The sequence below is a fragment of the Pseudomonas sp. GW531-T4 genome (genome assembly GCF_017349615.1).
Classification (GTDB): domain Bacteria; phylum Pseudomonadota; class Gammaproteobacteria; order Pseudomonadales; family Pseudomonadaceae; genus Aquipseudomonas; species Aquipseudomonas chlororaphis_I.
Window position 1 is genome coordinate 1 of record NZ_JACMZT010000039.1, and the last position, 54,844, is coordinate 54,844.

The following is a 54,844-nucleotide window of genomic DNA, read 5'->3' on the forward strand; positions in this document are numbered from 1 at the left end:
AGAAGAAAGAACAGAAGAAAAAAGATGCAGCACAACCCGACAACGGAGATCGTCCATGGCCCGTGTTTCCCTTCTCAGCTTGCCGTTGGCCGCGCCCTCCGCTAAGCCGCTGTCCTGGCCGCGCATCCACCGGCGGCTGTTGCCCTGGTTGCTGCCCCTGAGCCTGTTCGTCCTGTGGTGGCTGGCCAGCCGTAATGCCTGGATGAGCGAGCAGATCCTGCCGGCACCCGCGCTGGTCTGGAGCAGCGCGCTCGATCTGGCCGGCGGCGAGTTGTGGAGCCATCTGGCGATCAGCCTGCAACGGCTGGCCTGGGGCCTGCTGGCAGGTATCGGCGCCGGCGCCGTGCTGGGCGCGGCACTGGGCTCCAGCCGGCGCCTGGAGCGCCTGGTGTTCCCGACCTTCGCCGCCCTGGCCCAGGTCCCGACCCTGGCCTGGATCCCGCTGTTCATGGTGTTTTTCGGCATTGGCGAACTGCTCAAGCTGGTGGTCCTGGTCAAGGCCATCGTGGTGCCCGTGACCCTGCATACCCTGGTCGGCGTGCGCGACGCCCAGCCCAGATTGCGCGAAGCCGCCGCCGTGCTGCGCCTGCCGCCGCACCTGCTGATCCGCCGGCTGATACTGCCCGCCGCCCTGCCCGCCTTCATGGCCGGCGTGCGCCTGGCCCTGGCCGCCGGCTGGACCTCGTTGCTGGCGGTGGAACTACTGGCTTCCAGCGAAGGCATCGGCTACCTGATGGTCTGGGCGCGCCAGCTGTTCATGCTGGATATCGTCTTCGTCTGCATCGTGGTGATCGGGGTGATTGGCGTGGCCATGGACCGCGGCATCGGCCTGCTGGACAAGGCCCTGGTGCACTGGCCGCACCCGGCCATCGCGCAGATCCGCCGCGGCCCGCGCTACCAGGGCTGGCAACGCCTGCAACCCTGGCTGCTACCGCTGTTCCTGCTGGCGCTGTGGCAAGTGGCGAACCAGTTGGAATGGGTCGACGCCAACATTCTGGTGAGCCCGCTGGCAGTGCTGCAAACCACCTGGAACGGCCTGCTCGACGGCAGCCTGTCCGGCGGCCTGGGCCTGAGCCTGCGGCGCACCCTCGGCGGCCTGTTGCTGGGCGGCGGCCTGGGTTTTGCCCTGGGCCTGCTGCTGGGCTTGTCGCATCTGAGCGAACGGATTCTGGGCCCTATCCTGGCGGCGTTCCGGCAGATCGCCATTTTCGCCTGGGTGCCGCTGCTCACCGCCTGGTTCGGCCTGGGGGAACTGGCGAAATGGGTATTTGTCGCGCTGGCCGCGTTCTTCCCGCTGTTTATCGCCACCCAGCGCAGCGTCGCCAACCTGTCGCCGCAACTGACCGAGGCGGCGCAAGTGCTGCGCCTGAACCTCTGGCAACGCCTGCGCCGCCTGGTGCTGCCGGGCGCCGCGCCGGGGATCTTCGCCGGGCTGCGCCTGAGCCTGATCTACGCCTGGCTGGGGACCATCGGCGCGGAATATTTCATGCCGTCCAACGGCGGCATCGGCAGCCAGATGATCGGCGCCCAACAACTGCTGCGCATGGACCTGATCCTCGCCGGCATGCTCCTGGTGGGCCTCACCGGCGCCCTGCTCAACCTCATTGGCCAACAGCTCGAAACCCGCGCCACGCGCTGGAGACACGCATGAACGCACTCGTACCTTCCCCCATCGTCAGCTTCAACCAGGTGGGCAAGACCTTCGAGGTCGCCGGCGGCGAACTGGAGGCGATCCGCGAATTCAACCTGGAAATCGCCGAGGGCGAATTCGTCGCCATCGTCGGCTCCAGCGGCTGCGGCAAATCCACCCTGCTGCGTCTGCTGATCGGCCTGGATACGCAGTTTCGCGGCGAGATCCGCGTCGACGGCAAGGCCGTCAACGGCATCGGCGGCGAACGCGGCATCGTGTTTCAGGAACACCGCCTGTTCCCCTGGCTGACGGTCGAGGAAAACATCGGCCTGGGCCTGGTCAACGAAGCCCTGAGCGCCAGCGAACGGCAAACCCGCGTCGCCGATTTCATCGAACTGGTGGGCCTCACCGATTTCACCCGCGCCTACCCGCACCAGCTCTCCGGCGGCATGGCGCAACGGGTGGCCATCGCCCGCGGCCTGGTGGCCAGCCCGCGCATCCTGCTGCTGGACGAACCCTTCGGCGCCCTCGATGCGCTGACCCGCCAGCAGATGCAGGACGAGCTGCTGGCGATCCGCGAGCGGGCCAGGATCACCACGGTGCTGGTCACCCATGACGTCGAGGAAGCGATCTTCCTCGCCGACCGCGTGGTGGTGATGGAACCGCGCCCCGGCCGGATCAAGCGGGTGGTGGACATCGCCCTGCCCCATCCGCGCCAGCGCAGCAGTTTCGACTTCCACCAGCTGCGCGAAGAACTGCTCCACGAACTGACCAGCGACGATCACTACCAGGTGCCTTTGCCCGCCCAGATCCGTGACCTGCCACTGGCCTTTATTGCTTGCTGATAAGGAGTGAATAGATGCCGCAACGTCCCAACTTCCTGGTGATCCTCGCCGACGACCTGGGCTTTTCCGATCTCGGCGCGTTCGGCGGCGAAATCGCCACGCCGAACCTCGATGCCCTGGCTTTCAACGGCCTGCGCCTGACCGACTTCCACACCGCGCCGACCTGCTCGCCGACCCGCTCCATGCTGCTCACCGGCACCGACCACCATATCGCCGGCATCGGCACCATGGCCGAGGCCCTGACCCCGGAACTGATCGGCAAGCCGGGCTACGAGGGCCACCTCAACGACCGCGTGGTGGCCCTGCCCGAGCTGCTGCGCGACGCCGGCTACCAGACCCTGATGAGCGGCAAATGGCACCTGGGCCTGACCGCCGAACTGGCGCCCCACGCCCGTGGTTTCGAGCGTTCGTTCTCGCTGCTGCCCGGCGCCGCCAACCACTACGGTTTCGAGCCGACCTACGACGAAAACACCCCGGGCCTGCTCAAATCCACCCCGGCGCTGTACATCGAGGACGACCGCTTCATCGACGAGTTGCCCAAGGACTTCTATTCCTCCGACGCCTTCGGCGACAAGCTGCTGCAGTACCTCAAGGAGCGCGACCAGACCCGGCCGTTCTTCGCCTACCTGCCGTTTTCCGCGCCGCACTGGCCGCTGCAGGCCCCCGAGGAAGTGGTGGCCAAGTACCGTGGTCGTTATGACGTCGGCCCCGAGGTGTTGCGCCTGGAGCGCCTGGAAAAGCTCAAGCAACTGGGGCTGATCGAGGCCGATGTGGAACCGCACCCGCTGCTGGGCCTGAGCGCCGAATGGGCAGCCTTGAGCGAGCAGCAACGCCAGGTTTCCGCGCGGGCCATGGAGGTCTACGCGGCGATGGTCGAGCGCATGGACTGGAACATCGGCCGGGTGGTGGACTACCTGCGCAAGCAGGGCCAGCTGGACAACACCTTTATCCTGTTCATGTCCGACAACGGCGCCGAAGGCGCGCTGCTGGAGGCCTTCCCCAAGTTCGGCCCGCAGCTTTTGACCTACCTCAACCAGCACTACGACAACAGCCTGGACAACATCGGCCGCGCCAACTCCTACGTCTGGTACGGCCCGGCCTGGGCGCAGGTCGCCACCGCCCCGTCGCGCCTGTTCAAGGCCTTCACCACCGAAGGCGGGATCCGCGTGCCGGCGCTGGTGCATTACCCACAGCTGTCGCTCAAGGGCCGGATCAGCCATGGCTTCGGCACGGTGATGGACATCACCCCGACCATTCTCGACCTGGCCGGCGTGCGCCATCCGGGCAAGCGCTGGCGCGGCAAGGAGGTGACGCCGTTGCGGGGCAAGTCGTGGCTGGGCTTCCTGTCCGGCGAGACCGCGCAGGTGCACGACGAACACACGGTCACCGGCTGGGAGCTGTTCGGCCGCCGGGCGATTCGCCAGGGCCAGTGGAAAGCGGTGTACATCCCCGGCCCCGTGGGCCCGGCGACCTGGCAGCTGTACGACCTGAGCCAGGACCCGGGGGAGATCCACGACCTGGCACAGAGCAATCCGGACAAGCTCAGTGCGCTGATCGGCCATTGGCAGCAATACGTGGACGAAACCGGGGTGATCCTCAGCGCCTCGCCGTTCCAGCCGGATTGATCCCGTAGCCGCTGCCGAAGGCTGCGATAGGTCCGCAGGACCTCCTAGGGCCTTGAGATCGCTGCGGCCGTACCGGCCGATCGCAGCCTGCGGCAGCGGCTACAGGGTTGTGCAAGGCGCCGGGGATTGCGGCGTCCGGGTAATCGTTATCGCGGGCAAGCCTCGCTCCTACGGATGGGCGTCGTTCATAAATGTCGCGAACGACACAGCTCTGTAGGAGCGAGGCTTGCCCGCGATTGGCCCTCAACGCCGATCCATCACGCCCTGACGCCCCGCACCACCTGCGCCGCCGCCTGTTCCTTGCGGGTAAAGCGATTGGCCCGGCCGAAGGTGCCGAAATCGTTGAAGCGCACGCCCATCTCGGCCATCACCTTGTGCGCCACCGGCGCGGTCAGCTGGCGGATATAGAAGGGTTCCTTGACCACGAAATGGTGGATGCCGTGGGTGCTGCCGAAATTGAAGCAGAACGCCTGCAACGGCCACAACCACCAGGGGTTGAGCACCTGGGTCTGCTGGATCACGTTGCCCGCCTCGATGTCGCCGTAGTAGTGCATGTTCGAGCTGACGAAGTGCAGGCAAAAGGTGCGCAGCACATTGGGGCCGATGATCACCACCACGGCGATATCGATCACCTGCATCACCGCCAGGGTGTCGGCCGACCAATCGATGGACGAACCCAGCAGCGCGGCGACGCCATTGGCGGCGTGGAAGCCGAGAAACACATACCAGGCCCCCCAATGCAGTAACGCCAGCGGTGCGTACACCTTCAGGGTGCGCTTGAGGATATTGAGTTTGTGCGCCCAGGTCCTGGCCCGCAGGGTGCGGATCAACGACGACATGACGTTGTCGCCAACCATCAGCAGGCGGGCGAAACCCCAGGGCTCGCCGTTGGTGATGGCGCGCTCCTCCATGTCGGCCTCGGTGCCGGACACCTTGTGGTGATTGAGGTGCAAATGACGGCGGATCCAGGGATTGATGGTGCTCGGCCGCGCCAGCCAGACCAGCGCCAGCATCAGGTTGTGGGGGATGCGCTGCTTGCGGAAATACATGCTGTGGATCAGGTCGTGTTCCAGCTCGTGGGTCAAGGAGGCGAAAAATGCGTTGAGCAGCAGGCAGGCCCACCAGGCCATGTACCCGCCGATATAGAGCGCCGCCGTGCCGATCATCCCGGCCAGGGCCAAGGCCAGGATGCCCGCGCCCAACGCGTCCTGATGCTTGAGCAGCGGGTAGCGCTCGCGCAACTCGACGCCCCTGGCCAGCACCACCTCACGAATATGCGCCGATCGTTGCTGAGCATTCAGCCGGTCGGGACTTGCAGAAGTACCGTGCATGCTTCCATCCTCTGGTTATTGATGTTCGCATCCTGCCCTGCGCCCGCGCGCCGGGCGCTAGCCGCGGACGCCAACCTGTTGACCGGACGCGCCAACCGCCATGACCGAACCCACTTCCCTCGCCAGCTGGACCCGCGCCCTGCGCAAGCAGCTCGACGCCCTGGGCCTCGACAGCACCGCCCTGTGCCAGCAGGCCGGCCTCGACCCGCAACTGATGGACGACCCCAACGCCCGCTACCCGCTGTCGGGCACTACCCGCCTGTGGCAACTGGCGGTGCAGGCCAGCGGCGACCCGGCCATCGGCCTGCGGGTCTCGCGCTTCGTCAGCCCGACCACCTTCCATGCCCTGGGTTATGCGCTGGTGGCCAGCGGCAGCCTGCGGGAAGTGTTCGAGCGCATCGTGCGTTATCACCAGGTGGTCAGCGATGCCCTGGAGCTGGAGCTGACCCGCACCGAGGACCGTTATCGCTTTCGCCTGAAGGTCCCCGAGGGCAACCCGGAACCGGCGTTCGAGGCCATCGACGCCTTTGTCGCGATCTACGTGCGCACCTGCCGCAACCGCCTGGGCCGCGACTATGCGCCGCTGGCGGTGTACCTGCGGCGCCCCGAACCGGTGGACCCCAAGCAATGGCACACAGTGTTTCGCGCGCCGGTGTTTTTCAGCGCCGACGAGGACCGCCTGGAGTTCGGCCTGCACGACTTCGACAGCCACCTGGACGACGCCAACCCGGAACTGGCCGAACACAACGAGGCCGTGCTCAAGCGCACCCTGATGCAACTGCAACCCTTGACCTGGGAGCGCAAGGTGCGCGGGGTCATTGAGTCCCAGTTGCCGGAAGGCGAACCCTCGGCCGAACGGGTCGCCCAGGCCCTGCACCTGAGCCTGCGCAGCCTGCAACGCCACCTGGCGGACGAGGGTTGTCGCTTCGACACCCTGCTCAACGAATGCCGGGAGAACCTGGCCCTGCTGCACCTGCGCGACCCGCAGTGTTCCCTGAGCGAGATCAGTTACCTGCTGGGGTTCGCCGATGCCAGCAGCTTCAGCCGCGCGTTCAAGCGCTGGACCGGGATGACGCCGGGGCAGTTTCGCGATGGGCTGCGTTAACTGGGAGACTGGCGGTGCTAGTGCCGGCCTCATCGCGAGCAAGCTCGCTCCTACATGAACAACGCAGGCCCCTGTAGGAGCGAGCTTGCTCGCGATAGCGATCTGACGGTCAAACCCCGGCCAATATCCGCAACCGGTCTTCGTCGAGGATCTCGATCTCGCCATACCCCAGCTTGAGAATGCCCTGCCCCTGCAAATCCTTGAGGATCTGGTTGGTGGTCTGGCGCGACAGCGACAGCAGCAGCGCCAGTTGCTCCTGGGGCAGGTGCAGGACCCGGCGCGGGGTGTCGGTCTCGCCGTAGCCGCGGGCGATCATCAACAGGCGGTTGGCCACCCGCGCCGGGGCCGGCATCAGGCTCAGCTGTTCGAGGTTGATAAAGGCCAGGCGCAGCTTGTGGCTCATCAACAGCGCCAGCTGCCGCCAGTATTGCGGGTGCTCGTCCAGCAGTTCGAGCAGCGCCGCCTGGGGCACATTGAGCAGGCTGCACGGGCCCACGGCATAGGCGTCATGGGTGCGCGGCTGGCCGTCGAACAGGCAGATCTCGCCGAACCAGTGCGGCGCCTCCACCAGGCTCAGCAGCGCCTCCTTGCCTTGCTCGCTGACCGCGCCGACGCGCACCGTGCCTTCCAGCACCGCGTACAGGCCGCAGGGCGGATCGCCGCGCTGGAACAGGCGCTGGCCCGGCGCCAGCGAGCGCAAACGGGCATTGGCCAGCAGACTATTCTGTAATTCAACGGGCAAGCGGCTGAACCACTGGCCGCTCATCAGGCGCTCACGCCAGACCTGCATCTTCATCGATAGCGTTATCCACACGGGCAGCGAGCCGATTGTCGCCTAGCTGACAGAGCCGGCAACCGGCGCAGGGCATGATTCGATCACCCTACAGGAGGAACAACAATGAAAAGCCTCGTCGACCATCTCAGTCAATACGCCGCCTACCACCGTGATCCGCGCAACATCGCCAGCCACTTTATCGGCATTCCGCTGATTGTGCTGGCCGTCGCGGTCCTGCTGTCGCGCCCCGCCTGGCCGGTCGCCGGGCTGTGGCTGTCGCCGGCGCTGTTGCTGGCGCTGGCGTCATGCGGGTTCTACCTGCGCCTGGAGTTGCGCCTGGGCCTGCTGATGACGCTGCTGATGGGGCTGTCGGTGTGGGCCGGCCATGCACTGGCGCAACAAAGCACCCTGGTCTGGCTGGCCAGCGGGGTGGGCATGTTCGTGATCGGCTGGGTGATCCAGTTCGTCGGCCATTACTACGAAGGGCGCAAGCCGGCCTTTGTCGACGATGTCTCGGGGCTGATCGTCGGGCCGTTGTTCGTGGTGGCGGAGCTGGCGTTTCTGCTGGGGCTGCGCCAGGCGCTCAAGCATGAGATCGAGGCGCGGGCGGGAGGGGTGCGGGTCAATCCGAAGCGCGCGGCGGTGTAGATCGCTATCGCGGGCAAGCCTCGCTCCTACAGGTTCGTGTCGTTCGCGACATTTACGAACGACGCCGATCTGTAGGAGCGAGCGGGCGGCGATCCGACTTGCTCGCGATGCTTTTGACGTTTAGATATTGGCGACCTTCTGCCAGACCTTGGGCTTGAAGAACAGCGTCTCGCCCTTGGCCAGCCCGACCAGGCTGTCATGGTCTTTCACCACTTCGGCCTCGATCAGTTCGCTCTGCCCTTCGACCTTCAAGGTCACCCGGGTGGTGGCGCCCAGCGGACGGATATCGCGCACTTCGGCGGCATGGTGGTCGGCCAGTTCGGAGCGCGACAGCGACACTTCGTGCGGACGGAACAGCACATGGTGGTCCTCGCCCAGGTGCAGGCGGTTGGAGTCGCCGAGGAAGTGGTAGACGAAGTCGCTGGCCGGGTTCTCGTACACCTCGCCCGGCGAGCCGATCTGCTCGATCACGCCTTTGTTCATCACCACGATGCGGTCCGCCACTTCCATGGCTTCCTCCTGGTCGTGGGTGACGAATACCGAGGTCAGGTTGATGTCTTCGTGCAGGCGCGCCAGCCAGCGGCGCAGCTCCTTGCGCACCTTGGCGTCCAGGGCACCGAAGGGTTCGTCCAGCAGCAGCACTTTCGGCTCCACCGCCAGGGCGCGGGCCAGGGCGATCCGCTGGCGCTGGCCGCCGGACAGTTGCTCCGGATAGCGGTCGGCGAGCCAGTCCAGCTGCACCATGTTCAACAGCTCATGGACCTTCTCGGCGATCCTGCTTTCGCTCGGGCGCTGGTTTTTCGGCTTCATGCGCAGGCCGAAGGCAACGTTGTCGAACACGCTCATATGGCGGAACAGCGCGTAGTGCTGGAACACGAAACCGACGTTGCGATCGCGCACGTCGTGGCCGGAGACGTCCTCGCCGTGGAACACGATGCTGCCGGCGTCCGGGGTTTCCAGGCCGGCGATGATCCGCAGCAGGGTGGTCTTGCCGCAGCCGGACGGGCCCAGCAGCGCCACCAGCTCGCCGCTCTGGATGTCCAGGTTGATGCTGTTCAGGGCCTTGAAGGCGTTGAAGTTCTTGCTGACGTTACGGACTTCGATCGACATGATTCATTCCTCCGCGGCGCTGGCGCGCAGGCGGTTGATTCGGTTTTCGCTCCACTGCTTGAGCAGCAGGATGAAGAGCGCCAGGATCAGCAACAGGCTCGCGACGGCGAACGCGGCGACGTGGTTGTATTCGTTGTAGAGGATCTCGACGTGCAGCGGCAGGGTGTTGGTCACCCCGCGAATGTGCCCGGAAACCACCGACACCGCGCCGAATTCCCCCATGGCCCGCGCGGTGCAGAGCACCACGCCGTAGATCAGGCCCCACTTGATGTTCGGCACGGTCACATGCCAGAACATCTGCCAGCCGTTGGCCCCCAGCAGCCGCGCGGCTTCCTCTTCCTGGGTGCCCTGCTCCTGCATCAGCGGGATCAGCTCACGGGCGACGAAGGGCACAGTGACGAAGATGGTCGCCAGGACGATGCCCGGCAGGGCGAACACGATCTGGATATCGTGATCCTGCAGCCACGGCCCGAACAGGCCCTGGGCGCCGAACATCAGCACGTAGACCAGGCCGGCGATCACCGGCGACACCGAGAACGGCAGGTCGATCAGGGTCACCAGGATGCTCTTGCCGCGGAAGGTGTATTTGCTCACGCACCAGGCGGCGCTGACGCCGAACACCAGGTTCAGCGGCACCGAGATCAGCACGGCGATCACCGTCAGCTTCAGGGCCGACAATGCGTCCGGCTCGAAGATCGCGGCGAAGAACGCACCGAGGCCGAGCTTGAGCCCCTGGGACACCACGATGAACAGTGGCAGCAGCAGGAACAGGGCGAAGATCAGCCAGCCAAGGCCGATCAGGATGCGCCGCGAAGTGGCGCTGCCACGACGGTCGGCGTTGGCCGAAGAGGCTGCGGAAATGGACGATTGGGACATGCTTCGCGCCTCCTTAAGGTCGTTCGATGCGCCGTTGCAGCAGGTTGATCAGCAGCAACAGGACAAAGGAAACCACCAGCATCAACACGCCGATGGAGGTCGCGCCGGTGTAATCGTACTGGTCGAGCTTGACCATGATCAGCAGCGGCAGGATTTCGGTTTTCATCGGCATGTTGCCGGCGATGAAGATCACCGAGCCGTACTCGCCGACGCCCCGGGCAAAGGCCAGGGCAAAACCGGTCAGCCAGGCCGGCAGCAGCGCCGGCACCAGGATGTGGCGGAACACCTGCCAGGGTTTGGCGCCAAGGCAGGCGGCGGCTTCTTCGACTTCCCGGGGAATGTCGGCCAGCACCGGCTGTACGGTGCGCACCACGAACGGCAGGGTGACGAAAGTCAGCGCCAGGGTGATGCCCAGCGGGGTGTAGGCGATCTTGAACCCCAGGTCGGTGGCGAACTGGCCGACCAGGCCGGTCGGCGCGTACAGCGCGGTCAGCGCGATACCGGCCACGGCGGTGGGCAGGGCGAACGGCAGGTCGATCATCGCGTCGATGATCTTGCGCCCGGGAAAGCTGTAGCGCACCAGCACCCAGGCCAGCAGCGTGCCGATCACGCCGTTGATGATCGCCGCGTACAGCGCCGTGCCGAAGCTCAGCTTGAGCGCGGCGAGTACCCGCGGAGCCGAGACAATGGCCCAGAACTGATCCCAGGTGAGTTGGGCGGCATGCACGAACATCGCCGCCAGGGGTATGAGCACAATCAGGCTGAGGTACACCAAGGTGTAGCCCAGCGTCAGCCCGAAGCCGGGTATGACGGGGGAGATACGACGCGACATAAAAGTCCTTGGTTAGCGGGTAGATACCATTGTAGGAGCGAGCTCGCTCGCGAAGAACTCAAGGGCACCGCGCTCATTCAGAATGTACGCGTCATCGTTGACGATCTTCGCGAGCAAGCTCGCTCCTACAGGTAGTGTTGCTTATTGCGCCTGGTAGATCTGGTCGAACACCCCGCCATCATTGAAGAATTTCGGTTGGGCAGTTTTCCAGCCGCCGAAGTCCTTGTCGATGGTCACCAGGTCCAGTTTCGGGAACTGCTGAGCGTATTTGGCCGCCACATCCTTGTCCCGCGGACGATAGAAGTTCTTCGCCGCGATTTCCTGGCCGGCCGGGCTGTACAGGTGCTTGAGGTAGGCCTCGGCGATCTCGGTGTTGCCCTTTTTCTCGGCGTTCTTGTCCACCACCGCCACTGGCGGCTCGGCGAGGATCGACAGCGAAGGCACCACGATGTCGAACTTGTCGGCGCCGCCGTCTTCCTTCAATGCCAGGAAGGCTTCGTTTTCCCAGGCCAGCAACACATCACCCTGACCGTTGTTGACGAAGGTGATGGTCGAGCCGCGGGCGCCGGTATCCAGCACCGGTACGTGCTTGAACAACTCCTTCACGTATTCCTGGGCCTTGGCTTCGCTGCCACCGGCTTTCAGGCCATAGGCCCAGGCGGCAAGGAAGTTCCAGCGGGCACCACCGGAGGTTTTCGGGTTCGGGGTGATCACCGACACGTCTTTCTTGATCAGGTCGCCCCAGTCCTTGATGCCCTTGGGGTTGCCCTTGCGCACCAGGAACACGATGGTCGAGGTGTAGGGCGTGCTCGCATCCGGCAGGCGTTTTTGCCAGTCGGCCGGCAGGCTCTTGCCGAGCTTGGCGATTTCATCGATGTCGCCCGCCAGCGCCAGGGTCACCACGTCGGCGCGCAGGCCGTCGATCACCGCGCGGCCCTGCTTGCCCGAGCCACCGTGGGATTGCTGGATCTTGACGTTGTCGCCCGGGTGTTCCTTTTTCCAGAAACTCGTGAATTCGGTGTTGTAGTCCTGGTACAGCTCACGGGTCGGGTCGTACGACACGTTGAGCAATTCGTAATCCTTGGCAACGGCGGAACCGGCAAAAACGGCGCTGGCGAGGGCGGCCAGGGCATAACGGCGAATCGACGACATGATGGAGCTCCCGAATTTTTTAATGTGCTGGCATTTTTCTTATGGCGAATCAGGCCCGCATTCGTGGGCGAACGCTGGGGTTCAGGTTGGGGGTCATGGATGACGCCCTCCGGTGGTCCAGTCGGGCCTCTCGCGGCGAGAGGTAGTGCGAAATTCAGCTTGGTTTATTGCCAGGGTTTTGCAGGCGGAATTTTTCCTTGCGTTCGATCTGCACGACCTGGGCGTTGTGCACGGTGATTTCCACCGCGCCGAAACGCAGGTCGCGCAACGCGCTTTGAATCTCGCGCAAGATGGTTTGTTCGTCCTGGCCGTCAACGCTACGAAGAGATGCGCTCATGGTGTTGCTCCTGAATGAGATGTGCCTGGCAGTGGCGGCACTGCTTGCGGCGTGAGGGCAATAGTAGATAGGCGCAGATATTCTTAAAAATACTATTTAAGAATGTTTATATAACCAGAAGAAATTATTTGAGCTGACACGGGGTTGCGTGGGAATCGGCGCTGATTGCAGCGCGAACCCGCCTCTTGTAGGAGCGAGGCTTGCCCGCGATGGCGGCCTGCCTGATACACCGCGGCGCCTTGATCGCGAGCAAGCTTCGCTCCTACAGAAGCTGCCGCAGGCTGCGATAGGACCGCAGGTCCTCCTACGTCCTCACGCGCGCCACGGCCGTCCCGGCCGATCGCAGCCTGCGGCAGCGGCTACAGGTGGAATCGATGCAAGTCCGGCAATCAGTGGATCTGCGGCACCCGGCCCCATTCCAGTTGCGCCGCCGGCACCGGGCGGCCGAACCAGTAGCCCTGGCCCAGGTCGCAGCCCTGGTCGAGGAGGAACCGCGCCTGCTCCACCTGTTCGATGCCTTCGGCGTGCACCTGCATGCCCATGCTCTGGGCCAGGGCGATGATCACCCGGGAGATCGCCGCGTCGTCTTCGTCCCACGGCAGGCCGGCGACAAAACCCTGGTCGATCTTCAGTTTCTGCACCGGCAGGCGTTTGAGCCGCAGCAGCGAGGAATAACCGGTGCCGAAGTCGTCGATGGCCAGGCGCAGCCCCAGTTCGCGCAGGCGATGCATCTGCTCCAGGGCGACTTCCGGGTCTTCCATCACCGCGCTTTCGGTGACCTCCAATTCCAGGTAGGCCGGGTCGAGGCCGGTGTCGTGCAGCACCTGGGCCACCTGCTGGTACAGCTCACGACGGGCAAACAGGCGGCTGGAGACGTTCACCGCGACGAAGGACAACGCCATGCCCTCCGCCTGCCATTGGCACATCTGCCGACACGCCTGCTGCATGACCCAGGCATCGATCTCGGCGATCAGCCCGGTGCGCTCGGCAATCGGGATGAACTCGCCAGGCGGCACCAGGCCACGCTGTGGATGCTCCCAGCGCACCAGCGCCTCGACCCCGACCAGGCGGCTGCTGGCGAGGTCGTGCACCGGTTGGTAGAACACCCGCAGCTCCTGCTGCTCCAGGGCGCGGCGCAATTCGAAGGCGATCTCCACCCGTTGCTGGGCGTGGGCCGTCAGTTCCTCGGTGTACAGCGCGTAACTGTCGCGCCCGGCGCTCTTGGCCTTGAACAGCGCCGTGTCGGCATTGCGCAACAGTTGCTCGGCGCTCAGGGCGTCGCTGGGGAACAGGCTGATACCGATGCTGGCATTGATGAACAGCTGATTCTCGTCCATCAGGAAAGGCTGCTTCACCCCGTCGATGATGCGTTGCGCCAGCACCGCGGCCTGCCCCGGCTGCGCGCAGCTCTCGACCAGCACGGCGAACTCGTCGCCGCCCAGCCGCGCCAGGGTGATGCCCGGGCCAAACATGCCTTGCAGGCGCTGGGCCACGGCCTTGAGCAGGCGGTCGCCGACATTGTGCCCGAGGCTGTCGTTGATCATCTTGAAGTGATCCAGGTCGACCATCAGCAGCGCGCAGCCGCGTTTGTGAATCTGCGCCGACGCCAGGGCCTGCTCGGCGCGGTCGGTGAACAGCAGGCGATTGGGCAGGTCGGTCAGCGGATCGTGGTGCGCCAGGTGGGCCAGTTCGTGCTCGGAATCCTTGATCGCGCTGATGTCGGAGAACACCGCGACATAGTGGCTGAGCTGACCCTCGTCATCGCGGATGGCGCGGATGGTCTGCCACTGCGGGTAGATCTCGCCGCATTTGCGCCGGTTCCAGATCTCGCCGCTCCACTCGCCCGTGGTGTTCAGCGAATCGAACATGGCCTGGTAGAAATCCGCCGTGTGGTGCCCGGACTTGAACATGCTCGGCTGGCGGCCCAGCACCTCGTCGCGCTGATAGCCGGTGATCTCGATGAACGCGCGGTTCACATGGACGATCTGGCCCCGGCGATCGCTGACCAGCACCCCTTCGCGGGTGCAATCGAACACCGCGGCCGCCTGGCGCAGACGCTCGCGGTCCTCGCGCTGGTGGTGCAGCCAGGAGTCGGCGCCCAGCAAACGCAACAGGCGGCCCCGTGCGATGAAGATCAGGACCGCGCTGACCAGCGCCCAGAGATACCCGTTGATCAGTTGCCAGCGCGCCAGATCGTTCGACTCATCGAAGAAACTGCTCAATAAATGACCACTGAACTGCAGCCACAACACAGACAACAAGAGGTAGAGCAGGGCTGCGCGCAAAGCGTCGCGAGAAGAAACCGACATAAGGTCGTCAATGTCCTTACGGAAAGCTAGGGATTATAGAGGAAGAAACATCTCGCCACTCTTATCTGAAAGGGCGACTGGTTTTCTCTGTGGGCTTGGTGATAATGCGACTGCTGTTTTTTCTTTATCGAGGGCCCTACAGCCTATGTGGTACGAAGGTTTTCTTGGCTTGTCGGCCTGGCAACTGGTGGCAGTCACCCTGTTAATGACTCACGTGACCATCGTTGCGGTCACGGTTTACCTGCATCGCTATTCAGCCCACCGCTCCCTGGAGCTCAACGCCGGCCTGAAACATTTCTTCCGCTTCTGGCTGTGGCTGACCACGGCGCAGAACACCCGCGAGTGGACCGCCATCCACCGCAAGCACCACGCCAAATGCGAAACCGCGGACGACCCCCACAGCCCGGTGATCAAGGGCCTGTCCACGGTGCTGCGCAAAGGCGCCGAGCTGTACCGCGAAGAAGCGAAAAACCCGGAAACCCTGCGCATCTACGGCAAGAACTGCCCGGACGACTGGATCGAACACAACCTCTACTCGCGCTACAAGCTGGGCGGCGTGGCGCTGATGGCGGTGATCGACCTGCTGCTGTTCGGCACCATCGGCATCACCATCTGGGCGATCCAGATGATGTGGATCCCGTTCTGGGCCGCCGGGGTGATCAACGGCCTGGGCCACGCGGTCGGCTATCGCAATTTCGAATGCCGCGACGCGGCGACCAACCTGGTGCCCTGGGGCATCCTGGTCGGCGGCGAAGAGCTGCACAACAACCATCACACCTACCCCAACTCGGCCAAGCTGTCGGTGAAGAAGTGGGAGTTCGACCTGGGCTGGGCCTGGATCAAGGTGTTCAGCTTCCTGCGCCTGGCCAAGGTGCAGCGTGTCGCGCCGATCGCCCACCGGGTCGAAGGCAAGGGCCACCTGGACATGGACACGGCGATGGCGATCCTCAACAACCGTTTCCAGATCATGGCGCAGTACCGCAAGCTGGTGATCGCACCGCTGGTCAAGCAGGAGCTGGACAAGGTCGATCACTCGGTGCGCCATCAGTTCCACCGCGCCAAGCGCCTGCTGTCGCGGGAAACCAGCCTGCTGGAAGAGCGTCACCATGCGCGCATCCAGAACATGCTGGAGCACAGCCAGGCCCTGAAAGTGATCTACGAAAAACGCCTGGCGCTGCAGCAGATCTGGGCCAAGACCAGCTCCAACGGCCACGACATGCTGGCGGCGATCAAGGACTGGGTCCACGAAGCCGAGGCCAGCGGGATCCAATCGCTGCGCGACTTCGCCAGCCAGCTGAAAACCTACTCGCTGCGCCCCGCCAGCGCCTAACGCTGGCCCGTTCACCCGCCACGGCAAGCTCAGCTACCGTGGCCGGTGGGCTTCGCTACCCGCGCCGTCCCCTGAGTTCCAGCCCGTCATCCGCGGCACCGTGACCGCCCAGCGGCTGCCGGCACCCAGACCACGGAAACCGGGAACTTCGTCGCCAATCCCCTATCTCAAGCAACACTTCGCCATCCAGGCGGGCTTTCTGTGGCCGCTTCGTTTCCCGAGCGGCATGCGCTTTGAGATCGGTGCCGATGGTCAACAAGAACCCACAACTCCCATCCGCTTTGCCCCAGTGGCCCGAGGCCGCGCAAACCCTGATGGCGCTGATGCACGCCCAGGGCGAGGTTGCCCGGCTGACGGAACGCGAACAGCTGTTCAGCTCGTTGCTGGTCAGCGTCAATGCCGTGCTCTGGGCCTTCGACTGGGAAGCCCGCCAGGTGCTGTATGTCAGCCCGGCGTATGAACGCATCTTCGGCCGCTCCGCCGGCCTGCTGCTGGCCGACGCCAACGAATGGCGCGACAGCGTCTACCCCGACGACCTCGAATACGCCGAGCGGACCCTGGCCCAGGTGCTGGAAAAAGGCGCGGTGGAAGACCGCGAATACCGCATCATCGATGCCCAGGGCCAGGTCCGCTGGCTCAGCGACAAGTGCTTCATCAATCGCAATGCCGCCCCCGGGGACCGAGTGATCATCGTCGGCCTCGCCGAGGACATCACCGAGAAAAAGCACCTGGAAACCGAGCTGCAACGCCTGGCCACCACCGACGTGCTGACCCAGAGCAGCAACCGCCGGCACTTCTTCGAATGCGCCAACCGCGAATTCGAGCAGGCGCGCCAGCAAGGCACGCCGCTGGCCTTCCTGTTGCTGGATATCGATGATTTCAAGGTGGTCAACGACACCTACGGCCACCCCGAGGGCGACAACGTCCTGCAACGCATCGCCGAGACCGGCCGCGCCACCCTGCGCCGTGGCGATCTGTTCGGGCGTATCGGCGGCGAGGAGTTCGCCGCCCTCTTCCCCGGCTGCGCCCCGGACATGGCACGCCAGGTTGCCGAACGCCTGCAGCGGGAAATCCAGCGCCTGACCTTCAGCCATGCCGAGGGACAGTTCAGCATCACCGTCAGCCAGGGCCTGACCAGCCTCACCGCCGACGACGAAAAACTCGACAGCCTCTTCGCCCGCGCCGACGCGGCGATGTACGAGGCCAAGCGCCAGGGCAAGAACCGGATCGTTTCGGGGTAGACGACCTCACGGGAACTCCGTAGCCGCTGCCGAGCGTCAGCGAGGCTGCGATCGAGGTGGGCGGCATTCCGACGAAGTCCTCGCAAAACCTGAACTCACGTTTTGTCAGGAAGAACTTTACGGCTGCTTCGCAGCCGATCGCAGCCTCGCGGGGCTCGGCAGCGGCTACAGATGTGCTGCGCCAGCCGCTGGTCGAGGTATCAGCTTTTACGCAGCCGGGTCAGCTCCGGCAGGCCAATCTTGAGCAGGCGTGCGGTCTTGCTGTTGGCCAGCTCTTCGAGGCCCTCGGATGGCTGCAGGCGCGCGAGCTGGGCGGAGAGGTTCATCACCAGGGCCTCGCGGGAATAAACCCCGCCACCGAGCTGGTAGGCCGAGGCAATCAGCTCGCGCAGCTCCAGCGGCAGGCGCCAGCGGGTGCGCAGGGCCGAACCGTAGGCCGCGCCGAACTGTTCCAGGGCATCGCCGATCTCTTCCATATCGTCCAGCGCGCCACCGGCCTGTTTCCACTCTTGCAGGCAACGCAGCAGCGCCAGGTCACCCAGGCGATGCAGCATGCCGGCGCAATAGCAGCGCTCCTGGTCCAGGTCCAGCAAGCGGGCCAGGGTCCGGCCGTATTCCGCGGTGTGCAGCGACAGCTCCCAGTAACGCTCGGCGTAATCGCCCAGGGCCGGGTCGCTCAGGCGCGCGCTGCGCTTGAGCGCCAGGCCGAGAATCAGGTTCATGCTCTGCCCGGTACCCAATCGATGCAGGGCCTGGGCCAGGGTCTGCACGGCGCTGCCATGGTGCTGGGCGGCGCTGTTGGCCGCGGCGATCAGCACCGCGGTGATCTGCGGGTCGGTACGCACCTCTTCTTCCAGCAGCTTGAGGTCGAGGCCGTTGGGGTTGAGGCTGCGTTTCACCGCCAGCTGCACATCGGCGAGCAACGGCGCGCCGTCGGCCAGCTCGCGACGGCGCTCGAGAAAGGTCCACAGGGTCATGCCCGGCGCCAGGGTCGGAACCTCGCACGAGACTTCCTGGCCAGCGTCCAGCAGCAGGTCCTGCAGGCGCTGGGTCAGGCCTTCCATGTTCAGCGGCTTGGTCAGGTAGGCCGTCGGCGCCAGCGGCAGGGCTTCGCGCACGCTGGCACTGTCGTTGCGAGTGCTCATGAGGATAAAAGGCAGCACCGGGTTGCGCTTGCGCTGGCGCACGCTGCGCAGCAGGCCGAGGCCGTCGACGCCGGGCAACTCCCAGTCAGCGATCACCAGGTCATAGGGGTTTTCGGCCAGCAATTGCAGGGCTTCCTGACCGTCGGCGCACACATCCAGCCGCGCGTCGCAACGTACACTCAACAACACTTGCTTGAGCAAATCGCGAGACCAAGGGTCCGCCTCGGCAATCAACACTCGCGGTACAGCGGGTAAATCCACAGCAGTCATGCAGCACGCTCCCTGGGCAATCCCTTGCACCTTAGTCAATGCCGAGGCTTCCATACAACGCAAATGCACCGCGCAGCCGCGATCGGCACAAAAAAACCCGCCGAAGCGGGTCTTTTTGTCGATCGGGTCACAGGCGGGATCAGAGCTCGGAGAAGCACTCTTCGATGATCGCCAGGCCCTTGTCCAGTTGCTCGTCCGGCGAGGTCAGCGGAACCAGCACGCGCAGGACGTTGCCGTAGGTGCCGCAGGACAGCAGGATCAGGCCCTTGTCGCGCGCCTTGGCAACAACCTGTGCCACGGCGGCAGCGTTCGGCTTGTGGCTGTCGCCGTTCTCGAACAGCTCGACCGCGATCATCGCGCCCAGGGCACGCACGTCGCCGATCACCGGGTACTTGGCCTGGATCGCCTTGAGGCCGGTCACCAGACGCTCGCCGACCGCCTTGCAACGGTCCAGCAGGTGCTCTTCCTCGAACACTTCCATCACGGCCAGGGCCGCGGCGCAGGCGATCGGGCTACCGGCGTAGGTGCCGCCCAGGCCGCCTGGTGCGATGGCGTCCATGTATTCGGCCTTGCCGCAGACACCGGCCAGCGGGAAGCCGCCGGCGATGGACTTGGCGAAGGTGGTCAGGTCGGCGGCAACGCCCATCTGCTCCATGGCGAAGAAGGTGCCGGTACGGCCAGCGCCGGTCTGCACTTCGTCGGCGATCAGCAGGATGCCGTGCTGGTCGCACAGGGCACGCAGACGCTTCATGAACTCTTTAGGCGCGACGTAGAAACCGCCTTCGCCCTGTACCGGCTCGATGATGATCGCGGCGATGTCACGTGGCTCGGCATCGTTCTTGAAGATGCGCTCGATGCTGGCGATCGAATCGTCGATGCTCACACCGTGCAGCTCGTTCGGGTACAGCGCGCGGAAGATGCCGCCTGGCATCAGGCCCATGCCGGCCGAGTAAGGCACGACCTTGCCGGTCAGGCCCAGGGTCATCATGGTGCGGCCATGGTAGGCGCCGGTGAAGGCGATCACGCCGGCGCGGCCAGTGGCGGCACGGGCGATCTTCACCGAGTTTTCCACGGCTTCGGAACCGGTGGTCACCAGCAGGGTTTTCTTGGCGAAATCGCCCGGCACCTTGGCGTTCACTTTTTCGCACAGTTCCACGTAAGGCTCGTAGGCCAGGACCTGGAAGCAGGTGTGGGTCAGCTTGTTCAGCTGCTCGGTCACCGCGGCGATGACTTTCGGATGCAGGTGGCCGGTGTTGAGCACGGCGATACCGCCGGCGAAGTCGATGAACTCGCGACCTTCAACGTCGGTTACCGTGGCGTTCTTCGCGGAATCGGCGAAGATCGGGTGAATCTGGCCGACACCGCGCGGTACGGCGGCTTCACGGCGTTTCATCAGGGATGCGTTGGTCTTGCTCATAGTGTCCTCATTCGCCGCTCATCGGTCGGCGTGGCTCAAGGATGACGTGGCGGGGAGGCAACCGCGGCAGCATGCGATGATCGACTGCCCCGGCTATCCCGGCCACTACTCAAATAGCGTTTGCAGCACGCCAGGGGACAGCGCTCTCGTGCCCCTGGCGTTTAAAACCATGCCTTGGCGCGGGTATCAGATGCCCAGGCAGAGGTATTTGATTTCCAGGTAATCCTCGATGCCGTACTTGGAGCCTTCACGGCCCAGGCCCGAGGCCTTGATGCCGCCGAACGGCGCGACTTCGTTGGAGATCAACCCGGTGTTGACGCCGACCATGCCGTATTCCAGGGCTTCGGCCACACGGAACACACGGCCCAGGTCGCGAGCGTAGAAGTACGAGGCCAGGCCGAACTCGGTGTCGTTGGACATCGCGATCACTTCGGCTTCGTCCTTGAAACGGAACAGCGGCGCCAGCGGACCGAAGGTTTCTTCCTTGGCCACGGCCGCGTCTTTCGACACGTTGACCAGGATGGTCGGCTCGAAGAAGTTGCCTTCCATCGGCTTGCCGCCGGCCAGCAGGGTCGCGCCTTTGCCCAGGGCGTCGGCGATGTGTTCCTGGACCTTGGCCACGGCTTTTTCGTCGATCAAAGGACCGGTGGTGGTGCCTTCTTCCAGGCCGTTGCCGATCTTCAGCTTGGCCACCGCGGCCTTGAGCTTCTCGGCGAAGGCGTCGTAGACCGAGTCCTGGATGTACAGGCGGTTGGCGCAGACGCAGGTCTGGCCGTTGTTGCGGTACTTGGAAATGATCGCGCCTTCGACGGCCTTATCCAGGTCCGCGTCGTCGAACACGATGAACGGAGCGTTGCCGCCCAGCTCCAGGGAGACTTTCTTGATGTCCTTGGCGCATTCGGCCATCAGCTGGCGACCGATTTCGGTCGAGCCGGTGAAGGACAGCTTGCGCACGATCGGGTTGCTGGTCAGCTCGCCGCCGATGTCGCCGGCGCTGCCGGTGACCACGCTCAGCACGCCTTTCGGGATGCCGGCGCGGTGCGCCAGCTCGACCAGGGCCAGGGCGGAGAACGGGGTCTGCGAAGCCGGCTTGATCACCATGGTGCAGCCAGCGGCCAGGGCCGGGCCGGCTTTACGGGTGATCATCGCCGCCGGGAAGTTCCACGGGGTGATGGCCGCGGTCACACCGATCGGCTGCTTGATCACGATCAGGCGCTTGTCCGGCTGGTGGCCGGGAATCACGTCGCCGTAGATGCGCTTGGCTTCTTCGGCGAACCATTCGATGAAGGAGGCGGCGTAGGCGATTTCGCCCTTGGCTTCGGCCAGTGGCTTGCCCTGCTCCAGGGTCATCAGGCGACCGAGGTCGTCCTGGTTTTCGATCAGCAGCTCATACCAGCGACGCAGCTTGGTCGCCCGCTCCTTGGCGGTCAGCGCGCGCCAGGCCGGCAGGGCCTTGTCGGCGGCTTCGATGGCACGGCGGGTTTCAGCCGCGCCCATCTTCGGCACGGTGCCGAGGATTTCGCCCGTTGCCGGGTTGTTCACTTTGATGGTCTGGCCGTTATCCGCGTCGACCCAAGCCCCATCGATGAAGGCTTGCTGGCGGAACAACTGGGCGTCTTTAAGCTGCATGTCGGTTTCCTTAACAGCACCGCGCGGGGCGGAGCGAATTGTGATTGTTGAAAGGCGCCTTGACAGGCTGCCGTCAGGAAAAACTGTTACCGGGCTCAAGCACAGAAATAGCGCCTATCAGAATAGACGGGCGGGTCGGCTCTCAGACAAGAGCGTTTGAAATCTCAAACGAATCCTAGGGTCAACCGGGGGACAGGGCAATAGGCTGTTCGAAAAAAAGAACGAAAACGCCGCTTTGGCAGAATCTTTCGGATCAACGACACCGCCCCGGCGGTTGGGGGCAGATGCCCCCTGTAGGAGCGAGCTTGCTCGCGATGGCGGCCTGACGGTCGACATGGGTGTCGAATGGGCGTCCTTTATCGCGAGCACGCTCGCTCCTACAGGGGATTGGGGTTGGGCTGGCGTTGCGCAAACGCAAAAAACCCCGCAGCCGGAAGGCTGCGGGGTTTTCTCAGGGCCAGGTCTTAAGTGAACGACTTGAGCACTGTCAGCAGGCTGGTGAGGTTGTCGCCCACACCGCCCTGGGCCACTTTTTCGGTAGCCGAGGCGCCGGCGGTGGTGTCGACACTGTAGATCTGCATCACGCCCTGGTTGGTGGCCGCCTGGGCCAGGGTGTTTTGCTGTTGCTGGGCCGAGACCGAGTTCTGGAACAGGATCGCTACGGATTGCCCCATTGACTGGTAGATGGTGCCCATCGACATGGCCGGCGCTTCGGCCACGACCTTGACGTTGGTCTGGGTGACGGCATCGGTGATTTGCGGACTGACTGTACTCATAGATGAAACTCCTTATTAAGAAAAAACAACTTCCGTTAGCGTTCGCCCGATCAAGGGTTGAACGACTTGAGGATCGTCAGCAGGCTGGTCAGGTTATCGGCCACGCCGCCCTGGGCGACTTTTTCAGTCGCCGCCGCGCCGGCGGTGGTATCGACGCTGTAGATCTGCATCACGCCCTGGTTGGTGGCCGCCTGGGCCAGGGTGTTTTGCTGCTGCTGCGCAGAAACGGAGTTCTGGAACAGGATCGCCGTGGCCTGGGCCATGGACTGGTAGATGGTGCTCATGGCCATCGCTGGCGCTTCAGCCACCACTTTGACGTTGGTCTGGGTGACCGCGTCGGTAATTTGCTCGTTGACTAATGGCATGGTTCAACTTCCTTTGTTAGTACACGGCGGGTTCCGTGTTAATCAATGAACGTGGCAAAACACAGGCTGTGAATACGCAATCGCTCAATGCTCCGCCGGGGCGCCGGCTGGCTGGCCGAGACGGGAAATCACCGCCTCGACCTGCTCGACCAGCCCCTGCATCCGCGCCTGGACGGCCGCATTGACAGCCTGCTGGATCAGCTCGGTCTGCTCGGGCGTCAGCGCCTGCGCGGGCTTGGCGCCCGCCTCGGCGGCAGCCGCCTGTTGCTTGGCCGCCAGCCACTGGCGAATCACCGCTTCGCGCTGCTGGGCGCTCTGCTGCAGCGCGCCTTCGCTGGCCTTGGCCTGCGCCATCAACTCGCTGGTGCGCTGCTTCTCGTTGTCGATCAGGTGCTGAGTCTGGGTGAGCACCTGGTCGATGACACCCGTCTGCGGCTGACTGCGCATCCAGGCTTCGAGAATCTGCTTTTCACCCGCGGACAGGCTCAGGTTGAGCGCGTCGGCCAATTGGTAGAGACCCGCGAGCGAGTCCTGGTTTTCCTGGGGCATCTGGATGTCCTCCTTCAGACACGGAGCCGCGCCGCTAAAGCCGCACCTCGATGCCGTCCTGCCAGAAACCGGCGAAGTAGAACTTGCCGTCGCTGTCGCAGGACGAGGCCAGGTCCCAGGGGGTCATGGCGGTGGGACGGGTATCGAAGACCGCGGGCGGCGGTGGCAGCAGGTTGGCGTTGTTGTAGAGGTTGCCGACCTCGTAGCTGTTGGCGACGAATTGCGAACAGAACGAGACGTTGCCGATCGCCACCGACTCGTTGATCCGCGCCTGCAACTCGGGGGTGAACGGGGTGCGCTTGAACACCGACAACGCCGCGTTCCATACGCTGTAGCGGCCACTGATCTGGGTACTGCCGACGTCGCCGTTGAATTGCTCGGCGGCCACCACGGCGGCCCGGGCGAGATCGTCGTCACCGCAGGAATAGACCATCGCCGAGCGCTTGACCGCCTCGCTCGACAGATCGGTCATCTGGATGCCACTGCCGACGCTTTCGATCACACAGGTATCGCTGATCGCGATGGCCGCGTGCACCACGGGCACATTCGGCGAACCGTCGCCGAACATCTTGGCCTTGATCCACTGCCCCGCGCGAATGAACGCGCGGGGAATGCTGGTGGACAGCTTGTCGTCCACTTGGGCTACTGAAAAAACAATATCTCCAGGCTGCATGATGTCGCTCCTCATTAAAGAAAAGTGCGTGTTGAACGTGCTGCTGCACAGTCCCGGAGGGGCTCCGGGACTGGGTGCTCATGACGCCGGGACGGCGTGAATCAGGACGGCGGCGCGCCGCGATTGGCCAGGGTGTTGCTGTACTTGGCGATGCTCTCGTCGATCTTGTCGATGGCGATGCCCGCCGCTGTCGCCTCCAGGGCGCCAGCGGCCGCGGCGACCGCGGCCGCCGCCCCCACCAGCAGGTCGGTGGCCAGGGCACCCAAGGCGTCCTCGGCGGCTTTTTCGGGGTGGTTCTCGACGATGTTTTTCGTCATCTGCTCGAGCAATACCGCCTGGGCCGCCAGCGCCAGCTTGCTGACCCCGTCGAAATAGCCCGCCGCCGATTGCGCGACCAGGCCGGCGGCCTGGCTGATCATCATGTCCGGGGCGATGGCGATCTGCGCCGGGGCATAGCTGAAGGTCTGCGCGTTGGTGAACTCCACCGCCTCGACGATCTGGCTGTTCAGCGCATCGGTGCTGCCGGTCGGCGGCGCCGCGACCTGGACCATCATGTGCTCGTTCATGCGGTCCATCACCGTGCGCGGCGACTTGGCGGGAGTGCTGGGTGGCGGGGAGGTGCCCCTTGTAGTGGAATCAGCAACCTGCGGCCCCGCAGCCGTAGGCTCAGCGGCTTTGGGAGTGCTCGGCTTGGGATTGCTCGGCTCGGTATCGCCTGGCTTGGGATTGGCCGCCTCAGGGTCGGTCGCCGGCGTGGCGTCAGTCTCCGGCTCGGCGGTGGCAGCAGGTTTTTTCTTGAACCAGAACATGAGGTCTCTCCCCAGGCGTCAAGGCTTCTCGCCGATCTGCATGATCAGCGACACAGCCTTGGAGATCACCGCGTTGGAGATCTGATTCAACGCCTGCTGGCTGTTGACCGCATTCTGCAGGGACAGCCCCGCCGAATGACTGGCCACCTGGTACAGCGAGGCAATGGCCTGGGCCGGCGCCTCGGCCACCACCTTGACGTTGGTTTGCGTTACCGCGTCGGTAATCTGGCTGTTGACCTCTGGCATACATCTCTCCTTGATGGAAGACGCCAGCGCAGGCGCGCTGGCGGTGAACTCGTCGGCGGTTTCAGGTGCTCATGAAACAAGAACGCCCGACATCCGCGGCTGTGAATGCAAAAGTGCTGTCAGCGCAGCGCCTCGCGCAGCAACTGCACGCGCTTGCGCGCCAGGGGCTGGGCGATGCCCAACTCGGCGGCGATCTGCGGGTACGGCAGTTCCTCGACAAAACGCATTTCAAACAACCGCCGCTGGAGCACTGGCAACTGCGCCACGCGACTGCCCAGTTGCGTCAGTCGCTCGAACTGCTCGACGTACTCGAGCACCGACAGGCAAGGCGCGGCGAGCAGGGCCTGGTGATCGTGCTCAAGGTCGACCGAATGATCGAACACCTGCCCTTCGCGCTTGCTGCGCCGCAGGCTGTCGAGAAAGACGTGGTCCAGCACCAGAAACAGAAAACCCTGCGGCTCTCGGATGCGTTCCGGGGAACGCCTGAAGAACAGCAGGGCTTTGACGGCCGTGTTGGACAGCCATTCCTGGGCCAGGGCCAGGTTGCCCCTGGCTCGCCGGTTGGCCCGGCGCATCAGCTCGGGGTAGACCGCTCGCCAGCTTGCCTCGAACAACCGATCGACCGCCGCCACTTCACGAAAAGATCCCATCGCCAGCACTCCCTGTGCATTCCTTGATGAGCCGACAGTCTCTGATCGCGCAACAGGCGTTCGCTGTTACCTGGGGAACAGTTGAACAATTAATTCAGCGAGCAAGCCTTGCGCCGCAGATGCTCGACATCGTTGATCACCAGCCGGCCGCTCTGGCAACTGATCACCCCCGAACGCCGCCACAGCTGTAACTGAACATTCAGCTTCGGCCGGCTGGTGTTGAGCATCGCGGCCAGGATGCCCTGGTTGCGCGGCACCGCTGCACAGGTCAGCGGGGCCAGCTCGAAGTCATCGATACTGGCCAGCAGGAACCGCGCCAACCGCGACTCCAGGCGGTGCAGGCAAACCAGTTCGAGCAACTCGAGGACCTTCATCAGGCGCGTCATCAGCAGCATCAGCACCCGCTGCCAGAACAGCGGCTCGTCGTACAGCACCCGGAAATGTCGCCGCCCCAACAGCAGCACCCGGGTCGGGCCACAGGCGAAGGCCGAGGTTTCCCGGGCGTGGCCCTCGATCAGCGCCGACTCGCCCACCACCTGGCCGACGCCGGCGCTGCCGACAATCTGCTCGCGCCCGTCCGGGCCATGAATCACCGAATACACCTGCCCTTCGGCGACCAGCGCGATGAAATCCAGCGCCTCGCTCTTGAGATAGAGCACCTCCCGGTCACTCAGCGAGCGCTCCACGGAATGGGTGGCCACATAATGGATCAATGTGTCCGGCATCCCCCTGAACAGATCGGAGCGTGCCAGCAGAGTCTGACGCAACGAAAAATCGAGCATTACCGCGCCTTTTGAATGCATGCGTTCGCCTTGACTGGTAGGAAATCGCTGCGCCAGCACGCAGCGGTTAGAGCGCTTGAAGCCATAGAGCAAAGCAAACAAAGGGACGTCCGACGGGAGGACTTGTGAATAGGGCGAAGGGGCTTTCGGGTATCGCGAAGGACAAGACAAACAACGAGGCGACGACCAATCATCACGCGAGAAAAAACCGCATGGACGCCCCAAGCCGACATGGGTATGATGTCGCCCGCACTGCACTCGTAGCTCAGCTGGATAGAGTACTGCCCTCCGAAGGCAGGGGTCGTGGGTTCGAATCCCGCCGAGTGCGCCAGCCAGAAACGCAAAAGCCCCAGGTCGCATGGCCTGGGGCTTTTTCGTTTGCATCCGTTGAGTCGATCGAAGAATCACCGAGGTGTGTGCCGACCCACGCCTCGCGGACAGGAGGTCCCGATGCTGCGCCATCCTTTGCTCAACCAGCCTTATCAGCCGGACCTGCGTTCCTGGATCGGCTGTTTCATCGGCTATGACATGCCCCCGGCACTGGATGCAGAGCTGAGCCGCTACGACCCCAACGACCCCGATGATCGCGAACACCTGATCCGCCATTACTGCCTGGCGCACTTCAACGACCGGGAGAATTTCCGTCACCGGCAGCGGTTGGTGGAGGTCCTGCAAGCGGCCCTGGACGATCCGGACTTCGACTTCGAGGAGGTTTGGGAACCCGTTGAAGACGACTACGACTACGATCAATGGCCCACCGGCTGGCCGGCGCAGATCGACGACAGCCGGGACTTCTTCCAGCGCCTGCTCCTGGCGGCCCGGCAGCTGTGGCACGACGACCTGATCCGCGCCCGATTGCCGTCCCTGGCCGAATGCCGGGCGATCCCGGCGCGGGATCGCGGCTCCCGCGACTGGCTGTTCAGCGTCGACAATCCCCAAGCCTGGAAAGCCGTATTCGATGTGGCGGCCACGCCCTACGACCTGCACACCCCGGGCCCACAGTTCCAGGGCGAGCAACTGAGCCTGCAGTTGGCAGGCCCGATGCTGCGCCAGTCCCTGCCATCCACCTGGCCGGCCAGCCAGGCGCTGACCCACTGCCGCCTGGACCTGAAGATCCAGGGCATCAGCGAACTGCACGTCAGCGGCACGCGTTTCGACGGGCGTATGCGTACCCAGCTCACACACTTGCAGCCTGGTTTTTACCTGCGCCTGGACATCGGCTTCGACTGCGTCATCGAATGCGTGGCGCAGTCCGTCGGCATCGCCAACGTCCAGGGCTCACGAGAGGAAGAGCGGCATGAGCAGCAACTTTGAACGGGCCCTGGCGCGCCAGGAAATACCGCAGTTCTTTCGCGGCCAGGGTGAGTACCTGACCCGGGACGGCGATTGGGACGAGCACCTGTTCTGCATCAACTGGCCGGGGATATTCGCCTACCTGCGCGATAACGCCAACGGCGAACAGCAGTTGAGCGCCGGCTTCGAGCTCTATGTGCACAGCATCGAGGAAAGCTTCGAGGACTGCTTCGGCCTGCGGGAAAACCTGTTCGGCTACTACTCGACCCGGGCCCGCTGGGCGCCCGACAGCGCCGACCTGCTGGCGCAGCTGCCAGCCCCTTGCCGACGACGGATAGTCCAGCGCCTGAGCTGGTATCGCTGGCAGCTGGAAAACCACGCCCGGCTGCTGCCGGAGCGAGCCCGGCGCATGGCCGAGGACGGTGCCGCCACCGAGTTCATCGACCTGCCCGCTTCGCCTTACACTTGAATGCGCCTGCTGCCGGTTTAGGTATCTCCGCTCTTTTTTGCGATGATGCCTGCGCGCTGCCCATTACCGAGCAGATACCCGCCTTTTCTCGGCCAGACTCATGGAAGACCCCACACGATGAATATCTCGAACCTTTCCGCTAATACCGCGCCATCGCACCAGGCGCGTTATTACTACGGGCCCAACTACAAGAAAATGACCCTGGCGGGCCTGGTCTTCGGCGGGCTTTCGCTGTTCGCGGTGTTCGGCACACCCAGCGAGAACAACGGCGTGATCCGGCTGCTAGAGGCCCTGGGGCTCAATGGTCATCTGGTCATGCAACTGCTTGGCGTCGTGGGCGTGGCCATGACCGTCGCCGTCGCCGGTGCGCTGATCTTCCTGCGCGGTGCCGGCAATCGTTATGTGGTGCTGACGGACAAGAAGCTGGTGGCCCCGGTCAGCAACTTCAGTTCGAAGATCCGCGAGATTCGCCTGATCAATATCGCGGACGTCGAGCTGGTGGAAGTCTTCAACCAGCGTTTCATCCGCGTCCAGCACAGCGACGGCAAGATGGAACTGGTGGAGAACATGTTCAAGAACCAGGAACTGTTCTACGACTGCTACAAGGCGATTGCCCTGGCCATCGAGGCCAAGGGCCAGAACGTGAAACGCGCGCCCGCCCGCAAGTAAAGGCTCCGGGTTTCAGTCTGGCGTCTGCCGCTTCTGCGTCGACTCATCCTGATCCGCGGCAGGCTGGGCCTGCTGCGGGTCTTCATCTTCTTCCTCGGCCTCGAGCAGAAAGTCCTTGCGACTCTCCTTGATGGCCTGGCGGATATCCGCGCCCTTGGTCGGGCAATTCAACAGTGCAGCGATACGGTCGATGCGTGGCGCCATGGCCAGCCTCTCACTTTCAGGAAACTGGCTCGATAGTGCGCGTTTTCCGGGTGCCAGGCCATTACTTGCGCGCGTTTACCCTCAGGGTTTCTGCAAAGCCTCCAGTCGATCGGCAATCTCCTCGTCGGGGAAGCGCTGTTTCAAGGCAATGATGTACTGGTCGGCGATCTTGTCCTGGCCGGTCTGGCGCAGCCGCAACACCTCACGCAGGGCGTCGTCGAGAATCGACTCCGGCGCCTCGCGCTCGCCCTGCTCCTTGCCCGGAAACGACGCCAGGTGCCCCAGGGACTCATAAGGTTTACCGGCGAAAGCTTCGGTGTCCCGGGTCAGCGGCAGGCCCGCCACGGGGGCGGCGGGAGCGGGCGCCGACAAGGCGCCGCTGGCATGCGGTGTGGTAGCCAACTCGAAGTGGTCCGATGCATCCATGCGTGATTCGGCACGGGCCGACTCTGCGGAGGCTGCAGTGGATTCGGCCTGGCGGCGCGCCAGCTGGGGGGCCGCGGCCTTGGCCATGGGCGCCGGGGCGAGCACCTGGCGGGGCGCAGGCTCTGGAGTGCGCTGCAACACGCCCAGCAACAAGGTCACGCCAAACAGGCCGGCGAACGCCACTTGCCAGCGCGGCTGGCGGCACAGATCGAACCAGCGTTGCCACAGGGAAGGTTTAGGCGCCGGGGCTTCGCGGCGGGCCGTGGCCATGATCAGGGCGTCGAGGCTGGCCGGCGGTTCGCCGTGGCTGTGCTGGCGAATGTGCTCGAGCATGCGCTCTTCTTCGGTGGGCGGAAGCTGTCGGGCGTCAGTCATGTCAGTACCTCCTCGGCCAGGAGCCGACGCAGTTTTTTCAGCGCATAACGGAAACGGCTTTTCACCGTTTCCAGCGGCGTATCGGTAAGGCTGGCGATCTGCGGCAATTCCAGTTCGCCGTGGGCGCGCAGCAGGAATACTTCGCGCTGGTCGGCGGGCAGGTCCTGCAAGGCGGCGTCGATGCGCTGCCGTTCACGGCTCAGGCTCAGGTGCTGTTCCGGGCCGCTGGCGTCATCGGCCAGCTCATGCAACTGCTCGTCGTAGCTGTCGTGCAGCGGGTTGCGCAGGCCGTGCTTGCGCCAGTGGTCGATCAGGCGGTTGCGGGCGATCTGGTACAGCCAGGTGCGAAAACTGGCCCGGCCCTGTGGCGCGCTGCTGGTGCGGATCAGGCTGAGCCAGGTGTCCTGGTAGACCTCGTCGGCCAGCTCGGCCTTGTCGCACAGGCTCAGCAGAAACCGGTACAGCCCCTGGCGATGGCGTTGGTAGAGGACCTCGAAGGCAGCGCTGTCACCCGCGCGATAACGCGCCAGCAGCGTTTCGTCGCTGCTGGCGGGTCCTGACCGGTTCACCGCAGGCATGGTCGTGCTGAACTCCTTCTGGTGGTGGGTCATGACGTTACTCACGGCGGCTCAAGGCCTCCCCGGAGCGTCCCGGTTGATCCGCCGGAGCGGCAGTCTGCAGGCTCTGCGCCAGTTCCACCAGTTGCACGAACTCGCCACGCAGGCCGAAACGGTCTTCGCCCTTGGCGCCGCGGGCCAGGGCGACGGTGTCCTTGAGGCCGAAGTCGCCGGTGTAGCGACCGTCCTTGAGCTGCTGGGCGAACGCCGCCACGGCTGCGGAAAATCTTAGATCATCGCTGGCCTGGGCAAGTTTGCCATGCTGCTGCGAAGCCAGGATCGGCCGCTCGATCAGCCGGCTGCTGCCGCCTTGCGGGGCCTGGTAGCGCACCCGCAGCATGGCCAGTTCGTCGCCCTTGCTGTTCGATTCCGACGACGCCTGGGCCTGGCCATAACGCAGCGGCTCCAGCCAGCCCTGCTCGCCCTTGGGCACGATTTCATACAGCGCGGTGACCGTATGCCCGGCGCCGATCTCGCCGGCATCGACCTTGTCGTTGTTGAAGTCCTCGCGTTTCAGCGCGCGGTTCTCGTAGCCCAGCAGGCGATATTCGCTGACCTGGGCCGGATTGAATTCCACCTGCAGCTTCACGTCCTTGGCCACCACCGCCAGGGTCGAGCCGAGCTGGTCCACCAGGACCTTGCGCGCCTCGCGCAGGTTGTCGATGTAGGCGTAGTTGCCATCGCCGGCGTCGGCCAGTTGCTCCATCAGGTGCTCGTTGTAGTTGTCCACGCCAAAGCCGAGGGTGGTCAGCGACACACCGCTTTTACGCTGCTCGACGGCCATCTGCTTGAGGCGGTCGAAGTCGCTGATGCCAACGTTGAAGTCACCGTCGGTGGCCAGCAGGATGCGGTTGATGCCGTTCTTGATGAAGCCCTGGCGGGCCATCTGGTACGCCAGCTGGATGCCCGAGGCGCCGGCGGTGGAACCGCCCGCCGTCAGTTGCTCGATGGCGTTGCGGATCTTCGCCTTGTCGCGCCCGGAAGTGGGCTCCAGCACCACCCGCGATTCACCGGCATACACCACCAGCGACACCCGGTCCTGCTCGCGCAACTGGTCGACCAGCAGCTTGAGGGTGCTTTGCACCAGCGGCAGGCCCTCGCGGCGATCCATGGAGCCGGAGACGTCCACCAGGAACACCAGGTTGGCCGGCGCCAACTCGGCAACGGTGCGATCCGAAGCCTTGATGCCGATGCGCAGCAGGCGGATGTGGGGGTTCCAGGGCGACGGCGCGATCTCGGTGGTCACGCCAAACGGCGAACCATCGCCGGGCAGGGCGTAATCGTAGGGGAAGTAATTGACCAGTTCTTCCAGGCGCACCGCGCCTTGCGGCGGCAGGCTGCCCTGGTTGAGCAGGCGCCGGACGTTGGCGTAGGCGCCGGTATCGACGTCGACGCTGAAGGTCGAGACCGGGGCCTGCGCCACGCTCTGGATCGGGTTGTCCGGCAAGTTCTGGTACTGCTCCCGCGGCTCGGCGCGATAGCCGGCGGGCAGCGATTCGCGCGTCATCATCGAGGTGTGCAGGGGCGTCGGGGCGAGCGCCTTGGCGTTGTTGTATCCGGCCAGGATCACATCGGCGCGCTGGGCCTCGCTCGGCGAGGGCGCGGCGGCCTGGGGTGCGACCGCGCCCTCGACGGGCAAGGCTGCGCCCCGGGTATCCGGCGCGGACGGGCCGCAACCGGCCATGGCCAACAGCAACCCGGCGGCGCACCCTTGAACGGCGGGGCGAAGGTAGTACGGAGGAAGGAACATGGGGGCTGACCTCGGGAAAAATTGATCCATTCCCCCCTTCAGACGAAGCCCCTGGGCGATTCGGGTTAAGCCCCGGAAATTTTTTTCTTAGCGCAGGTAGCGCCGCACCACGCTGCTGTTACGCAGCACGTGGCCGTTGATCTTCTCCAGCAGCTGGGCACGGGTCAGGCCGGCCGGCAAGGCGTCAGGCGCCAGCTCCAGGGCGTAGATCTGGATGATGTAGTGGTGCGCGCTGTCGCCCACCGGCGGGCACGGGCCGACGTAGGTGGTGGTGCCTTTGCTGTTGGTGCCGCCCAGCCCTTCCAGGGTGCCCTTGGCCCCCGCGCCCGCGGCGATCTGCCGGGTCGTGGCCTTGATCCCGTAATGCACCCAGTGATCGATACCCTGGCCTTTGGCGCCGTCCGGGTCGTGCATCACGATGGCGTAGCTGCGGGTGCCTTCGGGGCCGGCGGTCCAGGCCAGGGCCGGCGACAGGTTATGCCCGCCACAGCCCTTGGCATCGCTGGCGCTGGCCGGGGTGAACAGGCGGTTGTCCGAGACACCGGGCACGTTCAGGGTGAAACGCTCCTGGGCCTGGGCCTGGGCCGGCAACTGCAGGCACAGCAGGACGGCGCTGGCGGCCAGCCAGGTATTGAGAGAAGCAAAACGGGACATACGCGAGCACCTTCTGCGAATGGGTTCATCGGAGCCTGGAAACAGGAGCCTGGAGACTATAGCTGCGCGACGAAGCGTCGCGCTTGGAGCTTGGAGCTTGGAGCTTGGAGCTTGGAGCTTGGAGGCTGATTGAGCTTGAGCCGCAGCCGCTTGTAAACGAAAAAACCCCGGTTTTTTTCAGCTCCGGGGCTTTTTTCGACGGCAACCGGGATTGTTACCCGGTCGCCCTGACCCTGCCACCTTCAATCAGCGTTGCACGGCATCCGCCAGCAACGGCGCATGCGGTGCACGTTCGGCGTTGAGGCGCATGAAGCCGGTGGTGACAAGGCTGATGCCGCCCTCCTCGTCGTTGTGCACCGTCATGGTTCCGGGCTGGCGCATGCGCGCAAAGTTGGCGGCGCTGAGCTTGAAGCTTTCGCTCAGGCGCCGGTCGTCCACCGCCGGCGACGGCAGGCGGCGCCGGGCAAAGCTTTTGCTCTTGCGCTGCTGGTAACGCGCCCAGAGGATCAGCACGGCGGCGTTGAGCAGGGCCACCCACAGGTAGATCTGCAAGGTGCCGAGCGCCTCGAGCACGCCGATTTCGATGCGCGGGCCGTCGTGGGTGTCGATCAGCGGCCACAGGCCGCGTACCAGCAGGTACACCAGGCCGATCCAGGCCAGCACGGTGAACGCCGCATCGACGAGCACCAGCACTGGGCGTTGACGGGTTCTGATGATCTTCATCAGCGAGCCTCCTCTTCATCATCTATGGGCTTGATGCCACGGTCGGGGCTGACCCAGCGCGCACGCTTCTGGTGTTGGCTGAACAGCACCTTGGGGAAACTGACAAGGGTGGTGAACAGGCTGACGAGCCAGAACACCAGGGGGTACCAGACCACCCAGAACATGGTCTTGCCCAAGCCCTTTTCATAGCGGCGGTCGATCAGGATGCTGACCGCGAACTGCAGCAGGCAGACCATCGCCAGCACCAGCCCGGTGAAGGCCGGCGGCATCAGGCGGTCGACGGCGATGGCCTCGGGCATGACGATGAACTTGCCGACGCCCCAGAAGATCACCGACAGCAGGAAGGTGAAGGCCCAGCCGGTGGACAGGCAGTATTCGAACAGCAGCGGCCACAGGTAGCGGTGGCGCCATTGCCAGATCCCGCGGATGTTCTTGAACAGCACCTCGGCGCCGCCCTGGGCCCAGCGCAAGCGCTGCTTCCACAGGCCGTGCAGGGTTTCCGGCATGAGGATCCAGCACAGCGCCCGTGGCTCGTAGAAGATGCTCCAGTGATCGAGTTGCAGCTTCCAGCTGATGTCGATGTCTTCGGTGATCATGTCCGGGCTCCAGTAGCCGACCCGGTGCAGGGCCGAGCGGCGGAAGGCGACAATCACCCCGGAGACTGTGAAGATCCGCCCGAACACCCGCTGGGTGCGCTTGATCAGGCCGATGATCGAGGAGAACTCGCCCACCTGGACCCGGCCCACCAGGGTCGAGCGGGTACGGATCCGCGGGTTGCCGGTCACCGCGCCCAGGCGCGCATTCTCCAGCAGCGGCGCCACCAGGTAGGCCGCAGTGTTCGGCGCCAGCAGCGCATCACCGTCGATGCACACCAGGTATTCGCTGCGCGCCGCCACGGCACCCATGCGCAGGGCCACGGCCTTGCCCTGGTTTTGGGCCAGGTGCATCACCCGCAGCCGTGGATCCTCCAGCGCCAGGGCGTCCAGCACTTGCGCGGTGTTGTCCTTGGAGCCGTCGTTGATCGCGATGACTTCGATGTTCGGGTAGTGCTGGGCCAGCGCCGCGTGGATGGTGTCCGCCGCGTTGTCGCCCTCGTTGTAGCAAGGGATCAGGATGCTGATCAGCGGCTCGCCCGCCAGCGCCGGCGGCAAGGTGTCGTCCTTCCAGGGCCAGTGGCGTTCCCAGTGCAGCCAGAAGTACAGGCCGCCGGCGATCCACAGGCCGGACATGAACAGCGGGTAGAAGAACACGAAGTCCATCAGGAACTGGCCGGTCACCAGGAAGATCAGGCCCAGCGGCACACCGAGGACAATCGCCAGAACGAGCAGGGCTAGCAGTCGATCCAACATGATTTAAGGATTCCACTTGGTGGAGAGCGCAGGACGGATGGTTTTCAGGTCCGGCGAGTTCTCGAGAAAGTTATCCGGGTAGTAGCCGAAACTGGTCGCGCCCTGGCGCTTGAGTCGGCCCATCCAGTCGGCCATCTGCGCGGCGTCGATATCGCTCGCCGGTTTTTGTGCCCAGTCCCGGGCCTGCAGTTCGAAGACGGTACGGTTGAGCGCGCCGGGGCGTGCCTTGACCGTGGCCACCAGTTGCTCCAGCCAGGCGCCGGAAGCCTTGCGCTGCTGGCCCTCCATCAACGGCATGGCCATCGGCGCGGTCCAGTCGTAGTTGGCGAGGAAGTCGTCGAGGTTCTGGGCGAACCAGGCTTCGCTCTGCGGGTTGAGCATCGGCTCGGCGAACAGGTTGCGCGCGGTCAGCACCTGCGGCCCGCGGATCGCCTTGACCTTGGCGGTCAGCTCATGGGTGAAGTCGATCAGGTAGCGGCTCTTGAAGCGGGTCCAGCGCTGCAGGGTCGCCGGATCGGCGCGCAAGGCGGCGATCGAACCGGGCAGGCCGTTGGCGGCGTAGGTGCGCAGCGCTTCGGGGCTGGCGTCTTCGAAGTCGGAGAGCACCGCGTCGTCGTGGTAGAGGATGCCGTCCACCGAGGTCAGGCGCGCCACGTCCTCGTAGATCTCACCGATGATGCGTCGCACCTTCGGGTCGAACGGCGACAGGCGCCGGTACTGGTCGGGGTCGGCCGCGACCTGACCGGTTTCCGGGTCCCAGCGGGTCACGCGCGGCAGGCTCGGGTCGAGGGCGAAACTCAGCACCGGCATCCAGGCGAAGACCTTGACGTTGGCCCGGGTGCGCAGTTGCCAGGCGACCCGATCGAAGATGTCGGCGCGCACCGGCAGGTGACGGTTGGCGAAGTACAGCGAGTGCACCAGGCCATCGCCCTTGGGGTCGGCGAAGGCTTGCAGGAACACGGTATTCACGCCCAGGTCGGCCATGCGCTGGACCAGCTTGCCGAGGTTGATTTCCTGCTGCTGCGGGTCCGGGTCGTAGACGTTGTCCAGGTCGACATGGGCCACGCGCATCGGGTTGCTGGCTTCGACGCCGACGATGCTGTTGGAGAAGTGGATGCCATCCGGGTCCGAGGACACCAGGAACCGCGGGCTGCTCATCAGGTTGTCGAGGGCATCGAGGCCGTCGTCGAGGGTCAGGGCCATGTCGTAGCCCTGCTCGCCCACCACCCGCAGCGCGGTGCCGTCGGCGGCGCCGTAGGGCCAGACCCAGACGCGCGGGCTGTAGCCGGTGGCGGCGCGGATTTTTTTCGAAATGGCCGCCACGTCGCTGCGCAGGCGCGCCTCGAACTCGGCCTCGCTTTCATAGCGCCCGCTGCTGGCGTCATAACGCCGGGTGGCGGCGGCCGGTTGCAGGTTGCCCTGGGGGTTGGCCAGCACGCCCTTGTGGTTGGCATCGGTGTGGGCGGCGATTTCCACCAGGCCGGAACGGGAAATCTCGCGGACCTGCTGCCAGGTCAGGAAGTCCGAGCGCTTGCGCGGGGTGCCGGCAAAGTCCACCGGCTGGTTCAGCGGGGTATCGACCCACGCCCCCACCGGCGCCAGCAGGGCATGCCAGTTGTAGCTGCGCAGCACCGGCAGCACGCGGGTGTAGAAGCTCGCATAACCGTCGTCGAAGCTCAGCAGCACGGCCTTGGCCGGCAGCTCGGGGCCGCCTTTGCGCGCCGCCATGATCTGGTCCACGGTGACCGGCTGGTAGCCGTTCTCGCGCAGCCAGGCCAGCTGTTCGATCAAGCGTTCGGTGCGCACGGCCACCACCGCCTGGTCGGGGTCGCGGTCTTCGACGTCGTGGTAGGCAATGCCCAGCACGTGGTTTTTCGGCCACGGGGTTTCGCTGGCGGGCACCGGGCGCTGCGCCGGCGGCAGGAAATCCGCGGCGGGCTGGGCGCAGGCGCTGAGAATCAGGGCTCCCAGCAGGAGGATGCAACGGGTCATCGGAGGCATCTTCGGACTCTTCTAGAAGCGATAGGTAAGGTCGAGGAGCAGGCGCAGGTCGGTTTCCCGGTCGCCGTCGTAAGGCCGGTTGAGCACGCTCAGGGCGGCCCCGGCTTCGAACACGTCATTCCAGGTCACGCGCTGGCCATAGCTGAGCAGGCCGATCGCCCCGGTGGAGTAATCGCGCTGGCTGTAGGTACCGGCGCCCACCTGGAACTGCTGGCTCCAGGAGGTTTCGTAGCGGTGATAGAGCACGTGGTTGACGTTCACCGTCGGCAGCACCGTGAAGTCCGACCTGGGGTTGAAGTAGGGCGTGTCTTCCTTGGTGTTGCGGCTGGCGCCGACTTCCAGGCCCAGGTCGACCTGCACGTGCGGCGTGGCATAGACACCCTCGCGACCGGTGAGCAGGGCCTCGAAACGGTTGTTGCCGTCGCTGAAATGCGAGGGGCTCAGGGCCAGCCGCCATTCACGGCTCTCGTTGGCCCGCCAGCGCAGGAACGCGCTGCCGCCATTGGCGTAGATGTTGCTGTTGAGCGCCCGCAGCGGGGTATTGGCCGAGAGGTATTCCAGGCTGCCGCCGTACTGCCAGTGATCGTCGATGTCGCGGGCCAGGGACAGCCGCGCGCCCTGCTTGTCGTCGAAGCCGTAGGAGTGGTTGGAGACTTCCGCTTCCAGGGTCATGTCGCGGGTCCGGCGCTCCACGCCGATACGCTGCCAGCGGTGATGCCCGGTGCCTTCCTGGAAGTCGCCGGTGGCATAGCCGAGGCCGCCGAACAGCCGCCAGTCTTCATCGATCGGCGGGCTGTAGAGCACTGTCTCGATGCCGAAATCCTTGCTGCCGGAAACCGCGCCGGCGCCGCTGTTGCCGCCGCCGTAGCTCTTGCCGCCATAGGTTTCGACCCGCAGCTCGGCCATGTCGTGCACTTGGCGCTGGCGGGCCAGGCGCTGCACCTGACGGTTGTCGGGATAACGCTGCACCACGTCGTCGGTCAGGGCATCGAGCTGACGCCATTCCTGCAGGTCCTGGGCGGTGTGGCCCTGGGCGACCTCGAGGCCGACATCGCGCGGCGCCATGCTCTCGGTTTCCTTGAGCAGGCCCTCGGCGCGGCGCGGCCAGTCCCGGGCCTGGTACAGGTTGGCCTGGGCCACGCGCAGGCCGATATTGCCCGGCGCCTGGTCCACCAGGCTGGCCAGGCGCTGCTCGCTGCCCGGCAGGTCGGCGCTGTAGGTGCCGGACTGCGCGGCGAGTTGCTGGGCGTCCATCCATTCATCGTTGGGGTTGCCCACCGGCAAGCCCTTGAGCTCGACCCGCGGCTTCTGGTTCCTGGCCAGGTCGTCGGCGACCTGTTGCGCCTCCTGTGGGCGGTCGCTTTCCAGCAAGGCGTAATACAGCGCGGTGCTGTCTTCGACGCGGTCGCTGACATCGGCATCCGGCGCCGCCAGCACCTGGCGATAGAGGTCGCTGGCGATCTCCGGCTGGCGCTGGTCCAGGTAGGAGGCCGCCACCCAGCGCAGGGCGTAGGTGGGGATGGCCACGTCTTCGGCGGTCAGCTTGTGGTATTGGTCGATCACCTGGGCGGTACGCGCCCGGGCCTTGAGCGCGCCCATGCGGTCGATGCGCCAGCGGGTCACGTCGTCCTTGGCCGCCGGGTCCGGGGTCCAGGTGGCGAGCAACTGGTCGTAATCGGCCAGGGCGCGGTCGGCGATGACATAACGCTCTTTCTCGCTGCGGGTGGCCAGCTCGGCCAGGCGCACACGCTCGGCGGCCAGGTCGCCTTGCAGGCGACGTTCTATGACGGGATCGATCAGCCCCGGGCGCTGGCGGGCCAGGCGCAAGGCCGGTTCCGGCAGGCGCGCCCGTTGCAGGGCGAACAGGTATTCGCGGGCGACTTCCGGCCGGGTGCCGGCGCGGATGAACGCCTGGTCGAACTCGAACAGCGCGTCATACGGCGAACCGGCGCGGGTCAGGGCGTAGCCCAGGGCCAGGCGGCGGGTGGCATCGTCAGGCTTGGCCGCCACCAGCTCGCGGGCGCGGCGCACGGCTTCCTCGGGCTTGCCGGCGTCGGCCTGGGTCAGGGCCAGGCCCAGTTGCAGGTCGGGATTGCGCGGGTCGCGTTCGAGGGCCAGGCGGTAGACCTGGATCGCCGAGTCCCAGCGCTGCAGATTACGGTAGGCACGGGCGGTGGCGGTCAGCGCCTGGATCGGCAGCACCCGGCCACGGGCCTGGGTTTCATAGACATTCACCACCTCGGCGTCAAGGCCGGCCCAGCTGGCGATCTGCAGGTGGTCGCTGACCAGCCCGGTGTTCAGGCGCTCGGCCGGCACCTGGCGCAAATGGCTCAGGGCTGGCGCATAGCTGCCGGCGCGGGCGTCGAGAATCAGGCGGTCGTACGCCGGGTCGGCAAGGGCCAGGGTCGGCCACAGCAATTGGCTGCATAACGCCAGGCGAAACAGCGGTCGCAAACCATAAAGGCGAACGGGGTGAACAATGGGCGGCATTTTCTTCAGCGTCCTTACATGGCTAGCCGGGGTCTTGTGTCCCCCGCCTGATACGTGCCAGGAAGCCGAATCAGATGACTCGGCCAGATTGGGGCGGAGTCTTCCACGCAAGGCTGATGCAGATGCGCAAATGTAATATTTCTTCAGATTCGTTTCTGCCCGAATCCGCGAACGACGTGGCCTGTAGCCATGTTCAGGGAGGCTCTGGGTGGGGGTTCTGCCGTCGGATGCAGGCAAAAAAACGCCCGGCAGATCCGTGCTACGGAGGCCGGGCGTTTCTGGCTGAAAACCCCGCGAAGAGGGTTTTCGAGGCTTACTGGATGGTGACGGGTCCCAGTTTGCTCATGACAAAACCGACGAACTGCTCAGGCGTCATTTTCTGGCCGTTGAAGTCCACTTCGTTATTGGCGTAGCGCACCTTGGAGACGATGTCGTTGCCTTCCAGCTTGGCCAGCTGGGTACCCAGCGCCATGCCGCTGACCATGTCGGCGGCCATGCTGCCCTGGTCGGCGATCGCCTTGGCGTCGGTCACACCGTCCAGTTGCGCCTGCAACGCCGCCACGTCGGCGATCATCGGCTTGGACAGCAGCAGGTTCAGGTTCAGCTGGGTGAGCAGTTGCTTGCTCAGTTCGGCCGGCGGCAGATCCATGGATTGCGGCTTGTTCAGGTCCACCACCAGGCTCAGGCGGCTTTCGCCGTTGGCGGTCTTGAACGAGAGGTTTTCCAGGGCGATGTGCGGCTGGGCAGCCAGCAGCTTGTCCAGGTCAGCCTTGACCTGGGCCTGCTCGGCCTCGCTCAGGTTCAGCTCGGGCGCTGGCTCCCCGGCGGCTTCGGCCGCGGCGACGGCGTCTTCGTAGGGTTGCAGCTTGTTCTGGTAGACCTGCATCAGCGACATGCCGGAGGCGATGTCGAGGTTCTTCATGCTCCAGGCCATTTGCGCCGAACCGACGGCTTTGCCGTTGAGGGCGACTTCGCTGATCTTGTAGTCGGCACGACCGGCCAGGTGGGCGCCCTTCTCGTCGGTGGCGCTCTTGATCTGCGAATTCTTGAAGCTGAGCACCGACTGTTTCTCGCCGAACGTGGCCTTGGTGCTGGTCAGCTCCAGGGTGTTGTCGCCGACGTAGAAGCCATAGTTGCTCTTGGTCAGGTTGCTGGCCAGGGTCAGGCCGTTGAGCTCGACCTGCACCGGGGTCTGGTCTTCGGCGACGCTGTTGAGCTTGAGGCTGTCCATGTAGCCTTCGGCCTTGACCTTCTGCGCTTGGGCGCTGGTCGAGAGGTCCAGCTTCAGGCCGGAGAACTTGAGGGTCGACTTGTCGTCCAGGGCCGTGTCCAGCGGCAGCAACTCCAGGTTGCCGGTGGCGGAACGGTCGTAACCCAGGTTGACCACGCCCTTGAGCGGGGAAACATCCTTGGTGGCGGCGAACCATTTTTCGGTCAGGGCGTTCTTTTCCAGCTCGTAGTGACTGGTGGCCATGACCGGCAGCCATTTCAGGGTCATCAGGCGCGAGAACGGCAGCGGGCCGTGTTCGATACGGTCGACGAACACCAGTTCGACGCCCTCGGCACTGTCGCCGAACATCTCGCCCTGGCCCTTGAGGCGGTAGCGCGCGGTGCTGCTGAACAGATTGCGCTCCAGCGATACCAGCTCCAGGCTGGCGGTACCGTTGGAACCGACCATGGCCGCCTGGAGTTCCTTGTTGGCATCAGCGATAGAGGTTTGCAGCACCCCTTCCAGCTTGGTCCCGGTATACCAGGCGCCGCCGGCGCTGATAGCGCCCACTGCGACGACGATTCCTAACAGTACGCCTGCTGATTTATTCATTATTTGACCCGATCGATCCGTTGTTGAATGTGTGGTCGTCTTCCCTGAACCCGGTACGGGTTGTGGCTCGACTGTGCGTAAAACTGCCGAAGATTAGCACCGGCCAGGCCGGGCGGCCCAACCTTTCCATGTGAAAAGTAGTGAACGTGCGGGACGGTTCCTGTAGCCGCTGGCGCAGCCTGCGATCGACTTGGGCGGCATTCCGACGTAGCGGTCGCCAGGCCAGGCGACGCGTTTTTCCAGGTGGACCGCGGATTCAGGTTTTGCGGTTGCTGCGCAACCGGTCGCAGCCTCGCGGGCTCGGCAGCGGCTACACAGGCGCCGCGGTTCCTGTAGCCGCTGGCGCAGCCTGCGATCGACTGCGTAGCAGTCGCCAGGCCAGGCGACGCATTTTTCCAGGTGGACCGCGGATTCAGGTTTTGCGATTGCTGCGCAACCGATCGCAGCCTCGCGGGCTCGGCAGCGGCTACACAGGCGCCGCGGTTCTTGTAGCCGCTGGCGCAGCCTGCGATCGACTGCGTAGCAGTCGCCAGGCCAGGCGACGCGTTTTTCCAGGTGGATCGCAGGTTCAGGTTTTGCGGTTGCTGCGCAACCGGTCGCAGCCTCGCGGGCTCGGCAGCGGCTACAGGGTTTGCGTGCCTCCCTTCGGCCGCTACGCATGTTCGGAGTATTCGACTTCCAGTGCGTCGAGCTGATGATCGAAGCTTTTCAGGCGGGCGGTCCAGGTGTAGACCAGCACTTCGAAATCGCGGTTGATCACCGCACCGCCCGGCGTTTCCGAACGCGGGTCGCAGAAATCCAGTTGATAACGCTCGCGGGCCATGGCGGCGGCGACATCGGACAGTTCGCGGGCATTGTTCAGCCAGTGGCGACCGTCGGCGGCCTGCTTATCCAGCAGTACGCACTGTTTTTTCAGGGCTTCGAGGCTTTTCTCCAGGGGGGTGCCGGTCAACTCGCCCATGACCTCCTGAAAGGTCCGCCCCGGCTGCCAGTAACTGCCCCAGAAGTAACGGTCGAACACGGTTTCGACCCGGCGCAGGGCGACTTTGGTGTCCCAGATCGCCACCAGGGTCTTGCCCTGCTCCAGCTGTTTTTTCTTGATTTTCTGGGTCTGGAACGACGTCCAGGCCACGAAGACAATGGCGCTCACCGCAATCAGCGCGCTGGCGCTGTCGAGAAAGATCATTGCCTTGTCGATCTGGTGCGCCAGCATGACACCGTAGAAATAAGTCGCAGAAAGCAGCACCAGTGCAACGATGGCGCACCAGAAGCCGAGAGCATAAGGGTTTTTCATTATTCGAATCCCCATGACCATCACGTGCCTGACCGCTGGCCGAGCACTGGACGCAAGGTGCTCACCCAACTGATCAAAGCATAGCAACGGCCTCAGGGTTTGCCGGGGTTCGAGGCTTGCGTTCGTCCGCTTTCCCAGCCACCGCCCAGGGCCAGGAACAGGTCGATCTGACTCATCGCCACCTGGGTGTTGGCCGCCGCCAGCTGGGCCCGTACGTCGGTGTAAGTGCGGGTCGCCTGCAGGTCGGCGAGGAACGACTCGCGGCCGGCCTGGAAGAAGCGGTGGGTCTGGTCGGCGGCCTGCCGCGCCGACTGCTCGGCATCGGCCAGGGCGTCGCGACGTTGCAACTGGGCGCTGTATTGGGCCAGGCCGGTCTGGGTTTCGCGGATGGCGTTGAGCACCACCCCGTCGAAATGCGCCAGGGCGCCCTGGCTGGCGGCTTCGGCCTGATGAATGCGTTCGCGGGCGCCGTTGGCCGGCACCGTCCAGCTGATCAGCGGGCCAAAGCCCCAGCGGTTGGTGGAGGGCTTGCCGAGGTTGTCGACGATGCCCACGGTGCCAACGGTCGCGCCGATGCTGATGTCCGGGTACAGGGCGCCGGTGGCCACGCCGATTTCCGCGGTGGCGGCGGCCAGCCGGCGCTCGGCCTGGCGGACATCCGGACGGCGCTTGAGCAGCGCCGCGCCGTCACCCACCGGCAACAATTGCGCAATGTGCGGCAACTCGGCGCAACTGCCGGTGCCGGCGGGCAGTCGCTCCACCGGTTTGGCCAGCAGCATCGACAGGCGGAACAGCGCCGACTGGCGCGCCGCCTCATAGCGCGGCAGCTCGGCGCGCAGGGATTTGAACTGGGTCTGGGAGCGGGTGACCTGGGTTTCGTCGCCGCGCCCGGCGTCGCGCAGGCGCTGGGTGAGTTCGGTGCTCTGGGCTTGCAGGTCCAGGGAATGCTCGGCGATCTCGCGCTCTTCGTTGGCCGCGCAGACCTGCGTGTAGGCCCGCACCACATCCGCCACCAGGGTGATGCGCGCGGTATCGGCCGCCGCCTGGGTCGCGTCGGCGTTGGCCTTGGCCGCCTCGATGCCGCGCTGCAGGGTACCGAACAGGTCGAACTGATAAGAGGTGCTGACGGACAGGTTGCCGACGTTGGCCACCGGCACTTTTTCCGGCAGCAGGAAGGCCTCGCCGGACTCCTGCAAACGCTCGACCCCGGCCTTGGCCCCACCACTCCAGCCGCCGGCCGCCTGGGCCTCGTCGACCTGGGCGCGGGCCCGCGCCAGGTTGGCCGCCGCGACCCGCAGGTCGGTGTTGGAGGCCATGGCCTGCTGCACCAACTGGTCCAGGCGCGGGTCCTGGTACAAGCGCCACCAGTCTGCCGGGACCGGCGCCGAGACCACGCTGTCGCTCGAACCGGCCAACTCGCCCTGCAAATCGCTGCGATGCACCGCCGCGTCGGCCGGCAGCCGGTAGTCCGGGCCGACCATCTGGCAGGCCGACAGCAACAAACCGAGCCCGGCCGTGGCCAAACGCAGGGCGCTGTTCATTGCGCCGGCTCCGACCGGGTTGGCGCCTGATCGTCGATGATCGACACGGTGGCGGTGCGTCCGGCGATCATGCGGAAGTCTTCCGGCACCTCGTCGAAGGCAATGCGCACCGGAATCCGCTGGGCCAGGCGCACCCAGCTGAAGGCCGGGTTGACGTTGGGCAGCAGGTTGGAGCCGCTGCTGCGGTCGCGGTCCTCGATGCCGGCGACGATGCTTTCGACATGCCCGCGCAGCCGCGCGCGATCGCCGATCACCCGGATATCGACGCTCTGGCCGATATGAATGCCGTCGAGCTTGGTTTCCTCGAAGTAGCCGTCGATGTGGAAGGAGTTGCTGTCCACCACCGACAACACCGGGCGACCGGCGGTGACGAATTCCTGGGTGCGCGGCGCGCGGTCGTTGACGTAGCCATCCACCGGGCTGCGGATCACCGAACGGTCGAGGTTCAGCTGGGCGCTGTCCACCGCCACCTGGGCTTCGGCCAGGGCCGACTGGGCACGGGCCACGCGGGACTGGCTTTCCTCCAGTTGCTCGCGCGGCACCAGGTTGCCCAGGCCGAGGTTGCGCCTGGCCTCGCGCTGGGCCTGGGCCAGGGTTTCCTGGCGGTCGGCCAGGGACGCCTTGGCCTGGCGCAGGGCCAGGCTGAAACGGTCCTGGTCGATGCTGAACAGCACCTGGCCGCGCTTGACCAGCTGGTTGTCCCGCACCTGCACCTGCTGGATCAGCCCGGAGACGTCCGGAGCGATCTGCACGATGTCGGCACGGATATGCCCGTCCCGGGTCCAGGGCGCGAACATGTAGTACATCACCATGCGCCAGACCACCACGACCGCGAAGCTCACCACCAGCAAGGTCAGGACCACACGGCCGATGGTCAATAAAGGTTTTTTCATGTCATCAGGTATCGACTGAGTGAGTCCACGGCGCCGAGCAGCAAAGCGTACAGACCAACGTTGAACAAAGCCCGGTGCCAGACCAGGCGATAAAAATGCAGGCGCGTCAGCAGCCCGTGGACCACCAGGTACAAGCCATAGGTAAGGCCCATCAGCACCAGCAGCGTGGGCAAAAACACCCCGCTGATATCCAGGTCACCGATCATAAAGGCGCTCCATCGATGCCATGGGGCAGCGGTTCTTCAAGCTCGCCACCGCCGACGAACTCCACGCCGGGCAGCAAGGCCAGGCGCAGGCCACTGAGGGCGTGCAGCAGGTGCAAACGGGTTTCGCGGTCGTCCTGGCTGCGGGCATCCAGGGTGCGGCGGGCGCGGTCCAGGGTCATCAGCAGGCCGCTCGGCGCCGGCAGGCGTTCGCCGGCCTTGAGGCAGGCCTTGAAGTAGGCGCCGACCTCGGCCACCACCTGGCGCAACAGCGCCTGCGCGTTGCCTTGGGCCCGCGGGGCGTAGGCCAGCAGGTCCAGCAGGTTCAAACCGACGCGCACTTCGCGCAGGGCCGCGCCGGTGTCCTGGCCGGTCATGGCCAGCCGCGGCAGGTGCTGCATCAGGCGGTCGAGCATCTGCACGCCCAGATGGCGGTGTTCGGCCAGGTTGGCCGGTTCGGTCATGCCGACGATGTCCTGCCAGCTGAAACGGGTCAGGCGCTTGGCCGCCAGCTCCGAACCGAACGGCCGCGCGACCAGGGTCCAGACAAAGGCGAACAGCAGGCCCATGGGCCCGGCCAGGTTGGAATTGGCGAAGCTCATGAAGTCGGCGTCGTAGGCGCCCTGGATGCTGATGAAGGACGAGGTGTTGACGATGGTCAGCAGCATGCCCAGGTAAAAACGCGGCTGTACCGTCAGGGTGCCGACGCAGATGAACGGCACGGCGAAGGCCAATACCAGCATCGGGAAATCGTGCAGGTTGGGCAGGATCAGGAACAGGTAGAGGCTGGCGAACAGCACCGACATCGCGGTCCAGAAGAAGAACCGGTAGATCTGCGGCGCCGGGTCGTCCATCGAGGCGAAGAAGCTGCAGGCCACCGCCGCGAGGATCACCGCGCTGCCGCCGTCGGTCCAGCCCAGGAGGATCCACAGCACCGAGGCGACGATGATCGCCAGGACAGTGGAGGCCACCGAATACAGCATCAGCCCGCGGTCGAGGAACGGCGTCAGACGGCCCAGGCGCCAGTGGCGATAGACCGCGCGCCAGATGTCCTGGCTTTCGCACTGGATGGCGTGTTGCAGGCTGCGGCAGTCCTGCCACAGGTCGATCCACTCGCCGAGGCGGTACAGGGCGTTGGAAAACAGCAACTGGCGCCGGTCGTCGAGGGCTTCGGCATCGGGTTGCAGCGCTTCGAGCTGGCCACGCAGAGCCTGCCAGCGCTCGACCGAAGCGCCCTGGGCGGTGCTTTCCAGCCATTGCCCGGCCTGGGCCAGCAGCGGCGCGAACTTATCCACCAGCTCCGGGGTACGTCGCTCCAGGGCGTACAGGGCATCGTCCAGGGCATCGACCACGGGCAGCAGGTGGATCATGCGCCCACGCAGTTCCTTGGTATTGCGCACGGTCTGCGGGCGCGCGCCTTCGTGGGGCAACTGGCCGATCATCAGCTCCAGGCTGTTGAAGGTGGCGACCATGGATGCGCGCAAGGCACTGACTTCTTCGGGCCGCACGTCGCGGCTGAGAAAACGCTGGCTGTAGGTGGACGCATCGGCGAACCATTTGCCCGCCGAATCGACGAACACCGGCGCCAGCCGCCGTGGCCAGAACATGCTGCCGATCACGGCCGCGCAGACGATACCGAGGAATATCTCCTCGGTGCGCGCCTCCGCCACGTCCCACACCCCCAGCGGGTTATCCACCACCGGCAGGGCGATCAGCGGCAGGCTGTAGCCGGCCAGCATCAGCGCATAGCTGTTGGCGGTGCGCAGGTGCAGCGACAGAAACAGCAGGATCCCGGTCCACAGGGCGATGATCACCACCAGCAGATAAGGGCTCTGCACGAACATCGGCACGAACAGCACCGCCGCCGAAGCGCCGAGCAAGGTGCCGATCGCGCGGTACAGCGCCTTGGAACTGGTGGGCCCGACGAACGGGCTGGAGACGATGTACACCGTGGCCATCGCCCAGTACGGACGCGGCATCTGCATGAGCATGGCGATGTACAGCGCGATCATCGACGCGGCAAAGGTGCGCACGCCGTAGAACCAGTCGCGCGCGGGAGGGACGCCGGTGAAGAATCCGCTCAAGACGGCACCACCGGCAGCTGGGCAGCCGACTCGAAGGCGCGGATCACCTTCAACGCGGCCTCCAGGTCCGCTGCTGTGATGCCTTCCAGCACCTCGCGGCGCAGGCGCACCAATTCGGCTTCCACCGACTGCACCAGTTCGCGGCCGGTGTCGGTCAGGCTCAGGCACTTGGCCCGGCGATCGTGGGGATCTTCAGAGCGTATGGCGTAACCGGCGTTGCACAGCTGGTCCAGCAGACGCACCAGGGACGGGCTTTCCATCCCCGCCGCCTGCGCCACCGTCACCTGGCGCACGCCCTCGCCCAGGCGCCCGATCATCAGCAGGGGCACGGCGCAGGCTTCGGAGATTCCATAGTTGACCAGCGTACTCTGGCAGATCCGCCGCCAATGCCGGGCGGCGACCACCATGCCACTGCTGATATTCATCTGGAGTGATTCAAGAGAGTCGGGCAAAGGAAAGTTCGCACACAGTTAGTTTGCTAACTATCAATGGTGCATGGGGAGGATAATCTCAGTCAAGTTTTGAAACAATTGAACGACCATTGACCCGAAAACGCCTCAGCGCTTTCGGGCCCGCTCATACACGGCACTGCGTTCACGTTTGCCCACGGCCACCACCGAAACCACAACCTGATCCTCGATCACTTGGTAAACCAGGCGATAGCCAGAGGCCTTGAGCTTGATCTTGTAGCAGTCCGCCATACCGTGAAGGGCGTCCGCGGGCACCCGCGGCATTTCCAGGCGCTCGGCCAGCTTCTTCTTGAATTGCTCGCGCAGGGTATGACCGAGCTTGTCCCATTCCTTGCGCGCCGAAGGCAGAAACTGGAGCTTATAAGTCATCCAGATTTACCGGGACCGGGGTCTCGTGACGACGGGCACGGACAATCTCCGCCAGTTCAAGATCGTCAAGACGCTCCATCATGGCTTCAAACACGTCGGCCGGGACCATATAGCCCATGACCCGGTTGTGATTGAGCACCGCAACCGCACCACCCTGTGCGCCGTTCAGGACAGCCGAAGGATTTTTTTTCAGTTCAGACACGCTGACAGCTTTATCAGCCAATACGCTTTGCATAATTAAGACCTCTAATTTGGTCTTAATTCTGGTCTATTTACATGACGACATCAATCCACTTGCCTCACCCCCCCCGCCCCTTCCTCAACAACACATCCAGCTGATCCACCACTTCCGCCCAGTCGGCGTCGTCGAGGATCTCGTCGCGCAGGAAATCCGCCTGGCTGGGGGTCCAGAAGAAGGCATCCGCCAGGTGCAGTTCCGGCTTGAGCGGTGAATGGGTGGCGATGAAACGGTCGATGTCCACGGGGTCGTCGGACAGACCGAGTTGTTTGAACAGGGCAGGCAGGCTGTGGGATGGGGATTCCATGGGGGGCTCCTGAATGGGTCGGGAATGTCGGACGACTGCCGCGCAGTCGATCGCGTGCAGCCGCGCTCCTGCAGAATCAGCCTGCAGGAGCGGGCCAACCAGCAAAGGGTCGCTACAGGCACCGACGGCGCTAGTAGCTGACCTCGCACACCTCGGCATGAGGCACCATTTTCAGGTACTCGTCCATGCTCAGATGCACCAGGTTGTTGTGGTTGCCGGCTTCCAGGTAGATGTCTTTCTGCCGGGTCAGCATCGGATCGATCACCACGTCCAGCCCATAGGATTCGCCCAGGGCCGGTACCGCGCCGCGTTCGCAATCGTTGAACAGATGCGCCAGGGTGCTTTCCCGGGTGATCTGCCATTCGTTGCTGCCGCGCACCTTGCTCAGATCCAGGTGGCGGCTGGCCGGCAGCACGGCCATCAGGTAGTGGCCATGACTGTCGTCGAGGATCACCGACTTGGCCACGCGTTCGGCGGGAACTCCCGCGACCCGGGCGGTCTCCAGGCTGCTCGACGAATGTGGATGAGCCACCACGTCAAAATCGCAATGCGCCTGTTCCAGGCTGCGTTGCACGGTTTTTGCCATACGCATGATGCACCTCGGTGTCCTGAACGGCTTTGCAGGACGATGGGTTAACGACTGTCACTCCCTCCCCAAAGTCTAGGCCGCGCCGCCCTCGCCCACTGACGAACTTCCGAACGGCACGCGAGCATGAGGTTGTTCAAAATTTGCTCAATCCCACGCTCTACTAGACTCAAGGACAAAGCCAGCGAACGGCTGGCAACCGAGGCACATGACTCTCCAGGAGGGTCGGATGAACGAGCGTGGGTGGCGGGCGACACTGAAGGGGCTGCTGCTGGGTGTGCTGATCGGCCTGCCGACCGGGCACGCCCAGGCCGTGAAGCCAGTGGTGGTGCTCACCGTCAACGATGTGATCAGCCCCGCCAGCGCCGACTACGTGGTGCGCGGCCTGGACAAGGCTGCCGACGAACAGGCCCAACTGGTGGTGCTAGGCATCGACACCCCCGGCGGTCTCGACACCTCGATGCGCTCGATCATCAAGGCGATCCTCGCCAGCCCGGTGCCGGTGGCCAGCTACGTCGCCCCCAGTGGCGCCCGCGCCGCCAGCGCCGGCACCTACATCCTGTATGCCAGCCATATCGCCGCCATGGCCCCGGGCACCAACCTCGGGGCCGCCACCCCGGTGCGGGTCGGCATGCCGGGGCAGCCCGACCCGGGCGGCAACCCGCCCGCCGCGCCACGCTCGGACAAGAACCCGGAACCGGAACCCGACACCCTCAGCCAGAAACAGATCAACGACGCCGCGGCCTATATCCGCGGCCTGGCGCAATTACGCGGGCGCAACGCCGAATGGGCGGAACAGGCCGTGCGCGAGGCCGTCAGCCTGCCGGCCCAGGAAGCCTTGAAGCTGAAGGTGGTCGACTATGTCGCGGATGACCTGAACGGCCTGCTCAGGCAACTTGACGGCAAGTTCCTCATCGCCGCCGGCCAGGCGGTGCAGCTGCATACCCTGGGCGCGGCGGTGATCCATCACGACCCGGACTGGCGCACGCAGCTGCTGTCGGTCATCACCCACCCCAGCGTCGCGCTGATCCTGATGATGATCGGCATCTACGGGCTGTTCTTCGAGTTCGTCAACCCGGGCACTGCGGTGCCCGGCGTGCTCGGCGGCATCTGCCTGCTGCTCGGTCTGTATGCCTTGCAGCTGCTGCCGGTGAACTACGCCGGCGTGGCCCTGATCCTGCTGGGCATCGCCTTCATGGTCGCCGAAGCTTTTCTACCGACCTTCGGCGTCATCGGCTTCGGCGGCATCGTCTCCTTTGTGGTCGGCGCGGTGATCCTGATGGACACCGATGTCCCGGGCTACGGCATTCCCCTGCCGCTCATCGTCAGCCTGGCGGTAATCAGTGCGCTGCTCCTGGCGACGCTGGCGAGCATGGCGGTGCGTGCGCGACAACGCCAGCAGGTGGCTGGCGACGCTGGGCTGGTGGGCAGCATAACGGCGATCACCGCGGTGCAAACGGGCAACCCTTACAACGGCTGGGTGCTGTTGCAGGGCGAACACTGGCAGGTCCTGAGCGCGACACCGCTGCAAACCGGGCAACGGGTTCGGGTGGTGGCGCGCAAGGGGCTGCTTCTGGAAGTGACGACGGCCGAGGCCGCGCCGCGAGGAGGATGAAATGGGTCTGGAATTGGGTTTTGGCGCGCTGCTGGCGCTGCTGTTGGCGCTGGCGGTCTCGACGTTTCGCATCCTGCGCGAATACGAGCGCGGGGTGGTGTTCCAGCTGGGGCGCTTCTGGCGGGTCAAGGGGCCCGGGCTGGTCCTGCTGATTCCGGTCGTCCAGCAGATGGTCCGCGTCGACTTGCGCACCGTGGTGCTCGACGTGCCGCCCCAGGATGTGATCACCCGCGACAACGTCTCGGTCAAGGTCAACGCCGTGCTGTACTTCCGTGTGCTGGACTCGCAGAAGGCGATCATCCAGGTCGAGGACTTCCTCATGGCCACCAGCCAACTGGCCCAGACCACCCTGCGCGCGGTGCTGGGCAAGCATGAGCTGGACGAGTTGCTGGCCGAGCGCGAGCGCCTGAACGCCGATATCCAGCAGGTGTTGGACGCCCAGACCGACGCCTGGGGCATCAAGGTGGCGAACGTCGAGATCAAGCACGTCGACCTCAACGAATCGATGATCCGCGCCATTGCCAAACAGGCCGAAGCCGAACGGGAACGCCGGGCCAAGGTGATCCACGCCGAAGGCGAATTGCAGGCCTCGGAAAAACTCATGCAGGCCGCCGAAATGCTCGGCCGCCAGCCCGGCGCCATGCAGCTGCGTTACATGCAGACCCTGAGCGCGATTGCCGGCGATAAAAGCTCGACCATCGTTTTCCCGCTGCCCATCGAATTCCTCAAGGGCATGGCGGAGTTGTCGCCGAAGAACTGAGCCGGGGTTGCGGGACCGCGCAGCTGCGCCACTGCTCCAGTGCTGCGTAAGGCGCCTGCGCCCACTGCTCCAGCTGCTCCCGCAGCCGCACTGAAGCCTGTTGCTGCTTGCCCTGGCGGTCATCGACAAAGGCCTGGGCCGGCTGCTTGGCATGCTGGCCGACACAGGCGAATGCCGTCCGGCGTTGCTCGGCGCTCAGGCCGAAAAAATCGCCCAGATGGCCGTCCATGGCGGCGGGCAATTCGCTGTAGTTCAGCACCAGGCCATGGTGTTCGCGGCAGTGCTCCAGCCCCAGTTGCAACAAGCGCCCCAGACGCCGGGCGATCCAGCTTTCCCGGTCTTGGAAAGGCTCGCCGTCGTCCAAGGCGCTAGGCCCGATCAGGCCCGGCGTCATGTGCATGCCGGCGCGGCGCAGATGCGATACGGCGATTTCCAGCGGCTCGCGATACAGAAACAACCACGGCGTATCGACGAAGCACTGGCGCAGCAGCGGCAGCTCGCCGATGTTCCAGGCATCGAGCTTGATCACCAGCCGCTGCTCACTGCCGCGGCGCACCTGCCCATAGGCCGACAGCAAGCCCACCAGCGCGGCAGCCCTCTCCCGTGGCGCCAGCGAGCTGCGCAGCAAGGTATCCAGCGGCGGCGGTTCGGACACCACGATGTGATCGTCCAGATGAGCCAGCATCTGGCTGGCCAGGGTCGAGCCGCAGCGCGAGGCGTGGAAGATAAAGGCGCTGGGAGCCAGGCCCGGGCTACGTTGGCGCCATTCGGTCAGGGCAGACAACGGCGTCTGGCGCCGGAACGCCTGATTGAACGGCAGGCGCAGGGCCTCTTCGACCGCCTCGCGGAAAAACGGCTGCGACAGCGGCCTGTCGCCGAACCAGCACCAGTCGACCCGCCACTCGTCACGCGGCTGCCAAATGCGGATCGGCAACCAGCCGTGCAGGTTCAGGCCGTCCATTGTTCATTCCACAGGCGCCGCCCCTGGCGCATGGCCGAACGCAGGTCTTCGCGGGTGAACGCCAGGCCGCGCTCCGCCGCCAGGGCCAGGGTGCGCTCGATGAAGGCTTCGCTGTCGTTCAGCGCCTGCAAGGCCTGGCACAGCGCGGGGTCCTCTTCGAGCAACCGACAGAACCGCGCGAAGTCCACGGCAGCGCGGCCCAGGCCAGGCGTCGGCGTGGTCGGCGCACCGTCGGCAATCATCTGCTCCAGCCAGGAGTCGGGGCGACAATCGATCACCAGGTGAATGCGTTCCTGGCTGTCGTGGTTGTCCACACGGTGCGGGCGCGACAGGTCGAGAAACCAGCACTCCCCCGCCAGCATCGGCATGCGCCGCCCGTCGAGCAGGAAGTCCACCCGCGGCGGGCTGAGCAAGGGGATATGCAAGCGCAGGTCGGCGTCCTGGCCGCCCAGGTCGTAGTCGCGGTGTTCATGAATGCGCGCCCCCGGGCCCAGCCGCAGCAGGCGCGCCGAAACGATCTGCAAGGGCAGGTGGCGCAATGCCTGTTGCCAGTCCGGGTCCTGCCGCCAGGGCTCGCGCTGTACCGGCCGGCCCTTGCCCGGCGCCAGTTCGGAGGGCGCATCCACCGCCGAGATCAAGGCCACGCCGCTCCAGTCGCCTTCGTAATAGCCGCCGTTGAAGTGGCCCTGCCAGGCACTCGCGTCGATGCGCGCCAGGGCGCGCAACAGCCGCGGCAGATCCACGCTGACCGGCAGCCGGGCGAACGCCGGACGGCTCATGAGGCAGGCAGCACCTTGCGCTCGACCAGCCAGCCGAGCAATTGCCGCTGGCAGTCGTCGATCGACTGGGTGCCGGTGTCCAGCTCCAGCGCGGCCCGTGGTGGCTCATAGGGTGCCGAGATACCGGTGAACCCCGGCAACTCGCCGCTGCGGGCGCGGGCGTAGTGGCCCTTGGGGTCGCGCTGTTCACAGACCGCCAGCGAGGCGCTGCACCAGACCTCCAGATAGTCCTCGCCCAGGCGCCGGGCGAACAGCTCGCGCTGCTCGATCAGCGGGGCAATCATCGCCAGGATCACGATCTGCCCGTTGTCCACCAGCAAGGCCGCCAGCTCGCTGGCGCGGCGGATGTTTTCCCGGCGGTCGGCCTCGGCGAACCCCAGGTCGCGGTTCAGGCCGCCGCGCAAGGCATCGCCGTCCAGCACCAGGCTCTGCCGGCCGTGCTGGAACAGCCCGGCCTGCAGCGCCTGGGCCAGGGTCGACTTGCCCGCCGCCGGCAGGCCAGTCAGCAGGATCGCCACCCCGCGATGACCATTGCGCGCCTCGCGCTGGGCCCGGCTGACGCTGGCCTGGGGCGCCTGCAGATTATTGTCTTTGGGCATGGGCCACCGGCGTGCTGATGTTGCCCGCTGCCCAGTCGGCCTCGCGACTGGCCAGCGCCGAGGCGATGGACTGCACCTGGGTCGACTGCACCTCGTTGGGCAACGGGTCGAGCCCGGCACTGGCGAAGATCTGCCCATAGGCGTTGCGCAGGTCGGCATAGGCCAGGTCGCGCCGCAGGTCCGCCTGCAAGGTGTTCAGCTCGCCCTGGATCAGGTCCAGCTCGCCAATGCCATTGGCCTGGTAGCGGTTGCGCAGCTGGCCGACGATCTGCCCGTCGATGTCCGCCAGCTCCTGGCTGGTCTTGAACTGGCGCAACGCGTCGCGGTAGTTGGCGTTGGCCACATAGACCTGGGCCAGCACCGCGATGGACATGGCCTGGCGACGGGCCGCGGCGACGTCTTCACCGGCCTTGGCGGTGTCGATGGCCGCTGGCGCGGAGAGCACGTTGAACAGGTTCCAGGTGACCTTCACCCCGTAATCGGCCCACTTGTCGTTGACCAGAAACGAGTTGCTGTCGTAGTGCCCGCCGGCGGAGAACTCCAGGCCCGGCAGCAGGCGCAGCATGGCCTTGCGGGTCTCCGCGGCGCTGATACGGCTCTGGTAATCCTGCTCGCGCAGTTCCGGGCGGCTGGTCAGGGCCTCGTGTTCGAGGCGGGCCATATCGACCTTGAGTTCCGGCACCGGGTAATCGTCGGTGGTCGCCAGGGTCAGCTGGGTGCCCATGGGCAGGTTGATCAGGGTCGACAGCTCGGTCTTGGCCAGGGATAACGCCCGGCGCTGCTCCTCCAGCTGGCGGGTGGCCTCGATCAGCGAACGCTGGTAGGCCAGGGCCTGCACCGGGTCGC

Annotated in this window: 55 protein-coding genes and 1 tRNA gene (1 of these 56 cut by a window edge); 13 read left to right on the top strand and 43 right to left on the bottom strand. The window is 65.1% G+C overall.

Going from position 1 to position 54,844, the window contains the following annotated elements:
• The first annotated feature begins 55 nt into the window (after window positions 1-55).
• The 3 genes from J4D28_RS24435 to J4D28_RS24445 are packed head-to-tail and all read left to right on the top strand — an operon-like array spanning window position 56 to window position 4,100.
• The gene (locus tag J4D28_RS24435) at window positions 56-1,651 is read left to right on the top strand and encodes an ABC transporter permease (RefSeq protein WP_103331597.1); all 1,596 of its coding nucleotides are present in this window, start codon (window positions 56-58) and stop codon (window positions 1,649-1,651) included.
• The gene (locus J4D28_RS24440) at window positions 1,648-2,475 is read left to right on the top strand and encodes an ABC transporter ATP-binding protein (RefSeq protein WP_016705027.1); all 828 of its coding nucleotides are present in this window, start codon (window positions 1,648-1,650) and stop codon (window positions 2,473-2,475) included. The genes J4D28_RS24435 and J4D28_RS24440 overlap by 4 nt, the downstream gene beginning before the upstream one ends.
• Window positions 2,476-2,489: 14 nt before the next feature.
• Entirely contained in the window at window positions 2,490-4,100 is a 1,611-nt protein-coding gene (locus J4D28_RS24445; RefSeq protein WP_207246465.1) for an arylsulfatase, read from the top strand.
• 257 nt (window positions 4,101-4,357) lie between these two features.
• On the opposite strand, the gene J4D28_RS24450 is transcribed toward J4D28_RS24445, so the two are convergent.
• A complete protein-coding gene (locus J4D28_RS24450; RefSeq protein ID WP_103331595.1) occupies window positions 4,358-5,431 on the bottom strand; it encodes a fatty acid desaturase in 1,074 nt (357 codons plus the stop codon).
• Window positions 5,432-5,531: 100 nt separating this feature from the next.
• Between J4D28_RS24450 and J4D28_RS24455 the strand changes: the two genes are divergently transcribed.
• The gene (locus tag J4D28_RS24455) at window positions 5,532-6,536 is read left to right on the top strand and encodes an AraC family transcriptional regulator (protein WP_103331594.1); all 1,005 of its coding nucleotides are present in this window, start codon (window positions 5,532-5,534) and stop codon (window positions 6,534-6,536) included.
• A gap of 109 nt (window positions 6,537-6,645) precedes the next feature.
• On the opposite strand, the gene J4D28_RS24460 is transcribed toward J4D28_RS24455, so the two are convergent.
• Window positions 6,646-7,332, bottom strand: coding sequence for a Crp/Fnr family transcriptional regulator (locus J4D28_RS24460; protein WP_103331593.1), 687 nt, complete (start codon window positions 7,330-7,332; stop codon window positions 6,646-6,648).
• Between the two features lie 102 nt (window positions 7,333-7,434).
• Here J4D28_RS24460 and J4D28_RS24465 point away from each other — a divergent pair, with 102 nt between their 5' ends.
• Window positions 7,435-7,959, top strand: a complete 525-nt coding sequence (locus J4D28_RS24465; RefSeq protein WP_009046390.1) for a DUF962 domain-containing protein — start codon at window positions 7,435-7,437, stop codon at window positions 7,957-7,959.
• 120 nt (window positions 7,960-8,079) lie between these two features.
• On the opposite strand, the gene J4D28_RS24470 is transcribed toward J4D28_RS24465, so the two are convergent.
• The 6 genes from J4D28_RS24470 to dibA all read right to left on the bottom strand — a co-directional run bounded on the left by J4D28_RS24470 (window position 8,080) and on the right by dibA (window position 14,575).
• Window positions 8,080-9,069 carry a sulfate/molybdate ABC transporter ATP-binding protein gene (locus J4D28_RS24470; protein ID WP_009041631.1) on the bottom strand — a complete coding sequence of 330 codons (990 nt, stop codon included), beginning with the start codon at window positions 9,067-9,069 and terminating at the stop codon, window positions 8,080-8,082.
• A gap of 3 nt (window positions 9,070-9,072) precedes the next feature.
• Window positions 9,073-9,945, bottom strand: a complete 873-nt coding sequence (gene cysW, locus J4D28_RS24475) for a sulfate ABC transporter permease subunit CysW (RefSeq protein ID WP_007921522.1) — start codon at window positions 9,943-9,945, stop codon at window positions 9,073-9,075.
• 13 nt (window positions 9,946-9,958) lie between these two features.
• A complete protein-coding gene (cysT, locus tag J4D28_RS24480; protein WP_007921521.1) occupies window positions 9,959-10,777 on the bottom strand; it encodes a sulfate ABC transporter permease subunit CysT in 819 nt (272 codons plus the stop codon).
• 141 nt (window positions 10,778-10,918) lie between these two features.
• The gene (locus J4D28_RS24485) at window positions 10,919-11,929 is read right to left on the bottom strand and encodes a sulfate ABC transporter substrate-binding protein (protein ID WP_016705023.1); all 1,011 of its coding nucleotides are present in this window, start codon (window positions 11,927-11,929) and stop codon (window positions 10,919-10,921) included.
• A gap of 154 nt (window positions 11,930-12,083) precedes the next feature.
• Entirely contained in the window at window positions 12,084-12,266 is a 183-nt protein-coding gene (gene oscA, locus J4D28_RS24490) for a sulfur starvation response protein OscA (RefSeq protein WP_009041629.1), read from the bottom strand.
• 389 nt (window positions 12,267-12,655) lie between these two features.
• Complete coding sequence (dibA, locus tag J4D28_RS24495; protein WP_103331592.1) at window positions 12,656-14,575, bottom strand: phosphodiesterase DibA; 1,920 nt, start codon at window positions 14,573-14,575, stop codon at window positions 12,656-12,658.
• Window positions 14,576-14,720: 145 nt separating this feature from the next.
• Here dibA and desA point away from each other — a divergent pair, with 145 nt between their 5' ends.
• The gene (gene desA, locus J4D28_RS24500; RefSeq protein ID WP_103331591.1) at window positions 14,721-15,905 is read left to right on the top strand and encodes a delta-9 fatty acid desaturase DesA; all 1,185 of its coding nucleotides are present in this window, start codon (window positions 14,721-14,723) and stop codon (window positions 15,903-15,905) included.
• Between the two features lie 248 nt (window positions 15,906-16,153).
• Window positions 16,154-17,146, top strand: a complete 993-nt coding sequence (locus J4D28_RS24505) for a sensor domain-containing diguanylate cyclase (RefSeq protein WP_009046386.1) — start codon at window positions 16,154-16,156, stop codon at window positions 17,144-17,146.
• A gap of 200 nt (window positions 17,147-17,346) precedes the next feature.
• Here the strand turns inward: J4D28_RS24505 and J4D28_RS24510 are convergent, their stop codons facing one another.
• From J4D28_RS24510 to J4D28_RS24560, 11 genes are all read right to left on the bottom strand, one after another.
• The gene (locus tag J4D28_RS24510) at window positions 17,347-18,561 is read right to left on the bottom strand and encodes a response regulator (protein ID WP_009046385.1); all 1,215 of its coding nucleotides are present in this window, start codon (window positions 18,559-18,561) and stop codon (window positions 17,347-17,349) included.
• A gap of 139 nt (window positions 18,562-18,700) precedes the next feature.
• Entirely contained in the window at window positions 18,701-19,978 is a 1,278-nt protein-coding gene (gabT, locus tag J4D28_RS24515) for a 4-aminobutyrate--2-oxoglutarate transaminase (protein ID WP_009046384.1), read from the bottom strand.
• Window positions 19,979-20,164: 186 nt separating this feature from the next.
• A complete protein-coding gene (gene gabD / locus J4D28_RS24520; protein WP_009046383.1) occupies window positions 20,165-21,607 on the bottom strand; it encodes an NADP-dependent succinate-semialdehyde dehydrogenase in 1,443 nt (480 codons plus the stop codon).
• A 464-nt stretch (window positions 21,608-22,071) separates the two neighbouring features.
• Window positions 22,072-22,383, bottom strand: a complete 312-nt coding sequence (locus J4D28_RS24525) for a RebB family R body protein (RefSeq protein WP_009046382.1) — start codon at window positions 22,381-22,383, stop codon at window positions 22,072-22,074.
• 50 nt (window positions 22,384-22,433) lie between these two features.
• The gene (locus J4D28_RS24530) at window positions 22,434-22,748 is read right to left on the bottom strand and encodes a RebB family R body protein (protein ID WP_009046381.1); all 315 of its coding nucleotides are present in this window, start codon (window positions 22,746-22,748) and stop codon (window positions 22,434-22,436) included.
• Window positions 22,749-22,832: 84 nt separating this feature from the next.
• Window positions 22,833-23,297, bottom strand: a complete 465-nt coding sequence (locus J4D28_RS24535; RefSeq protein ID WP_009046380.1) for a hypothetical protein — start codon at window positions 23,295-23,297, stop codon at window positions 22,833-22,835.
• A gap of 34 nt (window positions 23,298-23,331) precedes the next feature.
• A complete protein-coding gene (locus J4D28_RS24540; protein ID WP_016705019.1) occupies window positions 23,332-23,934 on the bottom strand; it encodes a hypothetical protein in 603 nt (200 codons plus the stop codon).
• A gap of 137 nt (window positions 23,935-24,071) precedes the next feature.
• On the bottom strand, window positions 24,072-24,779 hold the full coding sequence (locus J4D28_RS24545) for a hypothetical protein (protein ID WP_028681524.1): 708 nt from the start codon (window positions 24,777-24,779) through the stop codon (window positions 24,072-24,074).
• Between the two features lie 18 nt (window positions 24,780-24,797).
• Window positions 24,798-25,025, bottom strand: coding sequence for a RebB family R body protein (locus J4D28_RS24550; RefSeq protein WP_007930328.1), 228 nt, complete (start codon window positions 25,023-25,025; stop codon window positions 24,798-24,800).
• A 119-nt stretch (window positions 25,026-25,144) separates the two neighbouring features.
• A complete protein-coding gene (locus tag J4D28_RS24555; RefSeq protein ID WP_028681523.1) occupies window positions 25,145-25,675 on the bottom strand; it encodes an RNA polymerase sigma factor in 531 nt (176 codons plus the stop codon).
• Between the two features lie 89 nt (window positions 25,676-25,764).
• Window positions 25,765-26,457, bottom strand: coding sequence for a Crp/Fnr family transcriptional regulator (locus J4D28_RS24560; protein ID WP_016705018.1), 693 nt, complete (start codon window positions 26,455-26,457; stop codon window positions 25,765-25,767).
• Window positions 26,458-26,711: 254 nt separating this feature from the next.
• Between J4D28_RS24560 and J4D28_RS24565 the strand changes: the two genes are divergently transcribed.
• From J4D28_RS24565 to J4D28_RS24580, 4 genes are all read left to right on the top strand, one after another.
• Window positions 26,712-26,788, top strand: a tRNA-Arg gene (locus tag J4D28_RS24565).
• A 119-nt stretch (window positions 26,789-26,907) separates the two neighbouring features.
• Complete coding sequence (locus tag J4D28_RS24570) at window positions 26,908-27,771, top strand: hypothetical protein (protein ID WP_103331590.1); 864 nt, start codon at window positions 26,908-26,910, stop codon at window positions 27,769-27,771.
• On the top strand, window positions 27,755-28,219 hold the full coding sequence (locus tag J4D28_RS24575; RefSeq protein ID WP_041985295.1) for a hypothetical protein: 465 nt from the start codon (window positions 27,755-27,757) through the stop codon (window positions 28,217-28,219). The genes J4D28_RS24570 and J4D28_RS24575 overlap by 17 nt, the downstream gene beginning before the upstream one ends.
• 117 nt (window positions 28,220-28,336) lie before the next feature.
• A complete protein-coding gene (locus J4D28_RS24580; RefSeq protein WP_009046373.1) occupies window positions 28,337-28,888 on the top strand; it encodes a hypothetical protein in 552 nt (183 codons plus the stop codon).
• Between the two features lie 12 nt (window positions 28,889-28,900).
• Here J4D28_RS24580 and J4D28_RS24585 read toward each other — a convergent pair whose 3' ends face one another.
• From J4D28_RS24585 to J4D28_RS24680, 20 genes are all read right to left on the bottom strand, one after another.
• Window positions 28,901-29,092 (bottom strand): hypothetical protein, encoded by a 192-nt coding sequence (locus J4D28_RS24585; protein WP_009046372.1) that lies wholly within the window; start codon window positions 29,090-29,092, stop codon window positions 28,901-28,903.
• An 81-nt stretch (window positions 29,093-29,173) separates the two neighbouring features.
• On the bottom strand, window positions 29,174-29,893 hold the full coding sequence (locus tag J4D28_RS24590) for a hypothetical protein (protein ID WP_028681519.1): 720 nt from the start codon (window positions 29,891-29,893) through the stop codon (window positions 29,174-29,176).
• Window positions 29,890-30,471 (bottom strand): RNA polymerase sigma factor, encoded by a 582-nt coding sequence (locus tag J4D28_RS24595; RefSeq protein WP_028681518.1) that lies wholly within the window; start codon window positions 30,469-30,471, stop codon window positions 29,890-29,892. Before J4D28_RS24595 ends, J4D28_RS24590 begins: the two co-directional genes overlap by 4 nt.
• A gap of 37 nt (window positions 30,472-30,508) precedes the next feature.
• Complete coding sequence (locus J4D28_RS24600) at window positions 30,509-32,260, bottom strand: VWA domain-containing protein (RefSeq protein WP_103331589.1); 1,752 nt, start codon at window positions 32,258-32,260, stop codon at window positions 30,509-30,511.
• 87 nt (window positions 32,261-32,347) lie between these two features.
• Entirely contained in the window at window positions 32,348-32,914 is a 567-nt protein-coding gene (locus J4D28_RS24605) for a YbhB/YbcL family Raf kinase inhibitor-like protein (RefSeq protein WP_103331588.1), read from the bottom strand.
• A 246-nt stretch (window positions 32,915-33,160) separates the two neighbouring features.
• On the bottom strand, window positions 33,161-33,637 hold the full coding sequence (gene pgaD / locus J4D28_RS24610; protein WP_028681516.1) for a poly-beta-1,6-N-acetyl-D-glucosamine biosynthesis protein PgaD: 477 nt from the start codon (window positions 33,635-33,637) through the stop codon (window positions 33,161-33,163).
• Window positions 33,637-34,986: a poly-beta-1,6-N-acetyl-D-glucosamine synthase gene (gene pgaC / locus J4D28_RS24615; RefSeq protein WP_103331586.1), complete on the bottom strand. Its 1,350-nt coding sequence runs from the start codon at window positions 34,984-34,986 to the stop codon at window positions 33,637-33,639. The genes pgaD and pgaC overlap by 1 nt, the downstream gene beginning before the upstream one ends.
• 3 nt (window positions 34,987-34,989) lie before the next feature.
• The gene (pgaB, locus tag J4D28_RS24620) at window positions 34,990-36,987 is read right to left on the bottom strand and encodes a poly-beta-1,6-N-acetyl-D-glucosamine N-deacetylase PgaB (RefSeq protein WP_028681515.1); all 1,998 of its coding nucleotides are present in this window, start codon (window positions 36,985-36,987) and stop codon (window positions 34,990-34,992) included.
• A 12-nt stretch (window positions 36,988-36,999) separates the two neighbouring features.
• On the bottom strand, window positions 37,000-39,477 hold the full coding sequence (pgaA, locus tag J4D28_RS24625; RefSeq protein WP_103331585.1) for a poly-beta-1,6 N-acetyl-D-glucosamine export porin PgaA: 2,478 nt from the start codon (window positions 39,475-39,477) through the stop codon (window positions 37,000-37,002).
• Window positions 39,478-39,790: 313 nt separating this feature from the next.
• Complete coding sequence (locus tag J4D28_RS24630; RefSeq protein WP_009046363.1) at window positions 39,791-41,299, bottom strand: YdgA family protein; 1,509 nt, start codon at window positions 41,297-41,299, stop codon at window positions 39,791-39,793.
• A gap of 652 nt (window positions 41,300-41,951) precedes the next feature.
• Window positions 41,952-42,593, bottom strand: coding sequence for a hypothetical protein (locus J4D28_RS24635; protein WP_016705008.1), 642 nt, complete (start codon window positions 42,591-42,593; stop codon window positions 41,952-41,954).
• A 92-nt stretch (window positions 42,594-42,685) separates the two neighbouring features.
• Complete coding sequence (locus J4D28_RS24640) at window positions 42,686-44,134, bottom strand: efflux transporter outer membrane subunit (protein ID WP_103331584.1); 1,449 nt, start codon at window positions 44,132-44,134, stop codon at window positions 42,686-42,688.
• On the bottom strand, window positions 44,131-45,027 hold the full coding sequence (locus tag J4D28_RS24645) for an HlyD family secretion protein (RefSeq protein ID WP_038630331.1): 897 nt from the start codon (window positions 45,025-45,027) through the stop codon (window positions 44,131-44,133). The genes J4D28_RS24640 and J4D28_RS24645 overlap by 4 nt, the downstream gene beginning before the upstream one ends.
• Complete coding sequence (locus J4D28_RS24650; protein WP_007932080.1) at window positions 45,024-45,233, bottom strand: DUF1656 domain-containing protein; 210 nt, start codon at window positions 45,231-45,233, stop codon at window positions 45,024-45,026. Before J4D28_RS24650 ends, J4D28_RS24645 begins: the two co-directional genes overlap by 4 nt.
• The gene (locus J4D28_RS24655) at window positions 45,230-47,314 is read right to left on the bottom strand and encodes an FUSC family protein (protein WP_016705005.1); all 2,085 of its coding nucleotides are present in this window, start codon (window positions 47,312-47,314) and stop codon (window positions 45,230-45,232) included. Before J4D28_RS24655 ends, J4D28_RS24650 begins: the two co-directional genes overlap by 4 nt.
• Window positions 47,311-47,739, bottom strand: coding sequence for a MarR family winged helix-turn-helix transcriptional regulator (locus J4D28_RS24660; RefSeq protein ID WP_028681511.1), 429 nt, complete (start codon window positions 47,737-47,739; stop codon window positions 47,311-47,313). Before J4D28_RS24660 ends, J4D28_RS24655 begins: the two co-directional genes overlap by 4 nt.
• A gap of 132 nt (window positions 47,740-47,871) precedes the next feature.
• The gene (locus tag J4D28_RS24665) at window positions 47,872-48,153 is read right to left on the bottom strand and encodes a type II toxin-antitoxin system RelE/ParE family toxin (protein ID WP_009041601.1); all 282 of its coding nucleotides are present in this window, start codon (window positions 48,151-48,153) and stop codon (window positions 47,872-47,874) included.
• Entirely contained in the window at window positions 48,143-48,388 is a 246-nt protein-coding gene (locus J4D28_RS24670) for a type II toxin-antitoxin system Phd/YefM family antitoxin (RefSeq protein WP_009046356.1), read from the bottom strand. Before J4D28_RS24670 ends, J4D28_RS24665 begins: the two co-directional genes overlap by 11 nt.
• 64 nt (window positions 48,389-48,452) lie before the next feature.
• The gene (locus tag J4D28_RS24675) at window positions 48,453-48,698 is read right to left on the bottom strand and encodes a DUF2789 domain-containing protein (protein ID WP_009046355.1); all 246 of its coding nucleotides are present in this window, start codon (window positions 48,696-48,698) and stop codon (window positions 48,453-48,455) included.
• Between the two features lie 130 nt (window positions 48,699-48,828).
• Entirely contained in the window at window positions 48,829-49,290 is a 462-nt protein-coding gene (locus J4D28_RS24680) for an aminoacyl-tRNA deacylase (protein WP_016705004.1), read from the bottom strand.
• 223 nt (window positions 49,291-49,513) lie between these two features.
• On the opposite strand from J4D28_RS24680, the gene J4D28_RS24685 reads away from it, so the two are divergent.
• Together J4D28_RS24685 and J4D28_RS24690 are read left to right on the top strand one after the other, a co-directional pair.
• Window positions 49,514-50,899 (top strand): nodulation protein NfeD, encoded by a 1,386-nt coding sequence (locus tag J4D28_RS24685; protein ID WP_009046353.1) that lies wholly within the window; start codon window positions 49,514-49,516, stop codon window positions 50,897-50,899.
• A gap of 1 nt (window position 50,900) precedes the next feature.
• Complete coding sequence (locus J4D28_RS24690) at window positions 50,901-51,659, top strand: slipin family protein (protein ID WP_009046352.1); 759 nt, start codon at window positions 50,901-50,903, stop codon at window positions 51,657-51,659.
• Here the strand turns inward: J4D28_RS24690 and J4D28_RS24695 are convergent.
• The 4 genes in view from J4D28_RS24695 to J4D28_RS24710 are tightly spaced (each overlapping or abutting the next) and all read right to left on the bottom strand, a layout consistent with a single transcriptional unit that may run on beyond the window.
• Window positions 51,625-52,620: an aspartyl beta-hydroxylase gene (locus J4D28_RS24695; protein WP_041985268.1), complete on the bottom strand. Its 996-nt coding sequence runs from the start codon at window positions 52,618-52,620 to the stop codon at window positions 51,625-51,627. The two genes, J4D28_RS24690 and J4D28_RS24695, sit on opposite strands and share 35 nt — an antisense overlap.
• A complete protein-coding gene (locus tag J4D28_RS24700; protein WP_038630328.1) occupies window positions 52,608-53,399 on the bottom strand; it encodes an aspartyl/asparaginyl beta-hydroxylase domain-containing protein in 792 nt (263 codons plus the stop codon). Before J4D28_RS24700 ends, J4D28_RS24695 begins: the two co-directional genes overlap by 13 nt.
• Window positions 53,396-53,998: an adenylyl-sulfate kinase gene (gene cysC, locus J4D28_RS24705; RefSeq protein WP_016705001.1), complete on the bottom strand. Its 603-nt coding sequence runs from the start codon at window positions 53,996-53,998 to the stop codon at window positions 53,396-53,398. Before cysC ends, J4D28_RS24700 begins: the two co-directional genes overlap by 4 nt.
• Window positions 53,982-54,844 carry the 3' portion of a TolC family protein gene (locus tag J4D28_RS24710; protein ID WP_009046348.1) on the bottom strand. The gene runs 652 nt beyond the window's last position, so 863 of the gene's 1,515 nt are visible here — the last part of the coding sequence; its start codon lies off the right edge, out of view — the gene reads right to left on this strand; the stop codon is at window positions 53,982-53,984. Before J4D28_RS24710 ends, cysC begins: the two co-directional genes overlap by 17 nt.

Coding starts and splice junctions, on each gene's coding strand:
- J4D28_RS24440 (WP_016705027.1), top strand. CDS start 1,648: ATGAACGCACTCGTACCTTCCCCCATCGTCAGCTTCAACCAGGTGGGC.
- J4D28_RS24505 (WP_009046386.1), top strand. CDS start 16,154: ATGGTCAACAAGAACCCACAACTCCCATCCGCTTTGCCCCAGTGGCCC.
- J4D28_RS24635 (WP_016705008.1), bottom strand. CDS start 42,593: ATGAAAAACCCTTATGCTCTCGGCTTCTGGTGCGCCATCGTTGCACTG.
- J4D28_RS24645 (WP_038630331.1), bottom strand. CDS start 45,027: ATGAAAAAACCTTTATTGACCATCGGCCGTGTGGTCCTGACCTTGCTG.
- J4D28_RS24450 (WP_103331595.1), bottom strand. CDS start 5,431: ATGCACGGTACTTCTGCAAGTCCCGACCGGCTGAATGCTCAGCAACGA.
- J4D28_RS24680 (WP_016705004.1), bottom strand. CDS start 49,290: ATGCGTATGGCAAAAACCGTGCAACGCAGCCTGGAACAGGCGCATTGC.
- pgaA (WP_103331585.1), bottom strand. CDS start 39,477: ATGCCGCCCATTGTTCACCCCGTTCGCCTTTATGGTTTGCGACCGCTG.
- J4D28_RS24535 (WP_009046380.1), bottom strand. CDS start 23,297: ATGCCCCAGGAAAACCAGGACTCGCTCGCGGGTCTCTACCAATTGGCC.
- J4D28_RS24595 (WP_028681518.1), bottom strand. CDS start 30,471: ATGCCTGCGGTGAACCGGTCAGGACCCGCCAGCAGCGACGAAACGCTG.
- pgaB (WP_028681515.1), bottom strand. CDS start 36,987: ATGCCTCCGATGACCCGTTGCATCCTCCTGCTGGGAGCCCTGATTCTC.
- J4D28_RS24465 (WP_009046390.1), top strand. CDS start 7,435: ATGAAAAGCCTCGTCGACCATCTCAGTCAATACGCCGCCTACCACCGT.
- J4D28_RS24660 (WP_028681511.1), bottom strand. CDS start 47,739: ATGAATATCAGCAGTGGCATGGTGGTCGCCGCCCGGCATTGGCGGCGG.
- J4D28_RS24650 (WP_007932080.1), bottom strand. CDS start 45,233: ATGATCGGTGACCTGGATATCAGCGGGGTGTTTTTGCCCACGCTGCTG.
- oscA (WP_009041629.1), bottom strand. CDS start 12,266: ATGAGCGCATCTCTTCGTAGCGTTGACGGCCAGGACGAACAAACCATC.
- J4D28_RS24575 (WP_041985295.1), top strand. CDS start 27,755: ATGAGCAGCAACTTTGAACGGGCCCTGGCGCGCCAGGAAATACCGCAG.
- J4D28_RS24530 (WP_009046381.1), bottom strand. CDS start 22,748: ATGCCATTAGTCAACGAGCAAATTACCGACGCGGTCACCCAGACCAAC.
- J4D28_RS24675 (WP_009046355.1), bottom strand. CDS start 48,698: ATGGAATCCCCATCCCACAGCCTGCCTGCCCTGTTCAAACAACTCGGT.
- J4D28_RS24630 (WP_009046363.1), bottom strand. CDS start 41,299: ATGAATAAATCAGCAGGCGTACTGTTAGGAATCGTCGTCGCAGTGGGC.
- J4D28_RS24510 (WP_009046385.1), bottom strand. CDS start 18,561: ATGACTGCTGTGGATTTACCCGCTGTACCGCGAGTGTTGATTGCCGAG.
- cysW (WP_007921522.1), bottom strand. CDS start 9,945: ATGTCCCAATCGTCCATTTCCGCAGCCTCTTCGGCCAACGCCGACCGT.
- J4D28_RS24590 (WP_028681519.1), bottom strand. CDS start 29,893: ATGACTGACGCCCGACAGCTTCCGCCCACCGAAGAAGAGCGCATGCTC.
- J4D28_RS24445 (WP_207246465.1), top strand. CDS start 2,490: ATGCCGCAACGTCCCAACTTCCTGGTGATCCTCGCCGACGACCTGGGC.
- J4D28_RS24580 (WP_009046373.1), top strand. CDS start 28,337: ATGAATATCTCGAACCTTTCCGCTAATACCGCGCCATCGCACCAGGCG.
- cysT (WP_007921521.1), bottom strand. CDS start 10,777: ATGTCGCGTCGTATCTCCCCCGTCATACCCGGCTTCGGGCTGACGCTG.
- J4D28_RS24695 (WP_041985268.1), bottom strand. CDS start 52,620: ATGGACGGCCTGAACCTGCACGGCTGGTTGCCGATCCGCATTTGGCAG.
- pgaD (WP_028681516.1), bottom strand. CDS start 33,637: ATGAAGATCATCAGAACCCGTCAACGCCCAGTGCTGGTGCTCGTCGAT.
- J4D28_RS24685 (WP_009046353.1), top strand. CDS start 49,514: ATGAACGAGCGTGGGTGGCGGGCGACACTGAAGGGGCTGCTGCTGGGT.
- J4D28_RS24600 (WP_103331589.1), bottom strand. CDS start 32,260: ATGTTCCTTCCTCCGTACTACCTTCGCCCCGCCGTTCAAGGGTGCGCC.
- J4D28_RS24435 (WP_103331597.1), top strand. CDS start 56: ATGGCCCGTGTTTCCCTTCTCAGCTTGCCGTTGGCCGCGCCCTCCGCT.
- J4D28_RS24585 (WP_009046372.1), bottom strand. CDS start 29,092: ATGGCGCCACGCATCGACCGTATCGCTGCACTGTTGAATTGCCCGACC.
- J4D28_RS24550 (WP_007930328.1), bottom strand. CDS start 25,025: ATGCCAGAGGTCAACAGCCAGATTACCGACGCGGTAACGCAAACCAAC.
- J4D28_RS24470 (WP_009041631.1), bottom strand. CDS start 9,069: ATGTCGATCGAAGTCCGTAACGTCAGCAAGAACTTCAACGCCTTCAAG.
- J4D28_RS24455 (WP_103331594.1), top strand. CDS start 5,532: ATGACCGAACCCACTTCCCTCGCCAGCTGGACCCGCGCCCTGCGCAAG.
- J4D28_RS24460 (WP_103331593.1), bottom strand. CDS start 7,332: ATGAAGATGCAGGTCTGGCGTGAGCGCCTGATGAGCGGCCAGTGGTTC.
- J4D28_RS24485 (WP_016705023.1), bottom strand. CDS start 11,929: ATGTCGTCGATTCGCCGTTATGCCCTGGCCGCCCTCGCCAGCGCCGTT.
- gabD (WP_009046383.1), bottom strand. CDS start 21,607: ATGCAGCTTAAAGACGCCCAGTTGTTCCGCCAGCAAGCCTTCATCGAT.
- J4D28_RS24670 (WP_009046356.1), bottom strand. CDS start 48,388: ATGCAAAGCGTATTGGCTGATAAAGCTGTCAGCGTGTCTGAACTGAAA.
- J4D28_RS24555 (WP_028681523.1), bottom strand. CDS start 25,675: ATGGGATCTTTTCGTGAAGTGGCGGCGGTCGATCGGTTGTTCGAGGCA.
- J4D28_RS24560 (WP_016705018.1), bottom strand. CDS start 26,457: ATGCTCGATTTTTCGTTGCGTCAGACTCTGCTGGCACGCTCCGATCTG.
- pgaC (WP_103331586.1), bottom strand. CDS start 34,986: ATGTTGGATCGACTGCTAGCCCTGCTCGTTCTGGCGATTGTCCTCGGT.
- J4D28_RS24640 (WP_103331584.1), bottom strand. CDS start 44,134: ATGAACAGCGCCCTGCGTTTGGCCACGGCCGGGCTCGGTTTGTTGCTG.
- cysC (WP_016705001.1), bottom strand. CDS start 53,998: ATGCCCAAAGACAATAATCTGCAGGCGCCCCAGGCCAGCGTCAGCCGG.
- dibA (WP_103331592.1), bottom strand. CDS start 14,575: ATGTCGGTTTCTTCTCGCGACGCTTTGCGCGCAGCCCTGCTCTACCTC.
- J4D28_RS24605 (WP_103331588.1), bottom strand. CDS start 32,914: ATGTCCCGTTTTGCTTCTCTCAATACCTGGCTGGCCGCCAGCGCCGTC.
- J4D28_RS24690 (WP_009046352.1), top strand. CDS start 50,901: ATGGGTCTGGAATTGGGTTTTGGCGCGCTGCTGGCGCTGCTGTTGGCG.
- gabT (WP_009046384.1), bottom strand. CDS start 19,978: ATGAGCAAGACCAACGCATCCCTGATGAAACGCCGTGAAGCCGCCGTA.
- J4D28_RS24545 (WP_028681524.1), bottom strand. CDS start 24,779: ATGTTCTGGTTCAAGAAAAAACCTGCTGCCACCGCCGAGCCGGAGACT.
- J4D28_RS24570 (WP_103331590.1), top strand. CDS start 26,908: ATGCTGCGCCATCCTTTGCTCAACCAGCCTTATCAGCCGGACCTGCGT.
- J4D28_RS24700 (WP_038630328.1), bottom strand. CDS start 53,399: ATGAGCCGTCCGGCGTTCGCCCGGCTGCCGGTCAGCGTGGATCTGCCG.
- J4D28_RS24665 (WP_009041601.1), bottom strand. CDS start 48,153: ATGACTTATAAGCTCCAGTTTCTGCCTTCGGCGCGCAAGGAATGGGAC.
- desA (WP_103331591.1), top strand. CDS start 14,721: ATGTGGTACGAAGGTTTTCTTGGCTTGTCGGCCTGGCAACTGGTGGCA.
- J4D28_RS24525 (WP_009046382.1), bottom strand. CDS start 22,383: ATGAGTACAGTCAGTCCGCAAATCACCGATGCCGTCACCCAGACCAAC.